Here is a 57671-nt window from a genome sequence, read left to right on the forward strand (position 1 = left end):
GCTACTAGATAAATTGCGATATTTGCAAGTTGTACTCGGTCGCTATGGCTCAATCAGTCATTGGAGCTATGATTTACTGCCAGAAACTCTTGTTGCCTAGAATATGAAGTTTTGTGTTTAGATTCAACACTTCTGGCTTTGAAGGTCAAAATTTAAATAGAGAACACTAAAAGTTGGGCGCGAAAAATTGAACGCTAATCCCAAACGCCAATCGATTTTTCGCCAATTCTGCAAAGTGTTGGTTGGGTTATTCCCGATCGACCATTGGGTAGACGATCGATGAGCGATGGCTGACTAGCACTCAAAAACGACGGCCCGGGATTGCCAAAACTAGGGCTGATGTCGCTGATAAGTAGGGGCAGGCATGACTCAAGGACGAAATGGTTGGGGTGTAGTGCGCAGTCAACGAAATCATCGATCGAGCTGCCGAATCCGGCGGCCGGGGGGTAAAAGTCGTCCGCCACGATCGGTTCTCCCGTTAGGGTTGGCTGTGGCCTTGGTGATCTGCTTGGGTTGCATTGAGGGGGTGGGGCGATCGGCCATGGCGCGATCGCCCCAAGATTTGGGAACCGGCCCAACGCCCACAACCCCTTGGCCCGAAGAATTGCCGCCTCGCAGCCCCTACACGGAATTGTGGGGCCCCCTGGGCTTAACGGGTTTGTCCCTGGTGCTGTGGCTGAGCGATCGCCTCTTGCGCCATCGCCTGCTGAAGGTTCTGGATCCAAGCCTGATGGCGGCGGATTCCTTGGGGGCGGTTCCTGGGCCGCTGGGCCGTTGGCGCTGGCCCTGGCCTCGGGTTCGATCGCCCCAATTTCCCCGATCGCTCCGATTGCCCCGTTTTCTGGCCCATGCCAACCCTGAGGCGTTGGGGGATGGGGTGGTGCAGGGGGGCAACCGTTCCATGGGGCCCATGGGGGGTGCAGCCAGTGCAGAATCTTGCCCTTCCACCGTTGCGGCGGCTGCGTCTTCGTCCTTAGCCGAAGCCCAATCCCCGGCCTATGCCGACTTGTGGAACCGGGTTGTGGCCGTAACCAGTGCGGCGGCCGATTTTGACTCCGCTTTGGAAGAAGCGTTGCAAGTGTTGGGCCAAGAAACCGGCTGGGTGGCGGGCGAAGCTTGGGTTCCCAGCCTAGATGGTGCGTCGTTGGTTTGCAGCCCCGCTTGGTTCTGTGCGATCGAGGGGGTGAACTTGTTTCGGCAGGCGAGCTTGGACTTGACCCTAAAGCTGGGTTGCCAGCCACCGGGACGAGTTTGGCAAACCAAACGCCCGGAATGGATCAGCAACTACGAGCTGGAGTCGATCGACCATTGCAGCCGCAGCCAAATGGCCCTGGGGGTGGGCTTGCGATCGAGCGTGGTGTTGCCCATTTTGACCGGCGATCACGTGTTGGCGGTGCTGACTTTGTTTGCCACCAGCCCCCGAGAGCGGGACTTAACCTTGCTGAACCGGTTGGCGATCGTCACCGCCCAACTGGGGCCCATTTTGCAGCACAAACAGGCCGAAGCCCGCTACCGCAACCTGTTTGAACGGGCGATCGAGGGGATTTTTCAGGTGGCCCCCGATGGTCGCTATCTCCATGCCAATCCCGCCTTTGCGGCCATTTTGGGTTACGAGTCTCCCGCAGCGGCCCTGCGGGCCCTGAATGCCACCGATCGCCGCCTCTACGTGCGCCCGGCCGATGAAGTGCGTTTCCTGGAGCTGTTGGAACAAAGTCAGGATGCTTGCAACTTTGAATGTCAGGTCTATTGCCAAGACGGCCAACGCATTTGGGTGGATCAACGGGCCCAGGCCGTGCGCGATCGCAACGGACGATTGCTGTATTACGAAGGATGCCTGCTAGACATCACCTCCCGCAAATGGGTGGAAGCCCAGTTGCAATACAACTCCTCCCATGATGTGCTGACGGGCCTGTGGAACCGGGCTTGGTTTTTGGAGCGGTTGGTGGAGGCCGTGTCTCGGGGGCGGCGCGATCCGCAGTTTCGCTTTGTGCTGCTGTTTCTGGATATTGACGGCTTCAAACGGATTAACAACAGCCTGGGCTATTGGGTGGGCGATCGGCTGCTGATGATGCTGGCGGGCCGTTTGGAAAAGGCTATTTCCCCCGATTATGTGCTGGCTCGCACGGGGGGGGATGAGTTTGTGGTGTTGGTGGAGTCCGCCGCCACCTCCGACGAGGGGCAATTGGCCGCCGCCAAGGCCGCCGCCCACCGCCTTCAGGATGTGTTTCGCGATCCCTTTGTGGTGGATGGGCGCGATGTGTTTTTGCAAGCAAGCATGGGCATTGTTTGCCGCCCCGATTCCCATGGAGATTCGCGCCCCGACCAGCCCTATCGGATTTTGCGCGATGCGGATGCGGCTTTGCATCGGGCCAAACAACAGCGCAATGGCAGTTTTGTGATTTTTGATGCGGCCCTGCAATCGGACACGGAACAGCTCTTGCAACTGGAAACGGATTTGCGCTGGGCGATCGAGCGGCGGGAATTTTGTTTGCATTACCAACCGATCGTTTCCCTCGACTCTCGATCGATTGTGGGGTTTGAAAGCCTGATTCGTTGGCAACACCCACGCCACGGGTTAATGATGCCCGCTTCTTTCATTGGGTTGGCGGAGGATCGCGGGGCGATCGTCCCGATCGGGAATTGGGTGTTGCAGTCCGCTTGCAAGCAAATTGCAATCTGGAAAACCCAAATGCCCGAAGTGTTTCCCATTTGGGTGAATGTCAACCTTTCGGCCCGGCAACTGGTTCCCGAGTTGGCTGACCTGATTGAAGTGCTGATGGATGCCTACGACCTGGAAGGCTACGAACTGCGCCTAGAGATCACCGAAACCTCCTTGGCGCTGGATCCCAACGCCAGCCGCGCCTGTCTCGATCGACTGCGGGAACGGCGGATTAAAATTTGCCTCGATGACTTCGGCACGGGCTACTGCTCCCTCAACTATTTGCGGGAATTCCCGATCGACTCGATCAAAATCGAGCGATCGTTCATTCAAGCCATGCTCGAAAATCAACGCAACGCGGCGATCGTCCGTGCCGTCATCGGTTTAGCCAACGATTTGGGCCTCAGCGTCATTGCCGAGGGCATTGAAACCCAACCCCAAATTGATCACCTGCAAGACTTGGGCTGCGGCTTTGGCCAGGGCTATTTATTCTCCAGAGCCGTGCCCGCCGAGGAAGCTGGTCAGTTTCTCAATGCCGGATTGCCACCGGCCATTCGTTCCTTGCCCCGTTCCCAGTCGGCTCGCCATCCCCTCTGCTAAGTTGCTGATTACCCCCCATGGTCGCGATCGGGTCTGATCGATGCCCGATCGAATGGCAATATCAAAACCTCGATCGGGAATTGGCTCAAGAACGCGCAATCAAGATCGGACAAGGCCACCACAGCTCAAGGCAGCAAAATTGAGTGCAGAAAAGATTGTTACTGTCATTTGTTTAAATATTGGTTAAACGCATATTATCAACAGATCAAATTTCAATAAACATCCCCTTAGCTCATTTTCTAAAAATATCCCCGAAAAAGATCATGAAGATCTCTTAAACCGATGATTCAATAATGAGCTTGTTGTCACGGCAAAGCCTTGCCCTGACAACGCCAGGCTGATTGAAATCAGATGCTTTGACAAGATTTCATGGTAGATCTATTCTGTCTTTCCTGCTGTAAGATGCTAGCCTTGAAAAGGATAGAAATCGGGAACGTTTACCTGCGACCAAGTAATCTTAAGACCCCGATTCCAAGCGATCGATTCATCAAACCGAGTCAATTGACCGAGGCCACTGACCAAGGCGATTGGTTGATCAACACTGGATTCCCTTGGGGTTGTATGGCTATCTAAGGCGATGTCAATCGAGCGTGCCAGCCTGATTCATTCTTTCCCATGACATCTCGGTTCTGATATCGGCCCCAGGCTCCGAGTGCAACGCTCTGAACCTGTTGGCGGCTCGCCCGTCCCTCTGCACCCTCATTTCCTATGCTTGCCACTTCCACTTCAACCATGGCTGCTCCGGCTGTGCTGCCCAATCTTGCTGCCTCGCTGAATTTGGAGTCCACGCTCAATGACCTGTGCCTATCCTGCTTTGCCATGGATTTGTCACAGCCGGGGATTGAGCTGGCCCAAGCTTTAGAGGCGGATCCCCTGCTGCCAGGGGCCGTATTGCTCGATCGAGGAGCCTTTGCAGGGCTGCTGTCGCGGCGGCGTTTTTTTAAGCACCTGAGCCGACAATACGGCCCGGAGTTGTTCTTACATCGGCCCCTGCGCGTAATGTATCAATACGCCCATGTGCCGCTGTTGGTGTTGTCGGGCAGCACGCTCGTGGTGCAGGCGGGGCGGGCGGCCCTGGAGCGATCGCCCGATTTGCTCTATGAACCGTTGGCGGTGGAATCCCAGGAAGGCTGCTATTGCCTGCTGGATATTCACCAGTTGCTGGTGGCTCAATCCCAAATTCACGAGCTAGCCATGCAGCGAATTCAAGAGCAAACCCGCGCTCAGGTGATTCAAGCGGAGAAAATGGCCAGCCTGGGGCGGATGGTGGCGGGCATTTCCCATGAAATTAAAAATCCGGTGAATTTCATTTCGGGCAATGTGGTTTATCTGACCCAATACGCCCGAGATTTGATTGAACTGGTGACAGCCTATGAAGCCCTGTTGCCGGAAATTCCCGAGACCTTGCAACAGTTGCGATCGACCATGGAGTTTGACTTCCTGCGGGAGGATTTGCCCAAACTGATCGACAGCATGGCGATCGGGGCAGACAAACTGAAAAAAACCGTTGCCGGTCTCCAAAGTTTCTCCCATGTGGGATCAGAAACCTTTAAACCCGCAAATTTGCACGATTGCATCGAAAGCACCCTGATTGTGCTCAACAACCGCCTGCGGGAAGGGGTGGAAGTGATCCGCACCTATGGCGAATTGCCCCTGGTGGCTTGCCAGTCGGGCCACCTGAGCCAAGTGTTTATGAACCTACTGGCCAATGCGGTGGATGCGCTGCTGGAGGTGCAAAGCCAAATTCCACTGCTGGAACGGCGACGCTGGCAACCGACGATCATGATCCGCACCCAATGCGTGGATGAGTTACCGGCGGATTTGGCCGCGATCGAACCGGCCTCGATCTCGGCGGTGGAACCCCGCACCATGGATGTGACGGGCTGGGTGATGGTGGAAATTGCCGACAACGGCCCCGGCATTCCCGAAGCCATTCAGACCAAAATTTTTGAGACCTTTTTCACCACCAAACCGATCGGGAAAGGAACGGGCCTGGGTTTGGCCATCACCCACGAAATCATTGCGCGCCATGGGGGCCACCTCCGCCTGCGATCGCCCCGTTGGCCAGAAACCTATCCCGATCGCCCCTTTGATTTACCCGGCACTAGTTTTGAAGTGTGGTTGCCCCTCACCGCCGATCTCTAAGATCGCCCGATCGCCAACCCGGGCCCAGTGCCAGCCGTCCATGGGCGATCGCGAGCCAAAACTAGGGCGGGCCAAAGCTAGAGCGAGCCAAACTGAAGTTGCCCCAAGCTCACGGGAGTCGGCGGCGGGATGACTCGATCGATACGCCGTTGCCAGTCTGCCGCATCCGGCAGCGTCAACACCACCTGAGCATATTGATGGCCCGTCAGCCTCAACGTCAGAAACTCTCCACCGTCATGAGTGGCATACCAAAACTCCCGGCCGCGCCTTGTGTAGTAGGTTCCTGCTTTGATCACACCCGGCAGAAACGTACCCGGCGCACGCAGTTCTCGCCAGTCGCTGGGCGGTGCTCCTAACTGCACGGCTTGAATTTGCGCGATCGGGACTTCCAAATAAAGGGGCCAATGAAAAGCCCACAGCTTTTCCCAACCCTCCAAGTCAATTCTGAGGGAATCGCCCATCAGGCTTAAATGCATGGGTTTTGCTCCTTGTGCTCGGCACAGAGTGGCCCATGGAGCACAACTGGAATCATCTCCATTCTGGCGCGGCCAACGCTGATTGGGAGCAACCGCCCAGCCACGCTGCGAACAGGCAGCCGACCCCCTCCCCAGCGATCGAAAGCCAACACCCGATCGCCTGGGATACCAGCCCATTGATTACCAACGCCCATGCACGCCATTAGTTCACACCGTCTCCCCGTTTACAGTGGTCAGGGGGTTGTTTGCCGCCCTTCTGCCTGGGATCTCTCAAGACTTCAACCGATCCCGACAGATCCCCACAGATCCCCATAGATCCCGATCGCCCAACATCTGGTCAAATTCACGACCTACCCCCGGTCGCACTTCGCCTTAAAATCTGCTAAAGCTTAAGCCAAGCTTTACGCCGATCCGGCCAGGGCGATCCCACGAGCGATCGCCTCAGCCTTATTAATTGCGCTCTAGGACAATTGCTATGACCCTTGGCTATGTCGCCCTCGTCCTGCACGCTCACCTGCCCTTCGTCCGGCACCCCGAAAGCGACTACGTTCTAGAGGAAGAGTGGCTCTACGAAGCCATCACCGAAACCTACGTCCCCCTGTTACGCGCCTTTGAAGGACTCGAGCGCGATGGCGTAGATTTCAAAATCACCATGAGCATGACCCCGCCCCTGGTGTCCATGCTCCGCGACCCCCTCTTGCAAGACCGCTACGATCAGCACCTCGCTCAGTTGCAAGAACTCGTCGAAAAAGAATACGTCCACAACGAATTCAACGGACACCTGCGCTACCTGGCCGAGCACTACATCAAAGAATTCCAGGAAGTACGGGAACTGTGGGAACGGTATGATCGCGACCTCGTAACCGCCTTCAAAAAATTCCAAGACTCCGGCAACATCGACATCATCACCTGCGGCGCAACCCACGGCTACTTGCCCTTGATGAAGATGTATCCCCAAGCCGTGTGGGCCCAACTGAAAGTTGCCGTTGACCACTACGAAGAAAACTTTGGCCGCGCTCCCAAGGGCATTTGGCTGCCCGAATGCGCCTACTACGAAGGCCTTGAACGGATGGTGGCCGATGCCGGCCTGCGCTACTTCCTCACCGACGGCCACGGGATCTTGTACGCGCGGCCCCGCCCGCGCTTCGGAACCTACGCCCCCATCTTCACCGAAGCAGGGGTGGCCGCCTTTGGGCGCGACCACGAATCCTCCCAACAGGTTTGGTCTTCGGAAGTGGGCTACCCTGGCGCGGCCGAGTACCGCGAATTCTACAAAGACATCGGCTGGGAAGCGGACTACGACTACATCAAGCCCTACATCATGCCCAACGGCCAGCGAAAGAACGTAGGCATCAAGTACCACAAAATCACCAGCCGCACGGCGGGCCTGTCCGATAAGGCGCTCTACGATCCCTATTGGGCCCGGGAAAAAGCAGCGGAACATGCCACCAACTTCATGTTCAACCGGGGCCAACAGGTGGCCTATCTGAATGGCTTGATGCAGCGCCCCCCGATCGTCGTGTCGCCCTACGATGCAGAGTTGTTTGGGCACTGGTGGTACGAAGGCCCTTGGTTCTTGGATTTCCTGTTCCGGAAGGCTTGGTTTGACCAAAACACGTTCCAGATGACCCACCTGTCGGACTACTTGCAAAAGCAGCCGACCCAGCAGGTCTGTCGCCCGTCCCAATCGAGCTGGGGCTACAAGGGCTTCCATGAATATTGGCTGAATGACACCAATGCTTGGATCTATCCGCACCTGCACAAGGGAGCCGAGCGGATGATCGAACTGTCGAAGCTGGAGCCAGCCGATGAGCTGGAATGGCGGGCCCTGAACCAAGCGGCGCGGGAGTTGCTGTTGGCCCAATCGTCGGACTGGGCGTTCATCATGCGGACGGGGACGATGGTTCCCTACGCGGTGCGCCGGACACGATCGCACATGATGCGGTTCACGAAGCTCTACGACGATATTCGCGCGGGCAAGGTGGATTCGGGCTGGCTGCAAAAGGTGGAGGCGATCGACAACATCTTCCCCAACGTCAATTACCGCGTCTATCGCCCGTTGTAATTTCCCCGCATCAATGGGGCGATCGGGTAGGGTGAGTGGGAGAATGCTTGCGGGGTAACGGTTTGGCTGGTTTGGCTCCCACGCACCGTCGATCGCCCCTCAGAATCACGAGTTTGCCCGCGCCAATGGTAGTAGTGGTGCGTAGGGCACAAACCCCACCTCTGGAACCTGCGAACCGTTGCCCTACGCACCCTACGGGGTTTCGGGTGGGGTGTTGAGTAGTTGCAGGATGAGAGAAGTTCAGCCGAGGGTTATTCTGCCCAGTTTTGAATGGCAAGGTCGGGAACGCGGCTAAATTCTCGGACATTATGGGTCACGATCGTCAGGCCCAAGCTGAGGGCGTGGGCCGCGATGAGTAAGTCCATGTCGCCGATCGATTGTCCCTGGCGTTCGAGGCTGTAGCGAAGTTCGCCATAGTGATGGCTGGCATTGCGATCGAAGGGGACGTTAAGGGCAACAAGAAGCGATCGAGGGCGGCCTGATTGCGATTGCGCTGTTGGCTTTTGGCAATGCCGTAGTCGAGTTCAGCAACGGTAATACTCGAAATGGCAATATCGCCGAGTTCGCAGGCGCGGAAGCGATCAATAACTTGGGGCGGTTTGTGTTTGATTAAGTAAATGCAAATGTTGGTGTCGAGGAGGAATTGCATGGAAACCATTCCTCGCGTTCTTGGGGCAAGTCTTGGGGGCGAGTTTCTGGCCAGTCCTCGAAGCAATCTTCGGAAAAGAGTGTGAGGCTCTCGAATAAAATTTGCCAGGGATTAGCGGCGGGGAGCAAAATCAGGGCGCTGCCCAGGGGCTTGAGATAAACCGCTTCGCCGAGGAAGTCGATCGACTCGGGCAAAATGATTGTCCAGCCCTGATCTTGTTTAGTAATTTCGACTCGTTCCATCGAGAATTCCTTCGGTGATGGTGTTGGCGGTCATTAATCGTGGGTGCAGGACGTTCAGGATTGCGTTGTTTCAATGGTATTGCGGGTCTTGGGGTGGGGCGATCGCCCCTGGGGATACACGATCTGGTTTTCTCCGTATCGATGAAGAGATCGGGTAGGGGCGTACCGCTGTACGCCCTCCGCCAGGATTGATCGCTTGAAACGAATCGGTTGGCGGAGACCTCGCGTATCGGAGGGCGCATGGCGATGTGGCCCCACAAAAATCGGTTTTCCCGCATGGGTAGGGGCGTACCGCTGTACGCCCTCCGCCAGGATTGATCGCTTGAAACGAATTGGTTTGCGGAGATCTCGCGTATCGGAGGGCGCATCGCCATGCGCCCCTACGGGTTTGGTGGGGTGGTGAGTTGTTGCAGGATGGATTGGGTGAGGGGGTGGTTGGAGAGGTCGGCAGCGCGATCGGCTTTAATGACGGCTTGCACCAGGTTTTGCAAACTTTGGATGCTGCTTTGGGTGTGAGGATGCGCTTTACCCAACTTCTGCACCCGAATCTCCAAAGCACGCACCAACATCCGCTCGGCTTCACCCCAACGATGTTGGTAATAGTGCAGCACTGCCAAGTTGTTAAGGCTGGTGGCGGTGTCGGGATGGTCGGCTCCCAGCACTTGCTCACAGATTTCCAGTGCTTGCCGGTAGAGGGGTTCTGCTTTCTTGTAGTGCTTCTGGCCTTGATAGAGGAGTGCCAAGTTGTTGAGGCTGGTGGCAATATCGGGATGGTTAGCCCCTAGCACTTTCTCATAGATTTCTAGTGCTCGCCGGTAGAGAGGTTCTGCTTCCTCGTACCGTCCTTGGGAATAGTAGAGGTATGCCAAGCCATCGAGACTGGCAGCACTATCGGGGTGGTCAGCTCCTAGCACTTGCTCACGAATTTCCAGTGATCGCCGGTAGAGAGGTTCTGCTTCCTTGTACCGTCCCTGGGATTCGTAGAGTCCTGCCAAGTTATGGAGACTGGTAGCGGTGTCGGGATGGTCAGCCCCTAGCACTTGCTCATAGATTTCTAGTGCTCGCCGGTAGAGGGGTTCTGCTTCCTTGTACCGTCCCTGGGATTCGTAGAGTAATGCCAAGTTGTTGAGGCTGGCAGCACTATCGGGGTGGTCAGCTCCTAGCACTTGCTCACGAATTTCCAGTGATCGCCGAACGAGAGGTTCTGCTTCCTTGTACCGTCCCTGGGATTTGTAGAGTGCCGCCAAGTCATTGAGGCTGGTAGCAGTCAAGGGATGGTCAGCTCCTAGCACTTGCTCACAAATTTCCAGCGATCTCTGGTAGAGGGGTTCCGCTGCCTCGTACCGTCCCTGGGATTTGTAGAGTGCCGCCAAGTCATTGAGGCTGAGGACAGTGTCAGGATGGTTGGCTCCTAGCACTTGCTCACGGATTTCCAGTGCTCGCCGGTAGAGGGGTTCTGCTTCCTCGTACCGTCCCTGGGAATAGTAGAGTTCTGCCAAGTTGTTGAGGCTGGTGGCGGTATTGGGATGGTCGGCTCCTAGCGCTCGCTCACAGATTTCCAGTGCTCGCCGAACGAGGGATTCTGTTTCCTCGTACTGTCCCTGGGAATAGTAGAGGTATGCCAAGTTATTAAGGCTGAGGGCAGTGTCGGGATGGTTGGCTCCTAGCGCTTGCTCACAGATTTCCAGTGCTCGCCGAACGAGGGATTCTGCTGCCTCGTACCGTCCCTGGGATTTGTAGAGTAATGCCAAGTTGTTGAGGCTAGTGGCGGTGGCGTGATGGTTGGGACCAAAGCGGCTTTCGGTGATGCTTAAGCAGTCGCTCCAGTGCTGTTCAGCCTCAGCCCAGAGACCTTGCCCCTCAGCCAACTGCGCCAAGGCACTAAAAACCCACATGGAATCTGTTGGATCGGTAATCTCGCCGCTAGCCGCCGCTGCCGCTTCCAAGTGCGACCAGGCGGGGCGGGTGCGCGCCAGGTCTGCCAGCGTCACCGTCCTTGGAACCGTTTTCGCCACGCTCACCATTTGCCCTAAAAACGCCTGTTGCAGCGCCCCGCCCTCGGGCCAGGCCGCCCGCTTGGCTGCGAAAAATTCCCGAATCAGCGGATGCAACGCATATTGACCTTCTTCAGCTTTCACCAAACTCAGCTTCACCAACTGATCTCGCGCATCTTCGATATCTTCCTCATCGTCATTGGGCAAACAACCCAGCACCCAATCCCACAACACCGGAGCCGGTCCAAAACAACCCAACAACACCGCCAGTCGTTGCGCTGCTGGCTCCAACTCTTCCCAACTCAACTCAAAAGCTTCTGTTACCCCGTATCGTGCCGTCATCCCCTCGGGAAAGTCTCGGTCTTTCGGGTCGATCGCCCGGGCCTGCAACCGCTGTGCCTCTAACCGTTCTTGCATGGTGGCCAGCGACAACTCCGCCTTTCGCCTCAGGTAATAGCCCACCAACTCAATTCCCAACGGCAAAAAGCCCAGCCATTCACAAAGTGCCTCCGCTGTCGCCCGTTCCGCCGCGATCCGCTCCGTTCCCACAATACTTTCGAGCAACTGGAGCGTCGTCACCGGAGTCAAGACCTGCAACTCCAGACGTGCTATACCCTGAAACTTGGCCCGCGTCGTGATCAATACCCGAAACCGGGCATCGGCGGGTAAAATTGCCTCAACTTGGGTGCGATAGTCTGTCACATCATCGAAAATCAACAGCACCAACTCTGGCGGTACTTCCTTTGCCGGCCACTGGGCAAAGCAATAGGCCAACTGCTCCGGCAAGTCACCCAGGTCTGACAAATCAAGATTTGGGAAGAAATGTGATCGGGCAAAATTCAACAGTTCAATTCCCGCCCGTTCTCCCGCCAGCCACACCACCCCGCCGCGATAGCTATTGAGGTGAGATCGCGCATATTGCACTGCCAGTTCCGTTTTGCCCACGCCCCCCATGCCATCCACACTGGCGATCGCTACACGATGGTCATGTCCCTGCAATTGCTCGTGTAACGCCATCAGCTCTTGGTCGCGTCCAAAGAAGCGATCACTGGCAACGCCCCGCACGCCCAGATTAGTCGGTGGCTCAGTAGTCACACGATCAGGAACCAGGAGTGGCTGAGAAGACTGTTCCGGCTTGAGAAATGGGCTACTGGTCAGTTGGTGACTTTGTAAGTCAGTCTCTTGATTTTGGTAAGCCTCCCAGAGATACCTTTTGAGTTGATATAGCTTGCCACGAGACGCACCAGTAATTCCTAATTTTTCATAGACTCCTCCCATACGCATCTTGAGTGCAGATGCGGAAATGCCTAAAGTTGCCGCAATTTTTTCAGTCGTCTGAGACTCTGACTGCATCACTGCAATCAGGGCATCAGTCTGCTCGGGCGATAACTGGTGCTGAGTACTAACCTGGCGCAACCAGTCTTCAGGCAATGGAGACACAGGATATGAGTAACAACGTCAATACAATTTTACATCACCATGTTGTCATGGTCAGCTTGGTAAGCTAAAGTAAGGCTACTAAATCTTATGGTCAGCTTAGGCGACCACTTACCATGACCCCTCCTCAAAGTTCGCCCGCTTCTCAGCCCAGTCTGCCGGCCAACCAAACTTCCCAGGAGGTGCAGATCCCCCAAGCCGATTCGATTTTGGGGTTACCGGTTCCTGCTGGGATGCCGAATTGGCTGGTGGCCTTGGTTGCGATCGCGATCGTGGCTGACCGTGCTGCCAAAATCTCCACACTGCTGGTCAAGCTGTGGCTGCGGGTTAAGAAGTGAGATTGCCCTTCGTCAAACTCGCGCAAGCGATCAATATGAGATCGCTCGCTGCTTCAGTAACCGAGCTGTAAATGTCATGAGACGCGCGCGCCTGTGACTTCCCCCAAACACCGCCATGGCATCGGGAGCGATCGCCCTGGCCCAGGCCTATGGGGTTGGGGCAGGCGGTTCTAGCTGATTGAGGGCCCCGCAGATATATTTCTTGACGGTTTCGCGGCTGGCAGTCACACCACTGGGCAGCGTGAAAACCATCTCAACAGTGGTTTGGTTGTTTTCCGCCAAGGCAAACACGTCAATGGGCAAGGCCCGCTGAAAGGCAGTGGCGGGGTTTTCTGCTCGCATCATGCCGCCGGCCACGTCGGTGCTGAGGGTACGAATGCCTTCGCGGGCCAAAATCACCCGCAATTGAAAAAAGGCCCTTTCGACGGATAGGCCTTGGACTTGCACGCGGGCAAAATAGGCGGAACCGTTGAAAAAATCGCCTTTTTTGTCGAAGCTTTCTTCACAGGTGGTGGCCAAGGCGGGCGTGCCAAGGCAGAGCAAGGCCAGGCTCAGGAACAGCGATCGCATGGTTTGCATGATCGGATCAAAGAACAAAACCTCAGGATTGCCGATCGGGAATGGGCATGGCCAGATCGGTGTGACACCAAGGAGCCACAGCAAGCGATCGTGTAGAGAATGATGGCGGCCCAATCGATCGGAAAGGGTCGGTTTGCCCGATCCACCGATCCACAACCTCCGCGAAACAATGCGGGTTTCAGTCGATCGCCCCAGGTTGTGGATCGGTTAACGCGCGTTCTAGCCGACCGTGATATTCGGCTCCTCGCAGAAATTCACCAACACCGTTTCGCTTTCCGACTCATCCTCAAACACAAAGCTGATGTACCACTCACAGGGCGAATCATTCGTATGCTCCGCCCAGGTGACCGTTGCCCCCTCTCCAGAAGCAATTCCCTCTTCTGGCAAATCGAACTGCGACCACTCCTCATCATCGGGCGAAACCCAAATTTCCAGGATGGCTTGGTCTGTGTTGTTGGTGACCACAAAGCTAAACAAATCGTCCGACATGGGGGGTACATCCCAAAATTGCAGAATACGGCTCCGTTCTAGACTTCAAAGCGGGTCGCTGTGGGCTTTCCTTAGCTTTTCTTCACCACGCCTCTTCACCACGCCGTTTCCTCGCCCGCAATTCAGATTCCAACTCCTATGCTGAAGTTAACCCTTGGTTGATCGGGCATTCCTGACCCGATCGGTCTTGGTTTTGATGAATTTTGATCAATTCAGGAGCAAGTAGGAGCAAGATTCAATGAAATGGACTGGTAAACAAGGCCCATGGCTCGCGGGATTGTCCCTCGCGATCGCCAGCACCGCCGCGATCGGGAGTTGGGGATTTAGCCAATGGCGGGCCCAACAACCCGCCGCAACGGCCCCAGGCTCCACCACCACCGCCCAGGCTAGCCCCGCCCTTTGTCCGCCTGGTGGGGACGCGGCCGGCGGCATGGCGCATCATATGCACTCGATGCAGGTGAGCAGCGAGTTTGAATTCATTAGTCACATGATTCCGCACCACCAGGAGGCGATCGACACGGCCAAGCTCGTGCGCGATCGCACCCAACGGCCGGAAATGCGGCAATTTACCCAGGCGATTATTGATGCCCAAAGCCGGGAAGTGAGCCAAATGAAAACATGGCTGCAAACCTGGTATCCCAACCAAACCAGCACCCAGGCCTATCAGCCCATGATGCGTCCCCTGGAACCCTTGCAAGGCGATGCGCTGGATCAGCAGTTTTTGCAAGATATGGTGATGCACCACCAAGGGGCGGTGATGATGGCCCAAAGCCTGATTCAAGGCCAATTGGTAAAACACCCGCCAGTGCAGTCAATGGCTCAGGATGTGATTCGCACCCAAAGCCAGGAGATTGGTCAGATGCAGACCTGGTTGGGGGCTTGGTTCCCGAATGGTGGCCAATGCGGGCGATCGACGGCGGCGGATTCCACGGGCAACGGGTTAATGAACCACGGGAATATGAACCACGGGAATATGAACCACGGGAACGTGAACCATGGAAAACAGCTTTAGGCTCCGTGGGATTCGCCATTGGGTTTGCACCGTGGTGATTCGCCGCTATGACTAATCTGGGTCAATAGTTCAGCAGGGGCCGTGTAGGGCCGGCCGCCAGCATCCATCGGGAATGGCATGGGATCACCATCCCGATCGCCCATCGATTTTGGTTGACTACGGTTGATTCTTAAAGAAATGGCTAAGGAAAAAGCAGCCATTCGCCACAACTTCAACGAATTTTCTGAGGAAATGGCCCTGGCACTTTCTGGGACAATTTGGACAACCCAACGCCCAGGGGGCATTTTCTGAGCCAAAAAAACCGTCAGGAAATTTTTACAAATTCCACAGGGGGGCGATCGCCGGCCGGCGGGAACCTTGGTATCGTGGAGATATAAATCGTATACCGCAATACGAAATAAATCAGGAAGCTTATTTCCTAACGTTATATTTGCGCCGTTTTAGCGCTAGTTTGGCGCTGTTCTGGTGCTTTGCGGGGTTTCGCTCACGCCACCGAACTGCTCGATCGATTCATCACCGCCGAATCTGTTCCTCAAGAATTTCACCGTATGCTGGCCAGCGATCGCGCCCTGAAATTTAATCCCCTGGATGCGGGGCAACCCAGCCGCATCCTGATTGTTGAAGACGAAGAACTAATCCGCGATATGGTGGCTGCGGCCCTGCGCGACGAGGGCTATGAAGTGTTAGTGGCGGCCGATGGGGCTGCGGCCTTGAACCTGTTGAATCTCAACAATCCTGGCGACATGAACCGCCCGCCCGATTTGATTGTTCTGGATTTGATGTTGCCTCGGGTGAATGGGCTGGATCTGTGTCGGCTGTTGCGCCAGCGCCAAGATCCCGTGCCGATTTTGATGCTGAGTGCCAAGGGCAGCGAGACCGATCGGGTGTTGGGGTTGGAAGTGGGGGCCGATGACTACCTCACGAAGCCCTTCAGTATGCGGGAGTTGGTGGCTCGTTGCCGGGCCCTGCTGCGGCGCAATCGGATCGTGAGCGCGGCCCAGCCGGAAGTGCTGCGCTATCGGGATATTGAACTTTATCCCCAGGAATGCCGGGTGGTGGTGCGGACTCAGGAAGTGAACCTGTCGCCGAAGGAATTTCGATTGCTGGAATTGTTTGTGCAACATCCCCGGCGGGTTTGGTCTCGGGAACAGTTGTTGGAGCGCATTTGGGGCATTGACTTCATTGGCGACAGCAAAACCGTTGATGTGCATATCCGCTGGCTGCGGGAAAAGGTTGAGCTAGATCCCAGCACGCCTGAATACATCGTCACCATTCGCGGCTTTGGCTATCGATTTGGTTAGTGTCCTAGTCGGTTTAGGACTGGGGCTAGGGGTTGGGGTGTGGCAACAGGCGCGGCTGCGTTCTCGCCTGATGCAGCTTTTTGCGCCCATTTTGGCCGATGAGGTGGCGATTCCGTTGGGGCTGGAGTCCTTGGTGCGGCGCGGGGTGGTGGCGGCGCTCGATCGGGAAGTGGCCCTGGAGTCTCAGCTCGAAATCTGGGAGAAGGCCCTGGTGGCGGCTCCGATCGCTTTTCTGTGGGTCGATCGCGATGATGGATTGCGGTGGTGCAATGACCGGGCGCGGGAGCTGTTCGCCATCCGTCAGTGGCAACCCAACCAAGACCGCCTCTTGATTGAGGTGGTGCGCTCCTACGATTTGGATCAGTTGGTGCAACAAACCCGGCGGGGCCGGCTCACTTGCCAACGGGACTGGACGTTTTATGGAGAGCCGCGGCCGGAGCCAACGGAATCGACGGAGGGCCCGGAGTTGAGCGACCACGGGACGATCGATCCCCCTTTGCCGGGGCCGGGAACCGCCACCAAGGGGGTGGGGTTGGCCCTGCGAGGGTGGGGAATCCCGCTGCCCCATGGTCACGTGGCGATTTTTGTGGAAAATTGCCAGCAGATGGTGGATTTAGCCCGCAGTCGCAACCGGTGGATTAATGACTTGGCCCATGAGTTGCGCACGCCCCTCACGTCCATTCAGTTGGTGTTTGAAACCCTGCAAAAGCAACTGGAGCCGCCCCTGAGCCATTGGGTCGATCGAGCCATGCCGGAAGTGAAACGGCTGGTGCGCTTTGTGCAAGATTGGCTGGATTTGAGCCAAATGGAACAGAATCCGGGGCAAATTTTGCGCCTGGAGGTGTTGGACTTGGTGGAGGTGGCCCAGGCGGCTTGGCAGTCGGTGGAACCCTTGGCGGAACGAAAATCGGTGGCGCTGGTGCTCGATCGGGATGGGTTAGATCATCTCTGGCTCCAGGGCGATCGGGCCAAGCTCCATCGGCTGCTGTTGAATTTGCTGGACAATGCGATTAAGTACAGCCCGGAAGGGGGGCAAATTTGGCTGCACATTTCCCAAGATGCGCCGGCCTTGACCTTGCCCCAACCGCCCGGGGAGTTGGCGGAAGATTTGGCGGAGGAGTTGGGTTTGGCGAGCCAGTTGGGCGATCGCGCCTCGGAGTCTGACCCGCACTGGGCCGCCAGAGCGCCCCAGCCCAACCCCCAAGCCGCCACCCCCCTCTCCGATCCAGACAACGACCCGATCGCCACCTGGGCCTATGCCGATGTGATTGATATGGGGCCTGGATTTTCGCCCACGGATTTACCTCACATTTTCGAGCGGCTCTATCGCGGCGACGCTTCCCGCACCCGCGAAACCGATGCCATGATTGCGCCCCAACTCCCCAGCACCGGCAGCGGACTGGGGCTGGCGATCGCCCGGCAAATTGCGATCGCCCATGGGGGACAAATTACCGGCAGCAACGACCCCAAAACCGGCGGTGCAAGGCTGCGGGTAGCCCTGCCGATTCGGGCCATCCGCCAACCCCTGGATGATTTGTAGTGCTTGACGATGGGGAGCAATCCCCAAAAACACCGATAACCAGGGCGATCGAGCTGTTTGGTAGCCAACAGCACCCCAATCGGTGCAAAAATTTTGAACAATCATCCCAGGGGTGATGCTCCTCGGGATTGTGGCCGATCAGCCCACTAAAGTTTGGTTAAATTCCCACTAAACTTCTGAGCCGGAACCCCCATCTTAAGAAAATATAAGATATAAAGGAAAGGCAATCTTTTGAAATGCATCCATTAATTTCTCATTTCCGTTCCCCTTTTTACCGAGGCATTTTTATTCCAATCCTTATCCATCAGACAATCGCCAATTAGTCCCATGGTAGCCTCGATTAATCCTAGATTGATCTTGTGTAGATTGTCCTTTCATGAACCTTTGATCAGACAGCATCATGAGTAATTAGTCATCCCAACCAACATTCTGTTGCTATTCCCTATCATCTTCCCGAGCGATTTCAGATCGCAATCAGTATCAAAATTGATTGAAGTTTGATCAAGCATTTCCTCGTTTCAGTCTCGATCATTGCCTAAAAATTTTCCAGAAACTTCCCAGAAATTTCCCGAAAGTTGCCCAACAGCTTCTGCCTCAGCCCCTTGTGGGCAACCGAACTCACGGCGCGATCGGCCCTATCCCCAGCGCTGTTCAAAGTTCTGGCCAAAATGATGGCAGTCAAGCTCAAGGGCCCTCAGTTAGAGTGACTTTTTCCTTCTAACTTCAAAACCAATAGCCAGCAATTCATCAAGAATCTATGATGCAATTCCTGGTTTTGAGTCTTTACTTTCTTCAAGTTGCACTATCAGTGATCTATCCATTTTTCAACACCTTCTTTCATCGGTCAATGCGGCTCTAAGGCTTCTTGGGGACTGGTGTCTTGATTTCCTGAAGTGGATGTTCTCAATAGAACTGGGTTGGTGGTTTCACTGCTGAGCAACGCCTAAATTCAAAGGGAAATCATTCTGAGCCAATCATCACGGTTTCCAAAGTAGGGTTGGGACGAGCTGTTGATTCATTCCGTCGTTTATGAAGGTTCCATGATTGCTGTAGACGTGAAACGATCTTTGTTTTCCACTGCTTCGGGTGCGGCCACCAAACCGACGGCGATCGAACGCAAAATCAAGCGAGTTTGCCAAGATGTGCTGCGGATGGGAGCGCTGGTTGAGGATTCGTTTCGCCTCACTCAGCAAGCCCTGTTTGCCCGCGACCTGTCCACGATCGAGCGAATTAATGCCCTCGAAGACCGCATCGATGAGTTCTATCGCCAAATTGAACTCGACTGCGTGGTCACCATGACCTTGAACGCTCCGGTGGCGGAAAATTGCCGCTGGCTGAGTGCCCTGATGCAGTTGGTGCGGGACTTGGAACGCATTGGTGATTATTCCCAGGACTTGGCGGATATTGCGGTGCGCCTGTTTCCCTATGGGCCCCATCCCCATTTGGAGGAGGTGGAAGCCATGGCTCGCCAAACCCTGACCATGTTGGGCATGAGTTTGGCGGCGTTGGTGGAGCCAGATCCCGAGGCGGGGGCCCGGCTCCAAGCGGCGGACAATGTGGTGGATGAGGCTTACGATCGCCTCTATGGCCTGTTGGCCACACAGCGGGATGTACCGGGGCCGATCGAGCCGGTGTTGCTGATGGTGCTGACCATTCGCCACATTGAGCGCATGGCCGACCATGCCACCAATATTGCCCAACGCGCGTCCTATATCGTGACGGGTCACCGCTCCTAGCCATCCCCTAAGCCCCAAACATCCAAAGCCAGAGGGGCAGGGTGAAGGGCAAAACCACGGTTCCCAGGGCCACGCTGGACACGGCCAAGTCCCGATCGAGGTCGTAGGCTTCGGCAATGACCAAACAGGCAAAGGCGGGGGGCATGGCCATCTGCAACACCAAAACCAAGAGGGTTGGCCCCTGCCATCCCCAACCCCGCAGGGTCAACCCCACCACCAGGGGCACGATCGCCATTTTGATGACTAACAGAGCGATCGCTGGAGCCGTGGCATTGCCCCAACGCAACTGACTGAGCCGCATTCCAATGAGCACCAAGGCCAGGGCCACTACAGTCCAAGCGATGGCCGTCAGCCCTCGATCGATCACCTGGGGCAGGGCGATCGATCGCGACCCCAAGCCTGCCAGGGCCCCCCAAACCGTCGGATTCACCAAGCCCGCCCGCACCATGCCCCAACCGTCGCTCGATTGGCCCCCCAACCGAGCTGCCAGGGCCGAACCCACCCCATAGGCCCCCAAGGTTGTGCCCGCCACATCAAAAAACAGGGCCCAGGCAAATTGCCCACTCCCGACCAAGGCCAGGGCGATCGGAAAGCCCAAATAGCCCGTGTTGCCAAACATGCTCCCCAGCCAAAAACTGGCTCGCCGTTGGGGAGCGGTCACCCCTTGCCAGTGCAGCCATCCCCAAGCAAGACAACCGGCCAGGGCGATCGACCCCCAAGCCACCAAGGGAGCCAGCCAAGCTTGGCCGCTCAGATCGGTTTGGCGCAAAAAGGCCACGCAGCTCAGGGGCACGCCCACCCAAAACAACCCTTGCCCGATCGCCCCGGACACCCGCGCCGGGAGCCAGCGGCCCAACAACACCCCCAAACCCACCCCACCGGCCAAGGTGGCGTATAACTTCCCCAACACAACTGCATCCAACGCCATTCGTTTCCCTGCCTTTGCCCAACAGTTCCCAATTCAGCTCCAATTGCAGACCCAATTCAGATCCCATTCAGACTCAATTCAGGCTCAATTCAAATTCAGCTCCCGATCCAATCCCGATCCAATTCAGATTCAGTTCAGATTCAGTCCGGTTTAGTTTCGGGCCAAGATTCCACAAAAACTCGCCCGATTTTCATCAAACCCATCCCCACAGCGCTCCAACCGGCCGCCGTTGCCGCCAAACACTTGGGCAATCGCCATTCGATCGATCACATCCTCTCTTTCGCGAACCCCATGGCAAGCGCTACAGTGTCGAAAACCAAATAAGCCACGTCAGAATCTGGCAAGCCTCGCCCATTTCCCTTGGCTTGCTGATCCGACGATCGCACCGTTAAATAAAACGTGAAGCATTCCCGGGGAGAAGCCAGCTAAACCATGAAAGCCATGATCCTTGCGGCAGGCAAAGGCACGCGTGTTCGGCCGATCACCTTCACCGTGCCTAAGCCGATGATCCCCATCCTGCAAAAGCCAGTGATGGAATTCCTGATCGAGCTTTTGCGCCAACACGGTTTTGATCAAGTGGTGGTGAACGTCAGCCACCTGGCCAAGGAAATTGAAGACTATTTCCGCGATGGCCAGCGATTTGGGGTCGAAATTGCCTACTCCTTTGAAGGATTTGTGGAAGACGGCGAGCTGATTGGCAAAGCTCTCGGGTCTGCGGGTGGCCTGCGCAAAATCCAAGACTTCTCCCCCTTCTTTGATGACACCTTTGTGGTGCTTTGTGGCGATGCGCTGATTGATTTGGACTTGACCGCCGCCGTCAAATTCCACAAGGCCAAAGGCTCCCTCGCCACGATCGTCATGAAATCCGTGCCCCGAGATGAGGTGTCCAGCTATGGGGTGGTGTTGACGGATCCGGACGGCCGGATCAAGGCATTCCAGGAAAAACCCGCCGTGGAAGAAGCTCTCAGCACCAGCATCAACACCGGGATTTATATCTTTGAGCCGGAAATTTTCAACTACATTCCCCCGGGCTGTGAGTATGACATTGGGGGCGACTTGTTTCCCAAGCTGGTGGAAATGGGTGCGCCGTTCTATGGCATCACCATGGACTTTCAGTGGGTGGATATTGGAAAAGTGCCGGACTACTGGCGGGCCATTCGCAGTGTGCTGTTAGGGGAAGTGCAAAACGTGGCCATTCCTGGACGGCAGGTGCGTCCGGGGGTTTATACGGGGCTGAATGTGGCGGTCAACTGGGACAAGGTGGAGATCCAAGGGCCGGTGTATATCGGGGGCATGAGCCGGATTGATGATGGGGCAAAGATTATTGGCCCCACGGCGATCGGGCAAAACTGCCATATTTGCAGCGGGGCCACGGTGGAAAACAGCGTGATTTTTGAATATTCCCGCTTGGGGCCGGGCGTGCGGCTGGTGGATAAATTGGTGTTCGGTCGCTATTGTGTGGATAAGACGGGCGCGACGATCGATGTGCAGGCGGCGGCCCTGGATTGGCTGATTACGGATGCCAGACAGGTGATGCCTGCTACACCTACGGAGGAAGGCCAGGCGATCGCGGAGCTGTTGCAGTTGGAGTGAGCCAAGGAGGGCGATCGGGATCAGGCCCCGATCGAGCCAGCCCCTGAAGTGAACTCGGCTGCGGGAATTTCCCGATCGACAATCCAGGAAATTCCCATCGGGTCTGCAAAAGACCGTCTACCCTTTTGCAGGATTGTCAGTTAGCATTGGCGAGAAGTTTTAGACAGGCATCAGTATGGCCGAGGGTCGAGTAGCGTTTTTAGCAGGCTGCGCCATTACGGGATCGCTGGCATTTGCGGTCGCGAAGGGATGGATTGCGGTGGGCGCGCCTCCGTCCTCGGTTCCCGGGCTGTCGGAAAATCCCAGTGGGGTTCCCCTGCTTGAAGGGGGTGGCCAACTGCCCCCGGCCCCCACGGTGACCATGCTGCCCTCGCCGCCACCCACGGCCTTGTCCGCCGCCCGCCCCAGTGCCGCCGCGAATGGTGCGGCTGATGCGACGGCCACCCCTCCCACAGGCGACAGCACGATCGCCAAGCTTGAGGAGCGGCTGCGGAAAAGCGAAGATCAACTAAAGGAAATTCAAGCGGACTTGCGAGAAGACCGCAAAGACCGGGAGCGTCTAACGGCGGCGGTGGATAAACTGAGCACCGCCGTGCAGGGCCAGGAAAAAAACCTCACTTCCATGGCCTTGGATGACAAGTTGGCGCAAATTGCGGCTAACCGGGGCGAACAGCAACCCCCGGGCCAATGGGGCAACGGCATCCTTTGGGCCCTGGGGGGCATGGTGCTGACGGTCAGCAGCATTGTGATGGCGGGGGTGATTTCCACCATGGCCCGGCAAAACCGAGGAAGCTATGGTGCGCCGCCCCACAGCCCGCAACCGTTCCACCCCATCCGAGTGGTTCCTACCTATTTACCTCGGGCCCGTCAGGATCAGACGGTGCGCCGGGAGCCGGGGACGGCGGATTTTGTGGAATACGATTACTAATTAGCAAGCGATGGGCCGGTTCTAGGCTTTTGCGAGATAGTTGCAAGGTTTGGGTGGCGATCGAGAAATGACGGTGGGTGGCCTGTGGGTGGCCGGTGATGGCAATGCGCTCCTGATCATGGGGCGGTGATGCACGATCGGGCGTTGAGTTTGGCCCGCCAAGGGGATTGGTCGGGAGCGATCGCCCTGTGGCAACAGATGGCGGCGGCGGCCCCCCATGATGGGGCCACTTGGAAGAATTTAGGAATTGCCTATTACCGATCGGGGCATTGGCTCCAGGCGATCGACTGCTATCAACGGGCGATCGCTCTGCGGCCGGCGGATCCGGGCTTGCGGGTCAACCTGGGAGCGGCCCTCAAACAGGCCCAACAGCTCCCGGCAGCCGTGGCGGAATATGAACGGGCGATCGCCCTGGATCCCAATCATTGGGATGCCCATCGTAACCTGGCCAATGCTTTGGAAAAGCTGGGCGACCTAATTTCCGCCGAAATCCACATTCGGCAGGTGGTGGCAGCGTTGCCCCAATGCGCCAAAGCCCGCCACAGCTTGGGCAATATCCTTTGGGAACAGGGGCGCTATGAGGACGCGATCGCCCAATATAACCAGGCCTTGGCGATCGAGCCGGATTTCCATGAGGCGATCGCCAATCGGGGCATGGTGCAAATGACCCTCGGCCAATGGGAACAGGGCCTGGTGGACTATGAGCACCGTTGGTTTTGTGTGGAAACGGCGCGAGGGCTGCCGCCGGTTCCCTTTCCTCAACCGGTTTGGACGGGAGCGCAACCGCTGGTGGGCAAAACCGTTCTGCTCTACTCAGATATGGGCTTTGGGGATGCGCTGAACTTTGTGCGCTATGCTCCCCTGTTGGCGGCCCGAGGAGCGCGGGTGCTGCTGGAATGTCCGAGGCCCCTGGCTCGGCTGTTTGGGACGGTGGCGGGTGTGGCCCAGGTGGTGATTCGGGGGGAAACGCCACCGCCGTTCGATTACTGGTCGCCGTTGATGAGTTTGCCGGCCGCCTTTGGAACCACGCCGGCCACCATTCCAGCGGATATTCCCTATTTTCAGTTAGGCCAATCGCTTCAGTCGCCGCAGTCACTTCCAGGGTTTCCACCGTCAACCCAGGGGCCGATCGAGCCGGAACCTTCACCAATTGCCTCGCCAGCGGGTCAACGGTGGGGATTTGTTTGGGCTTCCGGCAAAACAGGAGCCACAGCCCGCAAGCGATCGACCGCTTTGGCCCAATGGGAGGCCCTGTTGCGATCGCCCGGTTATCAGTTTTTGAGTTTGCAAACGGAAACCAGCCCCGAGGAGCGGGCCTGGCTAGCCGATCGGGGCATTCCCGCCTTGGGCGATCGGCTCACGGATTTTGCGGACACGGCCCACGCGATCGCCCAACTGGATGGGGTGATCACCGTAGACACCGCCACGGCCCATCTGGCCGGGGCGATCGGCAAACCAGTTTGGATTCTGTTGCCGGCCGTGCCCGATTGGCGCTGGCTGCTGAACACCGATCGCACTCGTTGGTATCCCACGGCCCGACTCTTTCGCCAACCGAAAATTGGGGATTGGGCGGCGGTTTTTGACCAAGTACAAAGGGCGCTGGCCCCATGACCAACGCCCCAAAAATAGCCGATTCGCAAGATATGGCCCCCGGGCAATTCCCCCCGCCAGACTAACGACTCACGAGAGGGGCCAGCCGGGCGATCGACTCGCCCTAGAAACCCGTCCTAGAAACCCATCGCTTGGGCCACCGCCGCCAACTCTGGCTCAATCCCTTGGTGGTACTGGTTTTGGGAGGTTTTCAGGGCCGTATCCGGATCCTTCAACCCATTTCCCGTCAGCACGCAAACCACCGTGGCCCCGGCTGGCACTTGATCGCGCACCTTCAGCAGCCCCGCCACGGAAGCCGCGCTAGCCGGTTCGCAGAACACGCCTTCTTCGCCCGCTAGCAGTTGGTAGGCCTCCAGAATTTCCTCATCGGTGACCGCCTCAAAGCCGCCTTGGCTGGCATCCCGCACCGCCAGCGCCTTATCCCAACTGGCTGGCTTGCCGATGCGAATCGCCGTCGCGATCGTGTGTGGATCCAAAACTGGACGGCCCACCACCAACGGCGCAGACCCGGCCGCCTGGAAGCCCATCATTCGGGGCAACCGCTGGCATCGTTGCTCCTGGTGATATTCACAGAAGCCCATCCAGTAGGCGGTGATGTTCCCGGCATTCCCCACGGGCACACAGAGCCAGTCCGGCGCATCGCCCAGGGCATCCACCACCTCGAAGGCGGCGGTTTTTTGCCCCTGAAGCCGATAGGGGTTCACGGAGTTCACCAGGGTGATCGGATAGTCGTTGGCCATTTGACGCACCAACTCCAACGCCCGATCGAAGTTGCCCCGAATCGCCAGCACCTCAGCGCCGTAGAGCAGGGCTTGGGCCAGCTTGCCCAAGGCCACATAGCCATCGGGAATCAAGACAAAAGCCTTGAGGCCACCCCGGCGGGCATAGGCAGCGGCGGCGGCGGAGGTGTTGCCCGTGCTGGCACAAATCACCGCCTTGGCTCCGGCTTCCTTGGCTTTGGTTACGGCCATGGTCATCCCCCGATCTTTGAAGCTGCCGGTGGGATTCAGACCGTCATATTTCACGTAAACTTTCACGCCACGCCCAATCCGATCGGCCACGGACGGGACGGGAATTAACGGTGTATTACCCTCGTGTAGGGTGACAACGGGCGTGGAGTCGGTAACGGGGAGGTAGCGGCGATAGGTTTCGATCAGGCCGCGCCAGCCTCCCGGGGGCGCTGGAACCTGTGCCGTACTGGCCGTGCGAGGATCAACAATTGAGGCGGATTCGACGACGGGTAAACGAGCGGTCACAGAGCGTCTACAACTCCAACGTGCTTGCAGATTACCCAAACAGTTTAACCTGACAGGCCCGAACGCGGCGACGACGAACCTATCAAAAGCTGGGGTCTAAAAATTGAATCATGGCCGTTGAAATGATGCAAATGGTGATGAAAAGGGTGAGCAAAAGGTGAACAGAATATGGCCTTTCAACTGACGCAGGTGGTTCCTTGGGGGCGATCGTTTGCAGACTATCGGAAAATGTTTTCCCTCACGGGGGAGGATTTGGAGCGATCGATCCTCGACTGTGCCGGTGGGCCGGCCAGCTTTAATGCGACGATGCATCGGTTGGGAAAACGGGTGATTTCCTGCGACCCGATCTATCAGTTTTCGGCGGCGGAAATTGCCCAACGGATTGAGGAAACCTGTCCCAAAATCGTGGCGGGATTGCACGAAAACCACGATTGGTTTGTGTGGTCTGCGGAATTGTCCACGCCGGAAGCTTTGGCGGACTATCGGTTGCAAGCAATGGGGGAATTTTTGGCGGATTTTCCTGCTGGATTGCAAGCACAGCGTTACCAACCATGCTGCTTGCCAAATTTGCCCTTTGGGGATGGGGAGTTTGAGTTGGCGCTCTGCTCCCATTTGCTCTTTACCTATTCCGCTCAATTTTCCCTGGAATTTCATCAGCAATCGATCGTGGAATTAGCCCGGGTGGCGCAGGAAGTGCGGGTGTTTCCGTTGCTGGAAAACTATCAGGTGACCCGATCGCCCCATGTGCAACCCACGATCGATCACTTGGTCGATCGGGGCCTGCGGGTGGAAATTTTGCCCACCACCTACGAATTTCAGCGGGGTGGCCATGAGTTACTGCGAGTTTGGCGCGCACCCTAGCCAGAGCCAACGGGCAAAAACCGCCCTTGATCGTCAGTGCCTGATCGTCAGCGCGATCGAGACTGGCGCGATCGAGGCCAGGGCCAGGAATCAACCACCGGACAAGTTCCCAAAAGCGTGCTATCGATCGGATGATGTGCCACTCCTTGCTTCGTTATCGATGGTTACTGCTTTGGCGCTATTGATCCTGTTCTCGATCGCCCTGCTGCCACCGTTGCTGTCCCTGCGGGCCGTTCGCCGCTATGAAGCCCTGGTGCAAACCACGGTTACCCGGGCCCGCCTGACGACCCGGTCGCCCCGGCCGTCCTTCCCGGGGCCTCAGCCTCCGGAACTGACCCACATTCCGGGCGCGGGCTACGTCATTGGCAATTTGAGCTGTCGGTTCAATGCCCGATCGCCCCAGTTGCGTTGTGCCGTAAATCCCAGTGGCCCCTGTGCGGGTTGCCATTGGTTTGAAGCTACCCCTTAGCAGGCGGTTAATCAGCTAATCAACCAATTAACTAATCAGCCGTTGGAATTGACCAGCGATCGCAAGGGCCGCCCGTGGCCAGAATGTTGCCCGCCCGATCGAACAGGGCCACGGCCACGGCCAAAGGGCGATCGGCGTATTTTTGGGCATAGGCGGCCGATCGCTCACTAATGGCGGCGGCCAGTTGTCCCAAAACGCGCTGGCTCCAGCCCAACCGTTGCAAATCTTGCACCGCTTCGGCCACCGTGCTTTTGGCCAGGATCGATCGCCCCAAGGTGGCATCTCCCCCCGATCGCAGGGCCGCCGCTGCCAAAATTTCCAATTTGCCGTCAGCAATGTGGCTGGAGGTGTTGAAAATGCCCCCAGCTAGCTTCAGCAATTTGCCGTGATATCCCAGCAGCAACACCGATTCTGCTCCCCGCAAGGCCGCTTCCACCAACATGGCCCCAATCCAGTTCCCCACGGGCACAAGGGCGGCGGCGGACAGTCCGAGGCGATCGGCCACCTGCTGTCCGTTGCTGCCAATGCAGAAAATCAGATGGCGATCGTGGGCCAGAACCGCTGCCAGTCGATCGCGCGATGCGTCCAGTTGATCCGTCGCCGTGTGGGGCTGGGAAATGCCACTGGTTCCCAGGAGTGACAGCCCCTGCAAAACCCCAAAAGCCTCGTTAGACGTGCGTTTGGCCAAGTCGCGACCCTCTGGCAAAATCAATCGCACCACCGCCACGCGATCGGGCGGAACCAGGGGCAACAGGTTATGTTCCAGGAGCGATCGGGCAAAGCGATAGATCGCCGGCCCCTCAGCCGTTTGCCCAATTCCCTCGCCTCCTTCCAGCCGGAGCGGCGGGCCTTCGCGATCGACGCGATCGATCAATTGCACCCAAGCCCAAACGGGAGTATTTCTGGTCAGATCCAGGTTATCGCCCGGATCGCTGCGGGTGATGGCCAAGGCGGTGCGCTCATCCAACGGGGCGATCGACTCCAGCGCGATTTCTGCGGTTTGTCCGTCCAACAGATCCAGGGTGACCACCGCCGGGCGATCGCCTTGCAACCGCAACAGGGCCCCCCGGGCCGCCGCTGCCGCAAATACCGGTAAGGTGTAGCCCGATCGCGCCATAGTGCTCCTGAAAATGACTCTAATCCACAGTCATTCGATTGAATTGCGATTGATTATGGATGAAAGGGCGATTAATCAATGCCTATTAATTAATGCCCATTAATCCATAACCGTTAATCAGTTAATCAATGGCCATTGGCGATTTACCCACGATCGCCCCCAGCGTGGCCGCCAAAATATCGGGCGTTTGGCCGCTGGTCGCAAAAATGCTAGCCTCGCCCTGCAATCGATAGGCGGGGTTGGTGGCCAGAATGCCTCGCCCCCCTTGGGCCACGAGGGCGACTTGGGTGGCTCGGCCCATTAGGGCGATCGCCTGGGCCCGCAGTTGCAGTTTTTGGGCATAGGGTTTGTCGATCGGGCGGCCATAGACCTGTTGTCGCAATTGGTCAAACTCCCGGCGCAAGGTGTCGTGGGCAACGGCGATTGTGAGCAGGCGTTTTTCCTGGAACAACACCGTTAGCCGATCGAGGGCCGCTTGGGTGCAACCGAGGGCGAAGTAGACCCCTTGCAGGGCGTTCCGGCGATCGAGTTGCTGAATCCAGTCGATCGGCTTGAGGCCGATCACGGCCGCTTCGGGAATGAGCCAGCGATCGAACGTGACTGCTGCTGTGTGGGTGGCGTTCATGGCTCCCAACACCATGGGCGGCTGCGGCTGAATGTTGCGATCGCCCGATTCCACCGCCGTCAGCGGCACAATGCCGAACAGCACCCCGGCCGCCGTCGGCACAGCCAACACCGCCTCGGGAAAGTGCCCCACCCCGGTCACCCAAGGAGCCGTGCCCGTAATTTCCCAGCCACCGGTCACGGCACGCCCCTCGATCGGAGGATCATCCACCCGCCGCAGATGCGAAAAGGCGATGCCCAATTGTCGATCGCCCCGCGCGATCGCCGGTAAATATTGGGTTTTGAGGTCGTCATTGTCTCCGGAGGCAATCAGCGCCGCTGCGGTTTGGTGCTGGGCTTGCAAAAAGGCCAAAGCACCGGAACAGCGAGCCAGTTGCTCCCGAAACCAACCATATTCCGCTTCATTCAGGCCTTTGCCGCCCCACTCAATGGGCACTTTTAGGGCTAACCACCCCTGTTGCCCCAGCCATTGGAGGGCTGCGGTCAGGGTTTCTGGCTGGCGATCGAGCAAATCGGCCTGGGGCCCCAGGGTGGTCAGCAACTGGGCCGCCGCTTGCTCCAACCAAGGAGGCAAATTGGGCCCGTCCGTCGCGGCCAGCGCCGAGGTCACCGGGTTGGTCTCTGCGTGGTTGGTCTCCGTGTGATTGGTCTCTGCATGGTTGATGACTTCGCCGTTGGTGTCATGAGGGCTGGTGTTGTTGGGGCTGATGTCTTGAGATGGCTCCACCTTGGTCGATCGGGGATGAGTAGTGGTTTACGGCTATTGTGCTACGGCCGGGAGTTTTCGCCCCCTGGCCAGCGGCGTTTGAGCAGCGTTGTCAACGAAATGTTAACTCTAAAGTTAAGGTTTCTTGCACGAACGAGGCCGCCCGAAACGCACCGTGATAACTTTCTTCTCGGTTAGCAAAGCGCCAACCGCCATCAATATCTCCCCACCCATTCGGAACCTTAATTTCGGTCAATTCGCTTGCTGAAATTAACATCGGAAGATCAGTTCAAGATAATCGCAATTTAATCGCAGATTAATCATGAGCGCTTCCTAAAACTGATGGGTAATACCAATTGATTGGTGAACGATTGATCATGAATTTCGTAAATTAATGATCCAACTAGTTGACCGCATCAATTAGAAATTGGTGAGATCTTGAAGACAGTGGCTCCGCTTGCCAACCTGCTTGAATCACGCCGTTTTACTTCTCTGGCAGTAGCGATGTTGACCCACAAAAGCGATGCACCGGTTCGTGAAAGCTTCAGCGATTATGTAGCCGAATTGCAATTGCACATGAGTTTGCAAGCGCGAAACCTGGTTCCTTCATCGGGCCAAGCGGAAGAAAACCGTGATCGCTTGCTGCGAGAAACCCAAGAAACCGTCGAGAAAATGCTATCGCGGCAATTGGGCTAAGGTGCTTTGGTCAAGACATCTTGATCAAGGGGCTTGGTGATTCGCCACCGACAAACCATAACAATCTGAATAAAAACGCTCTTCGGAGTGGTTTTTAAAGCGCAATCAAAACTCAGTTGTTTGTTTTTTCTTTCCTTTTAATTGCTTTTTCAATTCCTTTCTTGAATGCCCGATCGCGCCTTTTTTTAGCGATCACTCTTTTAATTCCGCAAACTACTGTATAACCAAAAGCACGCTCCGATTCTGGGGCGTGCTTTTGGTTTCTGGCCCCCATGAACCTGGGGGGCAATTTTTCCGCTTGCCCGTTTTTGCATCATGACCCTTGCGATTAATTTGAGCTTTGCGATTCCCGAACCAACGGGCTTGGCAACCTACGCGATCGAACTGTTGCCTTATTTGCGATCGCGGGATCCTTTGCTATTTAGCCCCTGGGAAATGGCGGGGTTTCGTAACCAGCTTGTGCCCGCCAACATGACCTCAGATTTAGGCGCAAAGGGTCATCTACGGCGACTGTTTTGGACGCAATTTCGCTTGCCGCAACTGTGCCGTCGATCGGGTGTTGAGCTGCTGTTTTGTCCGGTTCCCGAGGCCCCAATTCAGTTTGGCACTCGGGCCCTGCGCACCCTGGTGATGGTGCATGATTTGATTCCGCTGCGGTTTTTTCCGCCCCGATCGCGCCTGCATCTTTACAGCAAATATTATGTGCGCCGTGTTGCTGAACAGGCCACCCATTTGCTCTGTAATTCCCAGGCTACGGCCGATGATTTGGGCCGTTTTTTCCAAATTCCTGCCCAGAAAATTACTGTCACTCCGTTAGCCCACAACGCCGATCGCTATCGATTTTTAAACCTGCCGCGCCGCCCCTATTTTTTCTATGTGGGGCGCAATGATCCTTACAAAAATTTACCGGGGGCGATCGCGGCCTTTGCCCAATTTTTGCGGGCGGCTCCGGCCAATGATTGGCAATTTTGGATTGCTGGGCCCATGAACCCGCGCTATCAACCGGCCTTGGCGGCCCAAATTGCGGAATTGGGTTTGGGCGATCGGGTGCGCTTTTTAGGGTATGTGCCGATCGAGCAATTACCGGTGTTGCTGAACCAGGCGATCGCGTTGGTTTTTCCCACCCGCTGGGAAGGTTTTGGGATTCCGGCCCTGGAAGCCATGGCCTGCGGTACGCCCGTGATCACCTCCAATCTGGCTTCGTTGCCGGAGGTGACGGGCGATGCGGCGTTGTTGATTGACCCGGAGCAGCCCCGCGCCATTGCCGATGCGATGGTGCAGGTGGCCACCGATGACCGACTTTGGCAGGAGCTACACCAACGCAGCCTCGATCGCGCCAGTCAGTTCAGTTGGGCCAAAACCGCAGCCCAAACTCAGGCCGTTTTGAGGCAATTGTTTTAAGGCAATTTCAGGCCCCTTGAAGGCAAGATGCTGGTAATTACAAAACCAGCGAACCCAAGGTGCTGGAATAGCCACTGGTCTGCGCATTCTTCACCACGCCAAGCGCTCAAACAATTCAGGGGACGATCGCCCGATCGCCCCCTGAATCTGGATGCTGGTTTCCTGAGGAAATTGTAATAAATTGTCCCCAGTGTCCGTTACCCAATCAAGCCAATTGACTTAGCCTATTCAGCGGTGGCCAGCTCTTCCGTGCTGCCCCGGCTGCGGCGGCGGGTCAGGGTGTTAAACAACATTTGCCCGATCGCCTTGATCAAATTGCCTTCCAATTCCATGAACATTTTCATGTTCTTGCCAAACGCATCATTGGCTTCATCCACAATGCGATCGGCCGTGGCTTCATCGATCGGCAATTCGTTCAGTGCTGCCCGATATTGGTTCTTGAAAGCCTTCTCATCAGAGATGGTTTCAAACTCATAGAAAGCCGTTCCCTGGCCATCGGTCAAGTTCATGGCATTCACGGCAATGTTCTTGAGAATTTGCCCACCGGACAAATCACCCAAATAGCGCGTGTAGGAATGGGCCACCAACAGTTCGGGAGCCGTGGCCGACACTTCCCGCACCCGAGCAATGTAGTCTTGGGCGGCGGTCGAAGGCTTCACTTCTTCACGCCAATTGGAGCCGTAATAGTAAGCCAAATCGCGCTCCAGGCTGCTCTTGCGATACAACTCTTGGAAGTTGATCGGCGCAACAACCGGGTGATCTTTGTGCTTCGTCATTTCCTCTTCCATTGCCGTGTAGACAAAGTAGAGGTTGCCCACCAGTTTGCGATAGGAGCTTTTTTCGACTACGCCTTTCAGAAAGCACTTCACGAAGCCGACATTCTCTGCCATGCTGTGTGATTTTTTCGTGCCTTCGCGTAGTTTGGTTGCTAAATTGACGCTCATGTTAAAGAAGTTGAGAAGTCTGCGAATACCAGTTTGCCAATTTTGTGCGGTTCCTGGGCAAAGGCAGCGGGGGAGAAATCCACACCCCCTACCGAACGCGGGCCCCTAAAACAGTTAGGTTGAAAACAGTTAGGTTGCGACGGTTGCCGACACAGGGCAGCACTTAACCACGGCGAAAGACGGCCAAAGCAAAATCCTGTCTCGATCGCTGGGTGACTCGATCGTTAGATTAGCGGGATTTTCTGAACGTTATGGTTAAGAATCATGACAAGCACCAAAATCATCGGGTTTGATCAAATCAATCATTTTCGTATCTCTCCTCGCTTGAATCCCTGACTGTGAGTTTTTGCCTAAACCCCCAGTGCGATCGCCCGCACAATCCCGATCAGGGGAATTTTTGCCTCAATTGCGGTGCTCCCTTGCTGTTGCGGGGACACTACCGCGCCATTCGCCCCCTGGGCCGTGGCGGATTTGCACGTACCTACCTGGGCATCGATCGCGATCGGTTGGATACCCCTTGCGCCATTAAGCAATTTTTGCCCAGTGCCAAGACCCCCGCTGGCCGCGACAAGGCGATTGAGCTGTTCACCCGCGAGGCCCTGCGGCTGCGAGATTTGGGCGACAATCCCCAAATTCCCGCCCTGTTGGGATTTTTTGAAGAAGGGGGCTACCTCTACCTGGTGCAGGAATATATCGCCGGGGAAACCATTGATCGGGAATTGCAACGATCGGGCCCGTTCAGCGAAGCCAAGCTGCTGGCTTTCCTGCGGGATTTGCTGCCCGTGTTGCAATTTGTGCACGATCGCAGCACGATTCACCGAGATCTAAAGCCCTTGAACCTGATTCGTCGTCAGCGGGATCAGCGAATTGTCCCGATCGATTTCGGCGTGGCCAAAGTGCTGGAAGCCAACACCCAAAGCCGCCCCGGCACGAAAATCGGTACGGCTGGCTATGCCCCCGATGAGCAATTGCGCGGCGGCCAGGCCTATCCCGCCAGCGATCTCTACAGCGTGGGAGCGATCTGCGTGTTTCTGCTGACCGGTGTGGAACCGGAGGAGCTATACAACCCCCTGACGGGCCAGTGGCCTTGGCGAGAACAGTTGGCCCAATGGCGAGATGAGCTGTCGGGCAATGGAGATTCGCTAGATGCGTCCCAACGGAAGCACTTGCCGGTGTCTGACTCGGTGAGTGAAGGGTTGGGCTTGGTGCTCGATCGACTCTTGCAACCGGCCGTTGCCGATCGCTACCAAAGCGCTCTGGAAGTGCTGGCGGACTTAGACAACATCATCCGCACCATGCCCCCTTCTCCCTACCGTCGAGAAGAGTCCATGGCGGTCGATCGCGATCGGGCCAAGCGCTTTTGGCTGACTCGAATTGGCACATCTTCCGGCGGCAATTTTTCATAGAACTCGGGCAGTTTGACCTTAATTGTCCAGAGCACTGCCTTTTCGATTTCCAGGTGCGATCGGTAGCGATAAACAAACTTCCAAGCCAACCGATTAGGCAAAAAGATAAAGACCAAAATCTTGGTCAAAATCTTGATTGTGCAATCACGGTTTTCCCGCACAAATTCCCAATTATCGCGCCAAATCCAATAGGCCAAATAGCGCAGGGCCAAAAAAGCGCGGTTGCGGTGAATTCCCCCATCCATCGCCTTATAAAGCAGAAATTTATAGCGATTATTCAGGGTCATTTGCACCAGCTTGCCAAAACGCTTGCGATCGGCTGGATTTTGACTGAGGCGTTGGCACTCTCGGTTAATGATCGCCAAGCTCACCTGCTCCATCTTGATCGCATTGGTGGAGGCAGAACCCCTGACCTGGCGATAGTGTACCTGTAATTTCGGCACACAAATAAACTCATAGGATTCCGCCAAGCGCAACCAAAAATCCCAATCCTCGGCCGGGTGCAGCGATCCTTCGTAGCCTCCCAGTTCAAAATAGGCATCGCGTCGGATCATCGTGTTTGATCCCGACTGCACAATGTCAATCAATAAAATCTGTAAGTAGGTGTTATATTCCGTGTCAATAAAACCCCCGTCACGAATATAATTTCCCTCCTCATCAACCCAATCAATCCAACTGTAAACGGCTCCGGCTTCTGGGTTGGCTTCAAGGGCATTAACCTGATCTTCTACCTTGTCCGATGTCCACAAGTCATCCGCATCAATAAAGGTTAGATATCGCCCTCGGGACACCATGGCTCCATGATTGCGGGCAGCGGCCACACCAGCATTTTCCTGTTCAATCAGCTTCAGGCGGGGGTCTGTGAATTGCCGCACCACGTCGGAGGTGTTGTCGGTGGAACCATCGTTTACAACGATCACTTCGATGTCCCGCAAAGTCTGATTCAGGACGGATTCGATCGTTTCAGCAATGGTTTTTGCCCCGTTATAGGCGGGAATAATAATCGATGCAGTGGGGACGGCATTCATGGGTGGGGCCATCAGAAATCAACTAAACCGGGAAGAAATCGTGCCTTGAGCATAGCCTCAGGCTTGGGGCTGCTGGTAGATCTGGTAGATCTGATTGTCTTCCCCATTTCTGAAGTTCACGCGGAATTGGCCCAATCCGCCTAAAACGCAATTCGTGATTGTTTTCGATCGGGTTTTTGATGGGTCACGATCGGGGCATGGAGGAAGCCGCAAGAACCGCAACGGGCTGGGTCAAGCGCTGAATAAGCTCGGGATGCGCTGAACTTGCTGAATAGGCTGAATTTACTGAATGGGTTGAGGCAACCCCTAGGAACCACAGCGGGCCCGATCGGCTGCGAGGCGCTCTTTCAGCTTCGGGGTGAGGCCAGTGGTGGCGTTGCTCCAGAGGCGATCGAACTCCCGCTGAAACAGGGTCGCCACGATCGGGTGCTTGACCACCAACAGGGTTTCATCATTGAGGCGATCGGCCGCCGCCGACCAGTTGTGAGAACCGGTCACCACCGTTTGCCCATCCACCAAGCCAAATTTGTGGTGCAGCAGGTCACCCATGGGCAACTCCGGGGAACCAACGGTGGTGATCGGCGGGTTCCAAGGCCGCTGATTGGGTTCCAGTTCACAGGTTCTGCGGCGCAGGGTCACCCCCAACAGATCCAGCGCTTCGCTATAGTCCCGCGCCAAAAAGCTGGGATCCACCAACACACGCACTTTGGCTCCTTGGCGGTGGGCGGTTTCCATGGCATCCGCGATCGCCTGCTCAGAAAAGACAAACAGGGCCACATCGATCGATCGGGTGGCTGGGCCCACGGTGGCCGCAATCACTCCGTTGGTGCGTTCAGCAAAGGGAACGGCGGTTTTCATGGGTGAAAACTGAATGCCAATGGTGGCATCACCCACTTGGGTCGATCGCAGGGGGCGCAGGGGCTTGTTTGTGCCAAAGCGGCTGTCGGGCTGGCCGCCCGGCCCATCTCCCCACATCAGCCCAAATTCCTCCAACAGCCAACCGGCTACCACGGGGCTGTCAATTTCCAACAGATTATTGGGATTGCCACGACTGGCGGGCCGGCCCATGTCGCCATGGACATCGCTGAGGGTGAAGTTTGCGGAGGTGATGATCGATCGATTGCCGTCCACCACGATGAACTTGTGGTGCATCAGGCCCGATCCCTTAGACCCATCGGCGGTGTCGTCGAGGGTGGGCACGCCGGCCTGGGCCAACATCACCATGGCATCGGTTGCCAGCACCTCCGCCTCGCTGACGGTTCCATCGCCGTTGCGATCGCCCAGCCGGAAATAATCTTCAATGCGCGATCGCTCCCGATCGCTCAGTTGCGCCAACTCCTCCGGGCTGTAGCTGCTCCAGGGACGGCTGGCGCTGTTTTCCAAAATTACCCGGACTTGCAGGCCGGCCCGGTGGCGATCGACCAGTGCTTGGGCCAACCGAGGCAAGCGCAATTCCTGCACGGCCACCACCACGGTCGATCGGGCACTTGCGACCAACTGCACCATTCGCCCTTCGAGGTCATCGCCCGATCGCTCAATGCCCCGGTAGGGATCGCGATATTGGCTAGCAGGATTGTGATTAAAAAATGCCCGCACGGGGCCCGGTTGGGCGATCGGGGAAGGACGACTTTCGGCGGAACCGGCTGAGTTGTTGAATTCAGCGACCGGCGGCAAGGATCCCCCTTGAAACTGAGGGCCCGCCGACCCGCAACCCCACAGGGCGATCGCACCCAAAAGGCTAAACGTCCAAAGACTCGCCCAGGATTTCAACCGCCCGATCGCCCATCCGTTCGTTTCCATCACCCCGATCGCCCGTTGAACGGCAACTAGTCCACAACAACTGTTGAGCTGTTGAGCAACTCGTCCAGTCAAAGTTGAGCCACACGAGTTGAGCCAAATCAAGCCAACTTGAATTCAGTCAACTTAAGCAGTTACAGCCTTTACCTAGAATTATTGGCACGCCATATTACAGATGCCATGAAGCAACGGTTTGGTGGGCAATGCCCACCCTACGGGCAACTGTGCTTAGTAATCGGGGTAAGGGCTGTAAGTCAACCTGAATTTAGCCAACCTGAATTCAGTCAACTTGGATTCAGCCAACCTGAATTCAGCCAACTTGAATTAGGCCAGGTTAACTGCGCAATTACTGGTAAGCAGCCACGCACTTGTCAACCAGCGCCGCCACCTTGTCCGCCTCTTGCCAACCGAGAATTTCCGTCACCTTCTTTTCCAGGTTCTTGTAGGTGCGGAAGAATTCAGCAATTTCTTCCAAGCGGTGGGGGTGAATGTCCTTCAGGGAGTTCACACCGGCATAGCGGGGATCCGCAGCGGGAACACAAAGGATCTTTTCGTCCCGATCGCCCCCATCCACCATTTCCAAGAAGCCGATCGGGCGTGCGGCAATCACGCAACCGGGGAAGGTCGGCTCATCCATAATCACCATCCCATCGAGGGGATCGCCATCATCCGCCAAGGTGTTGGGAATAAAGCCATAGTCAAACGGATAGCGCACCGAGGCATACAACACCCGATCGAGGGCGAAGGCTTGCATATCCTTATCGAACTCGTATTTGTTCTTGCTGCCACCGGGAATTTCCACCAGCACGTTCACAATTCCGGGCTTCGGTTGGGCAGGAATGCGCGACAGATCCATGGTCTCGATCCTAAAAGCTTGCTTGAATACTTGCTTGCGCCAGAGCAAACTCCAGTCGATCGCGCCCGATCGTCCATCATCATTGACTCCCTGCAATGGCTGGATTGGGGCCCAGCTTCTTAACCCTCAGGCAATCGAGGGTTGGGCATCGATCCTGACAGACACCGGGCGCGATCGGAGCGCCCCTTTTGGCCCTCCAATAATTGCATGGAGCGCGACCCCAGGGGTAGCAACCGGCGATCGGGCGGCGGAATTGGTCGCTCAGAACGATCGACACTCAGGATCCTGAGCACTGCGAATCTGTCCAGTTTGCGAACCTGTCCAGTTTGCGAATCTATTTTGCAAATCTATCCAGTTTGCGAATCTATCCAGGGCCCAAAGCTCGCTTGAGCGATTAAGGCATCGGCTGTTCCGCACGGAAGACCGCTGGTGTTGGCAGGGCAGTGGAGGGCATCGCATCCCAATTGGAATAAACCACCGCCATCCAAGGCAAGGTCAGGGTTAACAGGGCGATCGTCGTTCCCAAACAGCGGGCCCAAACCGCCGAAGGGGGTTCCGTCAACATCGCCGGACGCGACAACAGAACGGGGGACGGAGGATCGTTAGATTTTGAGGCTGAGTTTAGGACAGAGGCTGAGGCTGAATTTTGGGGCGATTTTAGGGTGCGATTGGATGGAGAACGGAGGGGGAAGGCAGAATGCAAAAGCGGTTCGAGCGGACGACTACTACCGTCACTATCCATAGGGAAGTCTGAAATCAGCAATCGGATCTCCGCTGAATAAACCAGCGATCGGGGGCTGGGGTTGGCCGTGGCTGCGGGTCGATCGGGCAGAAAACCCACCCCTCACAACCCAGCTCGGGCCGCCACCAGCTCGATGGGCGATCGATTCATTCAGTCAAATCGGGCCGCCGGGAGACACCGTGCCGATCATCGTAGCAAGTCCCCGGGCTGGGTTGGTGTTGGGAACTTGACCAAACCTACAATCCAGCAATTTGGGTGAGGGAAATTTCTCCCCGCAAAATTCCCACCACCAACACCAACGCCAAACAGCCCACAAAGGACAGGCCCAGCGTAAACAGGGCAAACAGTTCCCCACCGGACAGGGGGCGATCGGTCGGATCCAAGTACAAATTGGAAGACTCGAAGGAACTGGGGGGCTGCAAATTTTGCCAGGGCTGCACCACCGTCCAGCGGGAATAGCCGATCGAGAGGTCATATTGCTCCCGGCGATCGGGATTGCTCAACACCGCATAGGCCTGGTTCAACTCTTGAAATTTGACCGTGGCGATCGGGAGCGGCAACTCGGTTGTGTCCGGGTGATAAGCCTTGCTCAGTTCGCGATATTGCCGCCGAATTTCAATCACATCCGCCGAGGGATGCAGCCCCAAAAGGTCGTAGTAGGTCATTTTGGGATCAAGAGAGCCAGACTGTGCCGTTCGATCGCCTGCCATAGTTGACGAACCCAATTTTGATGAACCCAATGCTGAATCAGGGTTAATCAACGGTCAATAGCCGCTAACCAAGATTCCGGTTTGATCGGTTTCCTGATTGTACTGTGATGGCCTCTCCGCCATTGCTGCGGTGGCGCTGCGGTGGCGCTGCGGTGGTGCTGTGTTGAGCGGTTAACGGGTTGCCGCTCCCAGCACCGTTTTGCCGCCCAGGTAGGGTTGCAGGGCTTCCGGCACGGCGATCGACCCATCCGGTTGTTGGTAATTTTCCAAAATTGCCGCCATCGTTCGGCCCACAGCCAGCCCGGAACCATTGAGGGTGTGCAGGAATTGGGTTCCCTTTTTGCCCGCCTCCTTAAACCGCAAATTCCCCCGACGGGCTTGGAAATCGCCACAGTTCGAGCAACTGGAAATTTCTCGATATTTGTTTTGGGAGGGCAGCCAAACTTCCAAGTCGTAGCACTTTTGGGCCGAGAAACCCATGTCTCCCGTGCAAAGTTGCAACACCCGATAGGGCAGCTTCAGGGCCTGCAACACGCCCTCTGCATCCTGGAGCAATTGTTGGTGTTCTGCCTCCGAGGTTTCCGGCGACACAAACTTAAACAGCTCCACTTTGTTGAACTGGTGCAACCGAATGAGTCCGCGAGTGTCGCGCCCATAGCTGCCGGCTTCGCGCCGAAAACAGGGCGTGTAGGCGCAGTGGTAAATCGGCAACTGATCATCGGTCAAGATTTCATCGCGGTAAAGGCTGGTGACCGGCACTTCAGCGGTGGGCGCGAGCCACAGATCATCGCGATCGCACTTGAAACTTTCCTCCGCAAACTTGGGCAACTGGCCCGAGGCGGTTAACGAGGCGGAGTTAATCAGGATGGGGGGCAACACTTCCTGATAACCGGCGGCAATGTGGCGATCGAGCATGAAGCTAATCAACGCTCGCTCCAGGGCGGCCCCTTCACCAATCAACGCCACAAATCGGCTTTGGGCAATGCGGGTGGCCCGTTCAAAGTTCAACCAACCCAACTTTTCGCCAATTTCGTAGTGGGGCAAAATGTCCGATCGCGTGGGGATCAGTGCCTCGCCCCACCGCCGAATTTCCACGTTGTCGTCCTCATCCTTCCCGATCGGGGTGGTGGGGTCGGGCAAGTTGGGAATGGTCATCAGGGCGCTTTCAATTTGCGCTTTCAAGTCCCGTTCCTGGGGTTCCAGCTCTGCCAATTGGGCCTTCAGTTGGTTGCCTTCTTCCTTCAGGGCCGCCACTGCTGCCCCCTGGGGATCGGCCCCTTGCTTCATCTTTTGGCCCACCAGTTTGCCAATTTCGTTGCTGCGGGCCTGGAGATCATTGCGCCGCTGTTCCAAGTCACGCACTGCCCGATCGAGTTCCAAAATCGGAGCAATGTCGTATTGGCCACGGTGGTTCAGGCGTGCTTGGACATCATCAGGATTCGCACGCAGTAGCTTCAGGTCTAGCACGATCGATGGGGGCTGTTTTCAGTAATATCTTGAGGTGCAACCATTCTATCGGCTGGTTTACCCTTGCTCGATCGCCCCGGCCCATTTCTCGTTGCCTTGGGTTAATTAACCGCTGGCCCTGTTGGCATGAACGCTATCTGTTGATTCAACTGATTCAACCCAACCCTGTCTATGGATTACGAAACCGCCCGCGGCTTTTTGATTGGCCAAGGCAACGCGAGTTCTGAAAATGCCGATGCATTTTTGAATCGGCTGAAGGCAGGCAAACCCCCAATTCCCGGACAAGTTACCTCCATTCTGTTGGCCCTGAAAATGGTCTACAACGCTTTGGAAGGAACCCCCAGCCTCAGCCGGGAACTGGCCGGGCCGCTCTATCGGATTGCGGTAGAAAGTCGCGAGGCCTATGAACAGGGCGATCGACAGGGGGTGAACTGGCCGCCGCTGTTGGATGAAGACTTGGAGCGGATCGCGCGGGCCGCAGGCAGCATCTTTGCCGGAAGCTGGCAAGATTAGAACTTCATCAGTCTTTCAACATTTCAACATCAGCATTTCATCAGCATTTCAAGAGCACAAGATTGCCGCATGACTGAGGGGAACCGTTGGGGCATCGCCATCCACACCGCCAGCGCCCAGTTGGGATTGGCTAAGGGAGACTCGCCCCGTGACATGGTGGGGCGGGTTTGGGAACTGGGCACAAAACTATCCAGCGATTTTCACGATCGACTGTCGGAGTTTGTGTATCCCCTGCCTTGGTCGGCGGTGCAGCTTTTGGCGGTGGCGATCGGCCCCGGCGGCTTCACCAGCACCCGCATTGGCGTGGTGGCGGCCCGCACCCTTGCGCAACAGTTGGATCTCCCGCTGTTTGGCTATTCCACCCTGGCGGCGGCGGCCTGGCGACAGCGCCAACGGGCCCAACCGGGTGAATGGCTGGCGGTGCAAATGCCGGCCCGACGAGGAGAATGGCATGGGGGCATTTATGAGGTTACGGCGGCGGGCTTGGTGACCCATTTGAGCGATCGGGTCTTGGCTCCGGAACAGTGGGAAACCACGATCGCCCAGCAACCGGCTCCCTGTGTGATCGTGACGGCGGAGGCAGATTTGGGCCAAGACGCGATCGCCCTCTTGCAACTGGCCCAACAGGATTGGGCAAAGGACGTTCGGCCCCATTGGTCTACGGTATTGCCGCACTATGGCCAACATCCGGTCGATCGATAGGGCGATCAACCGCAATTTCAGCGCCATCGATCGGCTCAAATAAACGGCCCAACTTCATCAGCTAGAACCAATCAGCAGCTCCAGCCCATCAGCACAACCGCAGACAGACCCATGGCCAATCGATCGAGCCAGTTTTCGCGCCTTCCTTGGGGCGATCGCCTCCGCCAAGCCGGGCGATCGGTGGGCAAACTGTTCCGCTCGATCGGGTTGATCGCGTTGATTGGTTGCTTAATCAGCGGGCTTTGGGGCAGCGCCTTGATCCCCGCCTGGGCCGCCACGGAACCGATCCCGCTGGCCGCGCCCGGGCCAGCCGCCCCGATTTCACCGGATGCCAGCGCCGTGCCGGCCGAAAAGGTGACCCAATTCGTGCGGGCCTATTTGCAAGTGCTGGCCCTGTTGGAGCGGCGGGAAGGAGAGCTGCGCCAAGCGGAAACCGAACCGGAAGCCAGCCGCTTGGAGCAGGAAATTGAGCTGGAGGCTTTCGAGGCGATCGAGCAGGCGGGTTTGAAGCCCCAGGAATATGTGCAACTCCTGAGCTTGGCGAACAACGATCCCGATTTTGGAGAACGAATTGCAGCCCGGCTTCAGGAATTGGAAGCTGAACCCCGTTGAAATCAGCGATCTAGGCGATCTAAGCGACCTAAGTGATCTATCTGTTGCGTCAGTCCTGATGAAGCGATCGAGCCAACAACCGATCAATCGGGCGATTCGAGCGGGTGATTCAAGCGAGCGATTCAAGCGGGCGATTAAGCCGCCGCTTCCACACAATTCAACAGCGCCGCCAAGGACTGTTCCGCCACTGCCAAATCGTAGGGAAAGGGTGGTTTCATGGGTCGGTAGTCAAGGCGATGGGCTGCTCCGTGACGCACCACAGCATTCACCACCAAACAGGGATCTTGGCTGAAGTTCAAAGCACCATGGGGCACACCGGGCGGAATGGTTAAAACCACCGGCACACGATCGCTCAAAGGAATGTATTGATAGCGACGATTTTGCAACACCACCATCACAAAACTGCCCCGCACCACCAACAATTGATCGGTCTGAAACCGATGCACAAATAAATCATCCCGCGCCATGGCTGGCACTTGCACCAACATTGTTTCATGGCAGGATTGGGGCGTGTAAAACTCTGCCATTCCCGACTTCATGGAGTCGAGCCGCTTCACTTGGATTGTTTGAGAAAGTCCCATGATCTATACCTCAAGAGCATTTGAGCGATCGATCACAATGGCGCTGGCGGTTAGTCTAACGCATTTTTTAAAAAGTCGTGGGAACTGGTTTTTGCTGGCTAATTTTTAGTTTTTTGATCTTTTTGATACAAAATTTCCATTGACCCCAAGATTTTTCAGCAAAATTCTTAGGCGAAACTTTCCAGTTAAATGCCAACACAGGCTCTGGGTCAAAGCTCAAGATTCGCGCCCCCCAAAAGGTCAGCAAAGGTATGACATAAGCCACGCAATGGTAAACATCGGGGAGCAATTGATCGCGATTGATTCTGAAGGTTTTCTAAAAAGTCTGCTGAAGATTCTGGAGCGTTTTTGGGAGTGATCGATGGCAAACCCCAAGCCTAGCTGTCAGTATTGGAAGGTTTCCAATCCGGCGCAATTGATACAGTCTCCGAGAACGGGTTATCGTACAAATTAATCGCGCCGCCGCCGTTGAGGCTGCCCCCTAAAAACCGTGTTTGCGAAATCTCGTCAGTCGCCATTTCGATCGCCCCATGACACCGATCGCTCCAACGCCGAGGCCACCGACTCCCCGGCCCCGCCCGATCGCCTCCATCGCCTTTGTCGTCCCTTGGCGACCTATGCCTTGCGCGGCCTGGCGATTCATCAGGATCAGGTGCTGGCCTTGGATGCGGCCCGGGGCCATCTGCTGCTGGTGGACTTGGCAACCGACTGCACTGAAGTTCTGAATGTTTATCAGGTTGGGGATTTTCTGGATGCGATCGGGCTGGCCATTGGGCCGCCTTTGGCCGGAGCTGATGTGCCCTCGGTCTGGTTCACGCGCGATCGGGAAGTGCTCGCCTGCAATTGGGGCCAGTGGGAACCCAAACCCATGTACACCCTGCCCGAGTGGGTGGAAGGGGTGGCGATTTATCGATCGACCCTATACGTGTCCTCCCAGCGATCGGGCTGTATCTATGTGCTGGATTTGAACACAGGACGTGAAATTACCCGGTTCTATGCCCCCGGGATTGGGGTAGAAAATTTGGTGGCAAGGGGCGAAGAACTTTGGGTGTGCGATCGCCTGGAGCAAACGGTTTATTGTCTCGATCGGGCGACGGGGCTGGTGAATTTCAGCGTCCTGACTCCCTACGAATCGCCCACGGCTTTGGCTTTTGATCAAGCGGGAACCCTTTGGGTGGCCTACTCGGGCGAAGAACCCTACATCCGCGACAACCCCAACGATCCGGAACCCCTGCAAGTGGCGTTCCGCGATCGGGTGACGATCGGCCCCCTGGACTATGGCTTTTATCCCGATCGGGGCTATGCCCTCTCCAACGGCTACCGGATTGAGATGTTCTATGTGGAAGAACTGTCACCCTTGGAAGGGGTAGATTTCAGTCTGCTGAAGGATTTGGAGTGGCGCATCTCCTTGCCGGCCAACACCGATCGGCAAACGGTGCAAAGCGTCGAACCCGTGGGGATGCCCTTTGAAATTGAACTGTTGCCTGACGGTCAGCAGGTGGCGGTCTTCAAATTTGGCTCGATCGAGCGGGGTGAAGGGCGGCTGTTTGGTTGGAAAGCGATCATCGATGTGCGGGGCATTCGCTACCAACTCACGCCGCCGGATGTGGAACGGTTGCCCTCCCTGGCGGACTGCCAATTGCCCGCAGACTACACCGAAAAATATTTAGTTGATAACGACAATTTGGCGATGGATCAGCCTTCGGTGCGGGCGGCGGCCCGCGAGGCGATCGGCACCGAAACCAACTTGCTGCGGCAAATGTTGGCCATTCGGAACTATGTGTACGATCGCCTGGGTTATCGGATTCGTCGCAGCATTGAACCGCCCGATGCGGTGCTCGATCGCGGTTATGGCTGTTGCGGTGAATATGTGGGCGTGTTGCTGGCCCTGTCTCGGCTGAATGGCATCGCCACCCGCACCGTAGGTCGTTACAAGTGCCCACAACCGGCCGATCGCACCCAAGTGGCGCTCTATCCCGACTACAACCACGTTTGGCTAGAGTTCTTCATTCCCGGGTTCGGCTGGGTGCCCATGGAGTCCAACCCCGACGACATCCAAGAGGGCGGCCCCTATCCCACTCGCTATTTCATGGCCCTGCCTTGGAACCATGTGGAAATTGCCAAGGGATCTCGATTCCAAGGAATCCAGTTGGGCGGGCAACCCTTGGCGGAATTGTCGGATCTGAAGGTGGGTGATTTGGCGCTCAACCATGTGCGGTTCCGAATTTTGGAGGAGCTGGATCCACTCGATCGCCCCTAAAGTTCACGGCATCCGCGAGATCTCGTGTAGATCTCATGGGGATAGATCTACACGAGATCTGCATCGGATCCACAGGTTCCATTTTTGCGCTGATACTTGCAAGTGATTGGCAAGAAGCAAGCGAACGTCATAGGATGACCTGTGGCTGACCTTGCCCTTTGCCTTGTGGATTGCCCGACCATGACCGACGCTGCCGCCCGTTTGGATTTGGCCATTTTGCATTTAGACTGCGTAACCCGTCGCTATCAAACCGGGCCGGCTGCGGTCGATCGGGTAACGCTGACCCTGATGCAGGGCGAACTTCTGGCATTGTTGGGCCCCTCCGGCTGCGGCAAAACCACCTTGCTGCGACTCATTGCCGGGTTGGAAATGCCGAATGAGGGGGCGATCGTGCTGTCAGGGCGGCCCGTGGCGGGGCCGGGCGGTTGGGTTCCGCCGGAGCGCCGCCAACTGGGCATGGTCTTTCAGGATTACGCCCTGTTTCCCCACCTGACCGTGGCCCAAAATGTCGGCTTTGGGCTAGATCGATTGCGGAAACAGGCTCCCCAGGCATTACACGATCGGGTGGCCGAGGCGATCGCCCTGGTGGGATTAGAAGGCCTGGAAAAACGCTATCCCCACGAACTGTCGGGCGGCCAACAGCAACGGGTGGCCCTGGCTCGATCGATCGCCCCGCAACCGTCCTTGATTCTGTTGGATGAGCCGCTGAGTAATTTGGATGCCCGGGTGCGCCAACGGTTGCGCCAGGAAGTGCGAGCCATTTTGAAACGAGCCGGGGCCGCCGCCGTTTTTGTCACCCATGATCGGGAAGAGGCCATGGCGATCGCCGATCGGGTGGCCGTGATGCGTCGGGGTCAAATCGAGCAAATCGACAGCCCTGAAGGTCTCTATTGGGAGCCTGATTCCCGGTTTGTGGCCGGGTTTGTGGCAGAAACGAACTTCCTGATCGCTACCCGATCGGCCCAAGGTTGGCAAACGGAATTGGGGCTAATTTTGCCGGAACAACTGGGCAACGATCCCCCGGGCGATCGGGTGGAGCTGGCGATTCGCCAAACGGATGTGACCCTGGAAGCCGATCCCCAAGGCCACGGCCAATTGCTGGAGCGCCAATTCCTAGGACGGGAATATGTTTACCTGGTGCAATTGCCCAGCGGTGAGCGGTTGCAAGTGGTCACAGACTGGCGGTGCAAGCTGGAACCGGGCGATCGGGTGCATCTCAAAATCACCAGCCCCCGATTGCGGGCCTTCCCGATCGGCCCAGACTAATCCCGCTTCGCAACTCACGCGATTCAGCCAACCTAGGCCGCTTGGGAGGGTTGATCGATCGGGGAGACTTTGTGTTGGTCGATCGCAGCCTTGCATTGGTCGATCGAACCCCGATCGCGCAGTTGGGCCACCAAAGCACCATAGGCCCGCTCATTTTGTTGCAGCAGCGTCTTGGCTCGCAAAATCGACAAATTCATTTGGGCGGTGGCATTGGGGCGGTTGCCTTGGCCCTGGGTGCTGAGTTGGGCCCAAAGGCTCAGGAGTTTTTGGCGATCATCACTGCCGCCTTCCGCGTTGCCATAAACCAACTGTTCAGCAGCAATGCCCGCCATCCAAACGGTGGCGTAGTGGCTGAGAATGCGGGCCGGCACTTCACCGCGATCGAGCCATTGGGCCAGTTCCTGATCGGCAAATTGCACCCCACCGGAACCGGGATAGCCCTGTTGGAACGCTTCCCAAGCATTGAGGGCATAGCCAGAAACGGGAATTTCCAACAAGTGGGCCACCAAAAAATGGCCCGCCTCGTGGTGCAAAATGCGATCGCGGTGGGCCGTCGATCGGTTGGCAAACCAGTCCACCAGCAACGTGCCGCCCCGACCTTGCCACCCAAAGCGATCGACCGCCGCCAATCCCAAAAAGCCAGCGGTGAACAGGGCTGGCACTTCCGCCGGGAGGGCAATCAAGGGGCCAAACAGGCTAGACAAGGTGACCACAAACACCCCGATCGCAACCAGATTGAGCGTGATGTTTCCCATAGCGGCGGTGGCAAAGCGGCCAAAAACGGTATAAAGAACAGTATTTGTAGCTTAATAGTTTTTTCATAGAAACCCCTATCATGAGCGGAATTCCCCAGGATTTAGCCGAGGCGATCGCCCAAGCCCGCAGTGCCACCCTTGCCGCTTTGGATGAGGGGCTAACGCTCATTCAGGTGGAATTGGTTTTGCCGGAGCTGAAAGTGATGCCCGTGGCGGAAAGTTTCCTCGCGGCCTTGGAACCCTGGGGCGATCGGCTCAAAATCTTTTTTCCCGATGCGGGGGCGGCCGCCTTGGCTCGGCGCGATTGGGGCGATCGCCCTTTTCGGATCACCGATGTGGGATCGGGGCGCACTCCCATGACCGGCAAGGTGCAACCGGAGGATGGCATCTTTTTGTTCATTGAACCGTCGGCCGTGGAAGTGACTCAGGTGGAGCAACTGTGCCAAGAGGCGGGCGATCGACCCGTGATTTTCCTGAATCCTCGGATGGAAGACCTGGCGATCATTGGCATTGGCTATGCGGGCCGGCAACTGCGCGATCGGTTCTTAAACCGAATTGTCACGGCCTATTATCTGCGCCCCATTGAAGGAGCAGCCGTGCGCCGGGCTTTCCCGGGCCAGTGGGAAGTGTGGCTGGAACCCGCTGACGAGAATGCTGATTATCAATTGGTGGCCACCCGTCCCCAACGGCCCGCTGGCGAGGCCTTGGATGAAATCTTGCTGCAAGCCACTGGCGGTGAGGACACCAACAGCCCCAACGCGGCCGTGAATGCGGCGGCCCAGCGCCAAGGCTTCCTGGGGCAATTGCAAAATTTCCTGAAGGCCCTCAGCAACTAGACCTTCCGCAGTTCGGGCTTTTGCCATTGGGTTAATCAACGAACTGAAGATGAGGGGAACGGGAAGCGGGTTTGAACACAAGCCATCGGTTCGATCGAGTCCGGCCGCGATGGCTGATTCTTCTAACCCCAACCCACCCGGACAAGGGGTTTAAACCCCTTGTCCCCACGATCGATCTGCCCCCTGCGATCGAACAACGGCAGCTCGATCGGTTGGATCGGCTCGATCAGCTACATTCGTCACCGTAACTTGTGACGATTCTCACGGGCGATCGTGGATCAGGTATTAAGCGGTCAAAACCCGATGGCGCTAAGCTGTAAGTCGAATTAACGGCGGTCTGCGAAAAAATCCCCCATCAGATCGCGATCGTGAACTGGCATGTTGGGGCGATCGCACGTCAAGATAATAGGTATGGATGCGACTTCAGCGACTCGAAAAATTGTCATTGGTGATGTCCACGGACAATACGATGGCTTAATGCACTTGTTGGGCTTGATTGCACCTGGCCAGGATGATCAGCTCTGCTTTGTGGGTGATTTAATCGATCGCGGCCCCAAAAGTGCCCAGGTGGTGGATTTCGTGATGCATAGCCCCTACCAATGCTTGCTGGGGAATCACGAACGCATGTTGCTGGACATTTTGCACGAGGGTCAAGTGCTGCAACAACCGCTGCAAGCCTGGCTCTTCAGCGGTGGACAAATGACCCTGGTGAGCTACCAAGATTTTTATGGCGAGCCGGGAATTCCCCACGCGCACTTTGACTGGATGCGATCGCTCCCCCTCTACGTTGATTGGGGTGACTATTGGATTGTCCATGCGGGGGTGGATCCCACTTTGCCCCTAGATGTGCAAGGCATTCAGCAATTTTGTTGGATCCGTGACTCGTTCCACAGCTTCCCCCAGCCCTACTTCAACGACAAAACGATCGTGACGGGCCACACCATCACCTTCACGCTCCCGGGCATTGAACCGGGGCAATTGGCTCGGGGGCCCGGCTGGCTGGACATTGACACCGGAGCCTATCACCCCCGCAGCGGTTGGTTGACGGGCGTTGACCTCACTCAGCAAATGGTCTACCAGGTCAATATTTATCGCAGTGAAACCCGAATTCGGCCCCTGGCGGAAGCGACAATCTCGATCATGCCAGAGGCCGTGGTGGGTCGATTCTAGGGGCGATCGCCTGTTTTCAGTGCTCGTTTTCAGTGCCCGTTTTTAGCGCCTGGCCGTTAGCGCAGGGCCGATCGCACAAATCCTTGATATTCCGCATTGTCCAGCCCCATGCCATTGCTGCCATTGGGGCCAATCAGTTGCAGCAATCGCGCCACCCGTTCATCACTGTTGGGGTGGGTGCTGAGGATGGCAGGCGGTTCCCGCCGACTACGAAGTTTTTGTAAAAAGCTGGGCAACCCGATCGGGGCATATTGGGCCCGTTGCAGCAGGGTTACCCCCACTTGATCGGACTCAAATTCCGCTTGGCGACTGCGGGGCAAATTTAACGCCAACTCCACACCCAGGCTGGTGGCCCGGCGGCGATCGAGACCCGTGGCGCTCAAAATTCCGTCCGACAGGGCCCGGCTCCGCAGGTTTTTAACCACATGGCGCTCGGTGATGTGGCCAATTTCGTGGGCCATCACGCCAGCGAGTTCCGCTTCGTTTTCGGCCGCAACCATCAGCCCCAAATTGACATAAACAAAACCGCCCATGGTGGCAAAGGCGTTGATATCGCGGCTGTTGACCACCCGAAAGGTGTAGGGAATGTTGGGGCGGCTGCTGACGGCGGCGAGGCGCTGCCCGATCGAGTCCACCAGCCGATTGAGGGGACTGTTATTCACCAATCGCAATTGGCGGCTCAGTTCCCGATCGATCTGTCGCCCTAAATCCACTTCTTGGGCATCGGAAAGATTCGAGAGTTGATAAACTTCAAAGCCGCGTCGGAGCAGGTCTAACCAATCGACCGCTTGGACGATCGGTGGCGTGCTGAGGGTGGTGATCACGGCCGCACAAAGGGCCAGCAAACCGTAAATCCAGCGGCGCGATCGCCCGGAGGTGAGGAAAGTCATAGCTTCAGTTCCTTTGCCGATCCCTTTTCCCATCTATCATTGACCGGGATGCCTCAAAACTGCGGGATTCGATCGGCCACTGACACGATCGACCAATCCTGAACTAGGCTGCTCTGAATGACGGAATTTCCCATTCTCAAGATCCAACGACGCTGTACTTTGGAGATAGAAATCAGCAGGGGTGCATTAGCGGTCGAAATTGCCCAAATTCAACCATTCCCGTCGCCAACATTTTCCACCTTCAGCATTTCCAGCATTCTTCAGCATTTCCAACATTCTTCAGCATTGAAAATTCCCAGAATTCAGCATTTCCAGGATTTAGCATTTCCAACACAAGGGTTAACCAACAGCTAGGCAAGGATTGAGGTATTGGCGTGGAAACAGCGGAGCAAGCAAATCAGCAGGTGAACCCAATCCAAATCACCTATCCTGAGAAAACGGTGCATCGAGCCGCGCGTGCTGTCCGTTGTGCGCCGTTTGGGGTGAAGTTCTACGAGTCCATGCGCAGTCGCAGTGTGGCGATCGCGGAGTTGGTGGGTGTGGCGGCTGTGCAACAATCAATGACCCGATCGCCCTTGGGCGAGTTGGCCGCAGAAAACGAACTGATGTGGCTAATTCAGGTGGGGATGTTACGACGGGAGGTTGATGGTCAAGGTTTGACCGATCGATTCCGGCTCACGCCCCTGGGGTTTTTGTTGCTCGATCGGTGGCAGGCGAACCCCGCCGCCTGGACTCAGGGCCGATGGGGCGATCGCCTGCGGAATGGTCTGTGGCGCTGGGGACGATGGCCGCTCTAAGTTTCGGTCTCTCGTGATCATTGCTCAGTTTCAGCTTCCAGTTCTGTCGCCCGGCTTCGGCCCGGATTTCGACGCGAACTTCGGCATGAATCCTTCCCCGCCGTGGTGAAGGCTCTTGCCCCTTAAAACATTTCAGTAATCGCAGTATTTGGGATAACCGATCGTTTATCGGTTCCGAAGTTGAAGTTTATGGACACACAGGCTCTCAAAGCAATTTTGCTGATCGGCACAGGTAACGCGGCCGGGAAGTCGCTGTTGGCTTCGGCGCTCGGTCGGCTGCTGTATCGACGGGGCCTGAAGGTGGCTCCCTTCCAAGCCCAAAGCACCTCCTCGATGCTCTACACCACCAACCAAGGGGAACAAATCGCCTATTTCCAGGCGGTGCAAGCCTGGGCGGCCCGCACGGAACCCCAAGCGGATTTCAATCCCCGCTGTTCCGGTGATCAGTCTCCGGAACGGGTCTGGGCGGTGCTCAAACAATCCCTTGAGCGGTTAACTCAGGCCTTTGATGTGTTGGTGGCCGATGGGGTGGGCAGCCCGGCCGATGCGTATTTGACGGGGCAGGATGTTTGTAACTTGCACTTGGCGCAAACCCTGAATGCGCCTGTGGTGTTGGTGGTGGATGCCGATCGGGGGGGCTGGTTGGCCAGCGCGATCGGGACGTTGGAGCTGATGGATCCAACCGAAAAAGCATTGGTACGGGCAATCATCATCAACAAATATCGGGGCAATCCCGATCGGCTCAAGCCCGGTCGCGATTGGTTGGAACAGCGCACCGGAATTCCCGTGGTGGGAGTCATGCCCTGGCTCCAGAACCTTTTCCCTTCGCCCGAGTCGATCGACCTGTTTGCTCGCCGTCGTCGTCAATCGGACATTGAAACCACGATCGCCGCCGTACGCTTGCCCCACATCGCCAGCTTCAGCGATCTGGATCCGCTGTCGGCCGAGCCAACGGTTTCCCTTCGCTACATTGATTTGGGTCAAGAATTGGGCTATCCCGACGCGGTGGTTTTGCCGCGATCGAACAACCTGGCCGAAGATCTCCAGGCCCTGCACCAATCCGGTTTTGCGGAAGATCTCCAGCAATACGCGATCGCGGGCGGCACTATTTTGGGCATTGGCGAAGGATTCCAGATGCTGGGTCGCCAGGTGGTGCAACTGCAAGGGCTAGACACCGCTTCCCAAGAACTGATGGGACTGGATCTGTTGCCCATCTCCAGCATCACCACAGGCGACTGGATCGATCGGGAACGCCAGGCCACCTCCAACTATCCTCAAGCGGGCTTGCCGGTCACCAGCCGCGAATTTCGCCAAAGCTACACCCAAATTTTGGACAGCCAAAGCGTGCAGTCCCTCTTTGACGATGCCAAGCTGGGTGTGGTGTCCAGCAGCCAACTGGTTTGGGGAACCTATCTGACGGATATTTTTGATAGCAGTCCTTGGCGGCGGGCTTGGCTCAACCGTTTGCGCCACCAACGGGGTCTGTCTTCCTTGCCCACGGGAATTCCCGACTACCGGGAGCACCGGGATATGTTGCTGGACTCACTGGCCGACGATGTGGCGGTCAATATCAATCTCGATCGACTCTGGGCCGCCATCGGCCTTCACTTTAAATAACGCAAAATAACGCAACAGAATGAGCGATTCAAGACGCAACTCAGGATGTTGCTTCAGAAAATGGGTGACCTGGGATTCGAACCCAGAACCAGCGGATTAAGAGTCCGATGCGCTGCCGTTGCGCCAGTCACCCTGGTTGCTTGTGGGTCAAGCTTGTTTATATTGCCAAAGATGCTGAAAAAGTTCAAGCACCTTTGCCAGAATTCACCCAGAATGGGAATGGAAAACACGATCGCCCCCGCCAAGGATCGCGATCGGCCAGCAAATTAGCCCCTCAGCGGCGAGATTCTCAGGTGCTAGACCCTCAAGCGCCAGATTCTCAGCCAGAGCACGACAAGGTTAGTTTGCCGTTTCCAAGCTTGGCATTTCCCGATCGGCTCATCTCCAGCATCCGCCAACCCCGCGCACCCCGCCCAATTCGCTGCCCGATCGTCCCTTGGCAGCCGCTGGTGGTGATGCCCAGTGGCGAAAAGCGGCCAGTTCCGCGATCGGGGCCCCGCAATTCGGGATGAGTGATACCTTGGCTAGAGTTGGCATTCACGGCGGCGAGTTGGGAGAGCAAGGTTATGAGCGATCGCGATGGGTCCGGCATCTTGGCCAGTCCCGAGGTTTCCAGACTCAATGCTGAAATCGATCGCCTCAATGCCCACAACGCTGCCCTTCGTCTTCAGCAGGAACTGTTGGGCAGTTGGATCGTGACAGCCCGAATGACCACCGCCACCGGCTTGGTGTTGCGGGCCCTGACTCAACAGATCTTGGAAGCCCTGCAATCCCTGTGCCAGGCAGAACAGGGCAGTATTTTTCTCCTCGATGAGCACCTGCAAGCCACGGAATGTTTGTTGGCCCGAGGCTCCACCATTCGGGAGCAAAAGCGAGAAATCGTTAACCAAATTCTGAAAGAAGGGCTGGCGGCCTGGACGATCCAGCATCGACAAATCGCGATCGTGATGGACACCATGACCGATGAGCGGTGGTTGCAACTGCCCAACCAGCCCTACACGGTGCGATCGGCCCTTTGCATCCCCATCCAGCGCGGAAAACGGCTGTTGGCGCTGGCCACCCTCATGCATAGCCAACCGCACCACTTCACCCCCTTGCGTGTGGAGCAGGCCCAATTTGCCGCCGACGCGATCGCCCTCAACTTAGAAAACGCCTTGCTCTATGACCAGCTCACCAGCAGCCTAAACGAAAGCAAAGAGGATCCCCTCAGCCACGAAGCGCCGTCCTTCGCGGGCGAATCCAACGCCTTGCCCTCCTTGGCGAACCCCTTTGAAGACTCGATCGCCAGCTCCAACATTCTCCCCAGCAGTATCCAAAGTGCCGTCAATGCCAGCGAAGCCCGCGGCCTCGAAGAAACCGGCCTTTACATCACCACCGCTGAAGGACGGTTGCGTTACGTTAACCGCTGCTTTGCCCAAATTTTTGGCTATCGGCGGCGCGAATTGGCGCGGGTTGAATCCATCCTGGATTTAATTCCCGTGGACTATCAAGCCATGCTGGTTCACAAGCTGGAAGACTGCATTCGCGACAACCAGCGCCCCTTAAGCTGCTTGCTGCCGGGACTGCATCGATCGGGGCGGTTGATTGGCCTCGACTTGTACGGTGAGCGGATTCACTTTTCCGGCGAACCGGGCGTGATTGGCATGGTGCGCCGGGTCGATTCATCGCCCTATCGCACGGGCAACACCGTTTAAGGAGAGTGGTTGAATTAGCCAGTGGTCTACGGGTCAGGTGGGCATTGCCCACCCTACCGGCTGTTGATTAACCCTTGACCCGATCGCGCCCCGGAGTCCTGGTGGTTAGTAGTGGTTACCTACTTTGCGGTGGTGAACGGCCGTGAGGGCATTTTCCTTCGAGACCCGACCGTTATCCACGGCGCTGTAGACCAGCCAGTGATCCCCGCAATCCATCCGGCTGCTGACCTGGCATTCCAGATAGGCCAGCGCGTCGCTGAGGATGGGGGAGCCGTTGATGGCTTGCTGGGTTTCCACACCGGCAAAACGGTCTTCACCGGGGCCAAACCGCTTCAGGAAGTGCCGCATCAGGTGGCCGTAGTTGCCCTCTTCCAAGATGTTCAGCACGAAGCGATCGCCCACTTGCATCAGCGACTCGATCGCCCGGTCTTTGGCCACCGCGATCGTGATTCCCAGGGGCTGGAAGCTGGCTTGCACCACCCAAGAGGCCAACATGGCGCTGGCCACATCGCCCTTCTTGGCCGTGATGATATACAAGCCGCCGCTCAAGCGGCCCAAGGCCTTATCCAAATCGGAATCCAGGGACTTCATTTGCTTGACGGTCTCTTTAACCATCAATGCCTGGCCCAAGTCCGTGCCCGCTTCTTCGCAGAGTTGGTAAGTGAACGCTTGGGGCTTGGTGCTAATCCGAATCACGTCAAAGGCTGGCTTCAGACCCAAATCCCGGAAGCGGTTAAACAGGGGATAGCTCGGCTCGTCTTGGCCACCGCCAGACTCAAACACACCAATCCGCTGCTTGTTGTTGGCCACGGTCAAGATGGTGCCGATCGCCGCTTCGCATTCCCCTTGGGGCGGTGCAGCCAAAACCAGCGCCACCGATCGCTCCACCAACTCCCGCAACTCCTGAGGATCAGCCGCTTTCAGATCCATCATTTCCACAGCCACGCCGGTTTTGGTGATCCCCTTGGCGATCGACTGGGACAGCCGATCGCTGTAGCCATAGTCGGACACATAGAACACGGCGGCAGTGGTTTCCGCTTCGGCCTTGGTTTGGCTCCAGTGGCGATAGCGACCGGTGAGTTCAACCACGTTGTGGCGCAACAGGGGGCCGTGGCCGGTGGCGATCGTGTGGTAGCCGGGGAGGGCATCCATCCGCTTCATGGCTCCCAAGACCGATCGAGCATTGGGGGCCATCAGGCACTCGTAATAGAACCGAAAATCCGGCTCGATCGCCCCTAAATCCGCATCAAACAGGTCATCGCTGCAATAGTGCATCCCAAAGGCATCGCAGGTGTAGAGGGTCTGCGTCCCGTGGTCATAGGTAAAGATCGTGTCTGGCCAATGGAGATTGGGCGCATTCAAAAACTCCAGCACATGCCCTTGGCCCAAATCCAGGCTCTCGCCGCTTTTCACCAGCAGTTTGCTGAAGGGCTGGTGAATCAGATTTTCCAGAAACTGAATCGCTACCTTGGAAGCCACCACGGTGATATTAGGATTCAGGGCCAGCAGATCCGCCACCAAGCCGCTGTGATCCGGTTCCGTGTGGCTCACCACCAAGTAATCAATCTGGGCCAGGTCGATCGCGCCCTTCAGGGTATCCAGATAAAGTTGGCGAAATTTGGCGTGGGAGGTGTCCACCAGGGCCACTTTGTCCCCGCGAATCAGGAAGGAGTTATAGGTTGTGCCGTTTTGCAGGCCAAATTCAATATCAAAGCGATCGCGATCCCAGTCCAGCGATCGAATCGTCAGGGTTTGGGCGGCAATCTCGGCGGTTTGAATCGTCAACCGCTTCTCGGTTTGCGGACGTTCTGTGGCGACAACCATGCTCGCACCTCCTGGGCTTGACCGATCTGGATGGGGGATTTGTTAAGTTGTTTTACCTATCTTGACACAAGGGATACAGAAATACTGGGCGATCGGGCGGGGCGATCGTTTGCAGTCGTGATGCTGAAAATTGACATGGCTTATCAGTAAACCTGAAGCGCTTCAAGTTTACTGATAGGTCACATTGCTATGCGAGTTGTCTGGGTGGGGCTGGGCTGCTTGATCTGCCACTCGATCGCTCGATCGCCAGGCTATTGCACTTGAGCAGCGGCCTTGGTTTCATCGATCACGGCGTATTGGACTTTGTAGGAAGACTTCACCGCCTCGATCGTGGCAGCCATCAACGCTTCAAAGGGATCCTTGGGTTTGTCAGTAGCGGCGATCGGGCTGCTTGCGCCCGCCAGGAACTTTGCTGGATCCGTCACCACCCAACCTTGGGCCGTGAGCTGACGAACTTCAAAGTGCAAGTGCGGCCCCGTGGACATGCCCGTGCTGCCCACCCGACCGATCACCTCCCCTTGCTTAACCGTAGCTCCCGGTTTCACAAAAATTTCCGATAGGTGACCGTAAAGGGTCTTTTGCGTGTCGCCATGATCTAACACCACCGTTAGCCCATAGCCCCCCAAAAAGCCCCCGATCGAGACCTTGCCATCCAACACCGCCACCACGGGCGTGCCCAAGGGAGCCGAAAGGTCAGTGCCCGCATGAAAGCGGCTGTAGCCCAAGATCGGATGCACCCGCCAACCAAAGGAGGAGGAAATTGGAGCCAGGCTGGTGAGCGGAAACAGCATTTTTAGGTTGCCATTGCCCAACAGGCCCTTGGGGCGACCGCTGCGGAAATAGTAGCTGTTGGCATCGAAGTTCACGCCGTTTAAGCCCACGGTTAGGGGGCCGATTTTGACGGAGATGGGCGATTGGGCCGGCAGGGCACTGCCCACGGAACCAAGGCGCATGGGGCTGCCCATTTGGAGGTGGGAACCCCGATCTCCCGTGGGAATGGCCACAATTCCGGGGTGGCCAGCTTGGCCGGGTTGCCCAGGCGATCGGGTCACGGTGCAACCGGCGCTGAGGCGGCCGCCCACACTGGCGCAACCGGTGGAGCGTTCTGTGAACTGAATTTCGCTGGGCGGGGCCTGGCGTTGGGTGGCTCCCAAGTTGAAATCATTGGACTGGTCGATCGGGCCGCGGCTGGTGGAGCGCTCTTCCGGGGAAGGGGCCAGGCGAGGAACGTTTGGCAGTTCCCGTTGGGGAGTCCGTTCCACAGCCGGTGCGGGCCGCTCAATTCGGGTTGGGCGATCGGGCTGGGCGGCGGGCTTCGGTTCCGGCGGCGCAGCGGGTGCTTCCGGGGCCAAGTCTGCGGAACCGCCGCTGGGGGCCGCGTCGATCGCCCGGATTGGGGTTGCCAGTCCGCCGAGCAAGCTGGTCATTGCGCCAACCCACCCGAGACCTTGCAAAATGCGACGGCGACGGCGTTGGAGACGGGTGGGGAAGTTGGGGCGGTGGTTCATGGCGCGGTTGGGAGCGCAATGCATGGCGTAATGGGACGGGGACAGCAAAAACAGCGTGAAAGACCTGGTTCCAGAAGGAGCGCAGTGGGCTTCGGGCGGACGAGCCGCTGGGGAAGCGTCACCGAGCCTTAGACGGCGCGATCGCCCAAAATGTTCAGAAAATGTTGAGCCACGGTCTGAAATCGCAGCCAAAAACGGCTGACGCACCCTTTGACCGGGGCTTTGGAGCCAGGACAGTTGCCAA

At 56.9% G+C, this 57671-nt stretch carries 49 protein-coding genes, 1 tRNA gene and 1 pseudogene; 27 read left to right on the top strand and 24 right to left on the bottom strand.

Annotated elements, in window-relative coordinates; translation table 11 throughout:
* The first annotated feature begins 490 nt into the window (after window positions 1-490).
* A complete protein-coding gene (locus H6G53_RS13495) occupies window positions 491-3259 on the top strand; it encodes an EAL domain-containing protein (protein ID WP_190533759.1) in 2769 nt (922 codons plus the stop codon).
* 708 nt (window positions 3260-3967) lie between these two features.
* Window positions 3968-5404, top strand: a complete 1437-nt coding sequence (locus H6G53_RS13500) for a sensor histidine kinase (RefSeq protein ID WP_199309247.1) — start codon at window positions 3968-3970, stop codon at window positions 5402-5404.
* Between the two features lie 77 nt (window positions 5405-5481).
* Here the strand turns inward: H6G53_RS13500 and H6G53_RS13505 are convergent, their stop codons facing one another.
* Entirely contained in the window at window positions 5482-5880 is a 399-nt protein-coding gene (locus H6G53_RS13505; protein WP_190354467.1) for a hypothetical protein, read from the bottom strand.
* A 475-nt stretch (window positions 5881-6355) separates the two neighbouring features.
* Here H6G53_RS13505 and H6G53_RS13510 point away from each other — a divergent pair, with 475 nt between their 5' ends.
* A complete protein-coding gene (locus H6G53_RS13510; protein ID WP_099534451.1) occupies window positions 6356-7945 on the top strand; it encodes a glycoside hydrolase family 57 protein in 1590 nt (529 codons plus the stop codon).
* On the opposite strand, the gene H6G53_RS13515 is transcribed toward H6G53_RS13510, so the two are convergent.
* From H6G53_RS13515 to H6G53_RS13530, 4 genes and pseudogenes are all read right to left on the bottom strand, one after another.
* On the bottom strand, window positions 7930-8097 hold the full coding sequence (locus H6G53_RS13515; protein ID WP_190533762.1) for a hypothetical protein: 168 nt from the start codon (window positions 8095-8097) through the stop codon (window positions 7930-7932). The two genes, H6G53_RS13510 and H6G53_RS13515, sit on opposite strands and share 16 nt — an antisense overlap.
* Window positions 8098-8196: 99 nt before the next feature.
* Window positions 8197-8603 (bottom strand): annotated as a pseudogene (locus H6G53_RS13520) (type II toxin-antitoxin system VapC family toxin).
* Window positions 8555-8836, bottom strand: coding sequence for an antitoxin (locus H6G53_RS13525; protein WP_190533764.1), 282 nt, complete (start codon window positions 8834-8836; stop codon window positions 8555-8557). Before H6G53_RS13525 ends, H6G53_RS13520 begins: the two are co-directional and overlap by 49 nt.
* Window positions 8837-9216: 380 nt before the next feature.
* A complete protein-coding gene (locus H6G53_RS13530) occupies window positions 9217-12270 on the bottom strand; it encodes a tetratricopeptide repeat protein (protein ID WP_199309249.1) in 3054 nt (1017 codons plus the stop codon).
* A gap of 113 nt (window positions 12271-12383) precedes the next feature.
* Here H6G53_RS13530 and H6G53_RS13535 point away from each other — a divergent pair, with 113 nt between their 5' ends.
* On the top strand, window positions 12384-12605 hold the full coding sequence (locus H6G53_RS13535; protein ID WP_190533766.1) for a hypothetical protein: 222 nt from the start codon (window positions 12384-12386) through the stop codon (window positions 12603-12605).
* 147 nt (window positions 12606-12752) lie between these two features.
* Here the strand turns inward: H6G53_RS13535 and H6G53_RS13540 are convergent, their stop codons facing one another.
* Complete coding sequence (locus tag H6G53_RS13540; protein ID WP_190529155.1) at window positions 12753-13184, bottom strand: hypothetical protein; 432 nt, start codon at window positions 13182-13184, stop codon at window positions 12753-12755.
* Between the two features lie 219 nt (window positions 13185-13403).
* Entirely contained in the window at window positions 13404-13673 is a 270-nt protein-coding gene (locus H6G53_RS13545) for a hypothetical protein (RefSeq protein WP_099531546.1), read from the bottom strand.
* Between the two features lie 238 nt (window positions 13674-13911).
* Between H6G53_RS13545 and H6G53_RS13550 the strand changes: the two genes are divergently transcribed.
* From H6G53_RS13550 to phoU, 4 genes are all read left to right on the top strand, one after another.
* Complete coding sequence (locus tag H6G53_RS13550; protein WP_190533769.1) at window positions 13912-14685, top strand: DUF305 domain-containing protein; 774 nt, start codon at window positions 13912-13914, stop codon at window positions 14683-14685.
* A 551-nt stretch (window positions 14686-15236) separates the two neighbouring features.
* Window positions 15237-15986 carry a response regulator gene (locus H6G53_RS13555; RefSeq protein ID WP_190354540.1) on the top strand — a complete coding sequence of 250 codons (750 nt, stop codon included), beginning with the start codon at window positions 15237-15239 and terminating at the stop codon, window positions 15984-15986.
* Window positions 15967-17526, top strand: coding sequence for an ATP-binding protein (locus H6G53_RS19085; protein ID WP_190533773.1), 1560 nt, complete (start codon window positions 15967-15969; stop codon window positions 17524-17526). Before H6G53_RS13555 ends, H6G53_RS19085 begins: the two co-directional genes overlap by 20 nt.
* A 1040-nt stretch (window positions 17527-18566) precedes the next feature.
* Window positions 18567-19262: a phosphate signaling complex protein PhoU gene (phoU, locus tag H6G53_RS13565; RefSeq protein WP_190354475.1), complete on the top strand. Its 696-nt coding sequence runs from the start codon at window positions 18567-18569 to the stop codon at window positions 19260-19262.
* A gap of 7 nt (window positions 19263-19269) precedes the next feature.
* Here phoU and H6G53_RS13570 read toward each other — a convergent pair whose 3' ends face one another.
* Window positions 19270-20190 carry an AEC family transporter gene (locus H6G53_RS13570; RefSeq protein WP_190533775.1) on the bottom strand — a complete coding sequence of 307 codons (921 nt, stop codon included), beginning with the start codon at window positions 20188-20190 and terminating at the stop codon, window positions 19270-19272.
* Window positions 20191-20622: 432 nt separating this feature from the next.
* On the opposite strand from H6G53_RS13570, the gene H6G53_RS13575 reads away from it, so the two are divergent.
* The 3 genes from H6G53_RS13575 (at window position 20623) to H6G53_RS13585 (ending at window position 24322) form a co-directional block, all read left to right on the top strand.
* On the top strand, window positions 20623-21783 hold the full coding sequence (locus H6G53_RS13575) for a sugar phosphate nucleotidyltransferase (RefSeq protein ID WP_099533069.1): 1161 nt from the start codon (window positions 20623-20625) through the stop codon (window positions 21781-21783).
* A 175-nt stretch (window positions 21784-21958) separates the two neighbouring features.
* A complete protein-coding gene (locus H6G53_RS13580) occupies window positions 21959-22711 on the top strand; it encodes a hypothetical protein (protein ID WP_190533777.1) in 753 nt (250 codons plus the stop codon).
* 129 nt (window positions 22712-22840) lie between these two features.
* Window positions 22841-24322: a tetratricopeptide repeat protein gene (locus H6G53_RS13585; RefSeq protein WP_190533780.1), complete on the top strand. Its 1482-nt coding sequence runs from the start codon at window positions 22841-22843 to the stop codon at window positions 24320-24322.
* A 116-nt stretch (window positions 24323-24438) separates the two neighbouring features.
* Here the strand turns inward: H6G53_RS13585 and thrC are convergent, their stop codons facing one another.
* Window positions 24439-25542, bottom strand: a complete 1104-nt coding sequence (thrC, locus tag H6G53_RS13590; RefSeq protein ID WP_099533102.1) for a threonine synthase — start codon at window positions 25540-25542, stop codon at window positions 24439-24441.
* Between the two features lie 204 nt (window positions 25543-25746).
* Here thrC and H6G53_RS13595 point away from each other — a divergent pair, with 204 nt between their 5' ends.
* Window positions 25747-26439 (top strand): SAM-dependent methyltransferase, encoded by a 693-nt coding sequence (locus H6G53_RS13595; RefSeq protein WP_190533783.1) that lies wholly within the window; start codon window positions 25747-25749, stop codon window positions 26437-26439.
* Window positions 26440-26599: 160 nt separating this feature from the next.
* Window positions 26600-26908: a DUF6464 family protein gene (locus tag H6G53_RS13600; RefSeq protein ID WP_190529168.1), complete on the top strand. Its 309-nt coding sequence runs from the start codon at window positions 26600-26602 to the stop codon at window positions 26906-26908.
* Window positions 26909-26939: 31 nt separating this feature from the next.
* Here H6G53_RS13600 and cbiD read toward each other — a convergent pair whose 3' ends face one another.
* Together cbiD and H6G53_RS13610 are read right to left on the bottom strand one after the other, a co-directional pair.
* On the bottom strand, window positions 26940-28025 hold the full coding sequence (gene cbiD, locus H6G53_RS13605; RefSeq protein WP_190533786.1) for a cobalt-precorrin-5B (C(1))-methyltransferase CbiD: 1086 nt from the start codon (window positions 28023-28025) through the stop codon (window positions 26940-26942).
* A 121-nt stretch (window positions 28026-28146) separates the two neighbouring features.
* Window positions 28147-29376: an acyl-CoA dehydrogenase family protein gene (locus H6G53_RS13610; protein WP_190533789.1), complete on the bottom strand. Its 1230-nt coding sequence runs from the start codon at window positions 29374-29376 to the stop codon at window positions 28147-28149.
* A gap of 483 nt (window positions 29377-29859) precedes the next feature.
* Between H6G53_RS13610 and H6G53_RS13615 the strand changes: the two genes are divergently transcribed.
* Window positions 29860-30051 carry a hypothetical protein gene (locus tag H6G53_RS13615; protein ID WP_099533076.1) on the top strand — a complete coding sequence of 64 codons (192 nt, stop codon included), beginning with the start codon at window positions 29860-29862 and terminating at the stop codon, window positions 30049-30051.
* A gap of 315 nt (window positions 30052-30366) precedes the next feature.
* Window positions 30367-31452: a glycosyltransferase family 1 protein gene (locus H6G53_RS13620; RefSeq protein ID WP_190529173.1), complete on the top strand. Its 1086-nt coding sequence runs from the start codon at window positions 30367-30369 to the stop codon at window positions 31450-31452.
* A gap of 224 nt (window positions 31453-31676) precedes the next feature.
* Here H6G53_RS13620 and H6G53_RS13625 read toward each other — a convergent pair whose 3' ends face one another.
* Window positions 31677-32396 carry a heme oxygenase (biliverdin-producing) gene (locus H6G53_RS13625; protein ID WP_099533078.1) on the bottom strand — a complete coding sequence of 240 codons (720 nt, stop codon included), beginning with the start codon at window positions 32394-32396 and terminating at the stop codon, window positions 31677-31679.
* Between the two features lie 338 nt (window positions 32397-32734).
* Here H6G53_RS13625 and H6G53_RS13630 point away from each other — a divergent pair, with 338 nt between their 5' ends.
* The gene (locus tag H6G53_RS13630) at window positions 32735-33802 is read left to right on the top strand and encodes a serine/threonine-protein kinase (RefSeq protein WP_158234413.1); all 1068 of its coding nucleotides are present in this window, start codon (window positions 32735-32737) and stop codon (window positions 33800-33802) included.
* On the opposite strand, the gene H6G53_RS13635 is transcribed toward H6G53_RS13630, so the two are convergent.
* From H6G53_RS13635 to serS, 6 genes are all read right to left on the bottom strand, one after another.
* Window positions 33706-34830 carry a glycosyltransferase family A protein gene (locus H6G53_RS13635; RefSeq protein ID WP_190533792.1) on the bottom strand — a complete coding sequence of 375 codons (1125 nt, stop codon included), beginning with the start codon at window positions 34828-34830 and terminating at the stop codon, window positions 33706-33708. The two genes, H6G53_RS13630 and H6G53_RS13635, sit on opposite strands and share 97 nt — an antisense overlap.
* Before the next feature lie 306 nt (window positions 34831-35136).
* A complete protein-coding gene (locus H6G53_RS13640; RefSeq protein ID WP_190533794.1) occupies window positions 35137-36702 on the bottom strand; it encodes a phospholipase D-like domain-containing protein in 1566 nt (521 codons plus the stop codon).
* Between the two features lie 271 nt (window positions 36703-36973).
* The gene (locus H6G53_RS13645; RefSeq protein WP_099533103.1) at window positions 36974-37483 is read right to left on the bottom strand and encodes an inorganic diphosphatase; all 510 of its coding nucleotides are present in this window, start codon (window positions 37481-37483) and stop codon (window positions 36974-36976) included.
* A 394-nt stretch (window positions 37484-37877) separates the two neighbouring features.
* Window positions 37878-38048: a hypothetical protein gene (locus H6G53_RS13650; RefSeq protein ID WP_158234415.1), complete on the bottom strand. Its 171-nt coding sequence runs from the start codon at window positions 38046-38048 to the stop codon at window positions 37878-37880.
* A gap of 413 nt (window positions 38049-38461) precedes the next feature.
* A complete protein-coding gene (locus tag H6G53_RS13655) occupies window positions 38462-38890 on the bottom strand; it encodes a J domain-containing protein (protein WP_242026394.1) in 429 nt (142 codons plus the stop codon).
* A 216-nt stretch (window positions 38891-39106) separates the two neighbouring features.
* Window positions 39107-40402, bottom strand: a complete 1296-nt coding sequence (gene serS, locus H6G53_RS13660; RefSeq protein WP_190533797.1) for a serine--tRNA ligase — start codon at window positions 40400-40402, stop codon at window positions 39107-39109.
* Window positions 40403-40573: 171 nt separating this feature from the next.
* Here serS and H6G53_RS13665 point away from each other — a divergent pair, with 171 nt between their 5' ends.
* The 3 genes from H6G53_RS13665 (at window position 40574) to H6G53_RS13675 (ending at window position 42229) form a co-directional block, all read left to right on the top strand.
* On the top strand, window positions 40574-40915 hold the full coding sequence (locus H6G53_RS13665; protein ID WP_190529179.1) for a Dethiobiotin synthetase: 342 nt from the start codon (window positions 40574-40576) through the stop codon (window positions 40913-40915).
* Window positions 40916-40984: 69 nt separating this feature from the next.
* Window positions 40985-41617, top strand: coding sequence for a tRNA (adenosine(37)-N6)-threonylcarbamoyltransferase complex dimerization subunit type 1 TsaB (gene tsaB / locus H6G53_RS13670; protein ID WP_099533085.1), 633 nt, complete (start codon window positions 40985-40987; stop codon window positions 41615-41617).
* Between the two features lie 111 nt (window positions 41618-41728).
* Window positions 41729-42229, top strand: coding sequence for a DUF4168 domain-containing protein (locus tag H6G53_RS13675; RefSeq protein ID WP_190533800.1), 501 nt, complete (start codon window positions 41729-41731; stop codon window positions 42227-42229).
* 134 nt (window positions 42230-42363) lie between these two features.
* On the opposite strand, the gene H6G53_RS13680 is transcribed toward H6G53_RS13675, so the two are convergent.
* Window positions 42364-42810 carry a dTDP-4-dehydrorhamnose 3,5-epimerase gene (locus H6G53_RS13680; protein ID WP_099533087.1) on the bottom strand — a complete coding sequence of 149 codons (447 nt, stop codon included), beginning with the start codon at window positions 42808-42810 and terminating at the stop codon, window positions 42364-42366.
* Window positions 42811-43417: 607 nt separating this feature from the next.
* Here H6G53_RS13680 and H6G53_RS13685 point away from each other — a divergent pair.
* Entirely contained in the window at window positions 43418-45070 is a 1653-nt protein-coding gene (locus H6G53_RS13685) for a transglutaminase domain-containing protein (RefSeq protein ID WP_199291470.1), read from the top strand.
* Window positions 45071-45250: 180 nt separating this feature from the next.
* Entirely contained in the window at window positions 45251-46336 is a 1086-nt protein-coding gene (locus H6G53_RS13690; RefSeq protein WP_190354490.1) for an ABC transporter ATP-binding protein, read from the top strand.
* 32 nt (window positions 46337-46368) lie between these two features.
* Here H6G53_RS13690 and H6G53_RS13695 read toward each other — a convergent pair whose 3' ends face one another.
* Window positions 46369-47091 carry an ATP-dependent Zn protease gene (locus tag H6G53_RS13695; protein WP_099533090.1) on the bottom strand — a complete coding sequence of 241 codons (723 nt, stop codon included), beginning with the start codon at window positions 47089-47091 and terminating at the stop codon, window positions 46369-46371.
* 80 nt (window positions 47092-47171) lie between these two features.
* Here H6G53_RS13695 and H6G53_RS13700 point away from each other — a divergent pair, with 80 nt between their 5' ends.
* Together H6G53_RS13700 and H6G53_RS13705 are read left to right on the top strand one after the other, a co-directional pair.
* A complete protein-coding gene (locus H6G53_RS13700; RefSeq protein ID WP_190533807.1) occupies window positions 47172-47927 on the top strand; it encodes a DUF1995 family protein in 756 nt (251 codons plus the stop codon).
* 411 nt (window positions 47928-48338) lie between these two features.
* Complete coding sequence (locus H6G53_RS13705; protein WP_099533092.1) at window positions 48339-49097, top strand: metallophosphoesterase family protein; 759 nt, start codon at window positions 48339-48341, stop codon at window positions 49095-49097.
* A 56-nt stretch (window positions 49098-49153) separates the two neighbouring features.
* On the opposite strand, the gene H6G53_RS13710 is transcribed toward H6G53_RS13705, so the two are convergent.
* Window positions 49154-49987, bottom strand: coding sequence for a M48 family metallopeptidase (locus H6G53_RS13710; protein WP_099533093.1), 834 nt, complete (start codon window positions 49985-49987; stop codon window positions 49154-49156).
* A 374-nt stretch (window positions 49988-50361) separates the two neighbouring features.
* Here H6G53_RS13710 and H6G53_RS13715 point away from each other — a divergent pair, with 374 nt between their 5' ends.
* Both H6G53_RS13715 and H6G53_RS13720 read left to right on the top strand, forming a co-directional pair.
* A complete protein-coding gene (locus H6G53_RS13715; RefSeq protein ID WP_199291458.1) occupies window positions 50362-50784 on the top strand; it encodes an Npun_F0494 family protein in 423 nt (140 codons plus the stop codon).
* A gap of 189 nt (window positions 50785-50973) precedes the next feature.
* The gene (locus H6G53_RS13720) at window positions 50974-52401 is read left to right on the top strand and encodes a cobyric acid synthase (RefSeq protein ID WP_190354493.1); all 1428 of its coding nucleotides are present in this window, start codon (window positions 50974-50976) and stop codon (window positions 52399-52401) included.
* Window positions 52402-52462: 61 nt separating this feature from the next.
* Here H6G53_RS13720 and H6G53_RS13725 read toward each other — a convergent pair.
* Window positions 52463-52534 (bottom strand) — tRNA-Lys (locus H6G53_RS13725).
* 7 nt (window positions 52535-52541) lie between these two features.
* Here H6G53_RS13725 and H6G53_RS13730 point away from each other — a divergent pair.
* Together H6G53_RS13730 and H6G53_RS13735 are read left to right on the top strand one after the other, a co-directional pair.
* Window positions 52542-52913 carry a hypothetical protein gene (locus H6G53_RS13730; RefSeq protein WP_190533810.1) on the top strand — a complete coding sequence of 124 codons (372 nt, stop codon included), beginning with the start codon at window positions 52542-52544 and terminating at the stop codon, window positions 52911-52913.
* Between the two features lie 54 nt (window positions 52914-52967).
* A complete protein-coding gene (locus H6G53_RS13735; protein ID WP_190533813.1) occupies window positions 52968-54095 on the top strand; it encodes a GAF domain-containing protein in 1128 nt (375 codons plus the stop codon).
* Window positions 54096-54200: 105 nt separating this feature from the next.
* Here H6G53_RS13735 and H6G53_RS13740 read toward each other — a convergent pair whose 3' ends face one another.
* Both H6G53_RS13740 and H6G53_RS19090 read right to left on the bottom strand, forming a co-directional pair.
* The gene (locus H6G53_RS13740) at window positions 54201-55919 is read right to left on the bottom strand and encodes a diflavin flavoprotein (RefSeq protein ID WP_190533816.1); all 1719 of its coding nucleotides are present in this window, start codon (window positions 55917-55919) and stop codon (window positions 54201-54203) included.
* A 251-nt stretch (window positions 55920-56170) separates the two neighbouring features.
* On the bottom strand, window positions 56171-57619 hold the full coding sequence (locus tag H6G53_RS19090; RefSeq protein WP_305068626.1) for a M23 family metallopeptidase: 1449 nt from the start codon (window positions 57617-57619) through the stop codon (window positions 56171-56173).
* Window positions 57620-57671 lie beyond the last annotated feature (52 nt).

The organism is Limnothrix sp. FACHB-406 (genome assembly GCF_014698235.1).
In the GTDB taxonomy this organism is placed as follows: domain Bacteria; phylum Cyanobacteriota; class Cyanobacteriia; order CACIAM-69d; family CACIAM-69d; genus CACIAM-69d.

Bases quoted from the DNA above. Each gene is read 5' to 3' on its own strand.
- H6G53_RS13675 (WP_190533800.1), top strand. From the start codon at position 41,729: ATGGCCAATCGATCGAGCCAGTTTTCGCGCCTTCCTTGGGGCGATCGC.
- H6G53_RS13585 (WP_190533780.1), top strand. From the start codon at position 22,841: ATGCACGATCGGGCGTTGAGTTTGGCCCGCCAAGGGGATTGGTCGGGA.
- H6G53_RS13710 (WP_099533093.1), bottom strand. From the start codon at position 49,987: ATGACTTTCCTCACCTCCGGGCGATCGCGCCGCTGGATTTACGGTTTG.
- H6G53_RS13535 (WP_190533766.1), top strand. From the start codon at position 12,384: ATGACCCCTCCTCAAAGTTCGCCCGCTTCTCAGCCCAGTCTGCCGGCC.
- H6G53_RS13540 (WP_190529155.1), bottom strand. From the start codon at position 13,184: ATGCAAACCATGCGATCGCTGTTCCTGAGCCTGGCCTTGCTCTGCCTT.
- H6G53_RS13655 (WP_242026394.1), bottom strand. From the start codon at position 38,890: ATGACCTACTACGACCTTTTGGGGCTGCATCCCTCGGCGGATGTGATT.
- H6G53_RS13575 (WP_099533069.1), top strand. From the start codon at position 20,623: ATGAAAGCCATGATCCTTGCGGCAGGCAAAGGCACGCGTGTTCGGCCG.
- H6G53_RS13740 (WP_190533816.1), bottom strand. From the start codon at position 55,919: ATGGTTGTCGCCACAGAACGTCCGCAAACCGAGAAGCGGTTGACGATT.
- H6G53_RS13735 (WP_190533813.1), top strand. From the start codon at position 52,968: ATGAGCGATCGCGATGGGTCCGGCATCTTGGCCAGTCCCGAGGTTTCC.
- H6G53_RS13650 (WP_158234415.1), bottom strand. From the start codon at position 38,048: ATGTTGACGGAACCCCCTTCGGCGGTTTGGGCCCGCTGTTTGGGAACG.
- H6G53_RS13700 (WP_190533807.1), top strand. From the start codon at position 47,172: ATGAGCGGAATTCCCCAGGATTTAGCCGAGGCGATCGCCCAAGCCCGC.
- H6G53_RS13695 (WP_099533090.1), bottom strand. From the start codon at position 47,091: ATGGGAAACATCACGCTCAATCTGGTTGCGATCGGGGTGTTTGTGGTC.
- H6G53_RS13525 (WP_190533764.1), bottom strand. From the start codon at position 8,836: ATGGAACGAGTCGAAATTACTAAACAAGATCAGGGCTGGACAATCATT.
- H6G53_RS13665 (WP_190529179.1), top strand. From the start codon at position 40,574: ATGGATTACGAAACCGCCCGCGGCTTTTTGATTGGCCAAGGCAACGCG.
- H6G53_RS13620 (WP_190529173.1), top strand. From the start codon at position 30,367: ATGACCCTTGCGATTAATTTGAGCTTTGCGATTCCCGAACCAACGGGC.
- H6G53_RS13510 (WP_099534451.1), top strand. From the start codon at position 6,356: ATGACCCTTGGCTATGTCGCCCTCGTCCTGCACGCTCACCTGCCCTTC.
- tsaB (WP_099533085.1), top strand. From the start codon at position 40,985: ATGACTGAGGGGAACCGTTGGGGCATCGCCATCCACACCGCCAGCGCC.
- H6G53_RS13580 (WP_190533777.1), top strand. From the start codon at position 21,959: ATGGCCGAGGGTCGAGTAGCGTTTTTAGCAGGCTGCGCCATTACGGGA.
- H6G53_RS13690 (WP_190354490.1), top strand. From the start codon at position 45,251: ATGACCGACGCTGCCGCCCGTTTGGATTTGGCCATTTTGCATTTAGAC.
- H6G53_RS13720 (WP_190354493.1), top strand. From the start codon at position 50,974: ATGGACACACAGGCTCTCAAAGCAATTTTGCTGATCGGCACAGGTAAC.
- H6G53_RS13600 (WP_190529168.1), top strand. From the start codon at position 26,600: ATGGTTACTGCTTTGGCGCTATTGATCCTGTTCTCGATCGCCCTGCTG.
- cbiD (WP_190533786.1), bottom strand. From the start codon at position 28,025: ATGGCGCGATCGGGCTACACCTTACCGGTATTTGCGGCAGCGGCGGCC.
- H6G53_RS13570 (WP_190533775.1), bottom strand. From the start codon at position 20,190: ATGGCGTTGGATGCAGTTGTGTTGGGGAAGTTATACGCCACCTTGGCC.
- H6G53_RS13550 (WP_190533769.1), top strand. From the start codon at position 13,912: ATGAAATGGACTGGTAAACAAGGCCCATGGCTCGCGGGATTGTCCCTC.
- H6G53_RS13625 (WP_099533078.1), bottom strand. From the start codon at position 32,396: ATGAGCGTCAATTTAGCAACCAAACTACGCGAAGGCACGAAAAAATCA.
- H6G53_RS13705 (WP_099533092.1), top strand. From the start codon at position 48,339: ATGGATGCGACTTCAGCGACTCGAAAAATTGTCATTGGTGATGTCCAC.
- H6G53_RS13615 (WP_099533076.1), top strand. From the start codon at position 29,860: ATGTTGACCCACAAAAGCGATGCACCGGTTCGTGAAAGCTTCAGCGAT.
- H6G53_RS13645 (WP_099533103.1), bottom strand. From the start codon at position 37,483: ATGGATCTGTCGCGCATTCCTGCCCAACCGAAGCCCGGAATTGTGAAC.
- H6G53_RS13595 (WP_190533783.1), top strand. From the start codon at position 25,747: ATGGCCTTTCAACTGACGCAGGTGGTTCCTTGGGGGCGATCGTTTGCA.
- H6G53_RS13680 (WP_099533087.1), bottom strand. From the start codon at position 42,810: ATGGGACTTTCTCAAACAATCCAAGTGAAGCGGCTCGACTCCATGAAG.
- H6G53_RS13545 (WP_099531546.1), bottom strand. From the start codon at position 13,673: ATGTCGGACGATTTGTTTAGCTTTGTGGTCACCAACAACACAGACCAA.
- phoU (WP_190354475.1), top strand. From the start codon at position 18,567: ATGATTGCTGTAGACGTGAAACGATCTTTGTTTTCCACTGCTTCGGGT.
- H6G53_RS13505 (WP_190354467.1), bottom strand. From the start codon at position 5,880: ATGCATTTAAGCCTGATGGGCGATTCCCTCAGAATTGACTTGGAGGGT.
- H6G53_RS13635 (WP_190533792.1), bottom strand. From the start codon at position 34,830: ATGAATGCCGTCCCCACTGCATCGATTATTATTCCCGCCTATAACGGG.
- H6G53_RS13500 (WP_199309247.1), top strand. From the start codon at position 3,968: ATGCTTGCCACTTCCACTTCAACCATGGCTGCTCCGGCTGTGCTGCCC.